Genomic DNA, 55,581 nt, shown 5'->3' on the forward strand with positions numbered 1-55,581 from the left:
GCGCGAGCTTGGAAAACATTTTCGAGCGCACCGCATCCTGACGGCCCTTGCGGTGCATGATGTTCTTGAACTGTGAATGGCCAGCCATGGCACCCTCTGCATGCATTAATTTGAATGGAATGGGGCGCCTTATAGTTTTATTGCCGCTTTCCGTCCAGCCGGGGGGCGGTTTTTCAGTTGGCCGAGACCTGCGCGCGGCTCAAGAGGAAGCTGTGTCCGTCGTCACGGCGGCAGGAAAGGCCAGTGCGTTCCGACACGCAGGAGAACGGCCCTCGCGACCAGCTTTGCCCATAGTCGAGCACAGTCCCAGTCGAACAGCAGCTGGGATCGCCGACGGCGTGATTGAGCGTGGCTGCTCCCGCCCGGCCAAGGGTCGCCCTGACATAACGCGGCGCGACGATATCGCAGGCCAGCTCCGGACCGCCATCGGCGGGCTGATAGACGGACGTGCCGCCAGCCGGCGTGTAGATACAGCCGATATTGCCCGAGGGCATCGCGAAGATCTCCGGCTCACCCGCCGGTCGGACCGTGGTCTCCGGCTGGCTTTGCGGCTGTTGCCCCTCGGGAGACGGCATGCGCGGCGGCGGCGCGCCACCGGCCTCGGCAAGAGTCGAGAAGGAGAGAAAGAACGATACGCCAACCACGAGCAACTTCATCGGGCGATCCCAGGATGTTCAAACGCCCTTGAGGATATAAATCAGTGGTTTGCTTGGCAAGGAACGCAGGGATACTTTGATACTGGCGCTGTCGGCGTAACGCTTGTCGTAGTCGTCGCCGAACATGTCCAGAAAGGCGTCGATCGGCGGGCCACGGCGGTGCATCGGCAGGATCAGCGAGGCGCGCAGCCGGCTGACCACCCGGCTCATGCTCTCGGCACCCATGGTCAGGCCGCCATCGACAGGCACCATGAGCACGTCCAGCCGGCCAATCTGGCTGTAGTGGCTGTCGTCGAGTTCATGGTGCAGATGGCCCAGATGGCCGATGCAGAGATCCGCCACCTCGAAGATGAAGATCGAGTTCCCGTCGTGCTCCATGGCGCCGCCGCCGGCGCGGATGTCGGTCGTCACGTTGCGGATGTGGGCGTCGCCGACCACGAGATCGTGGCGCGCCGGTTGGCCGCTATCGCTCCAGCCATGCAGCACGGTCTTGATCGCCGGATCCGGCGTCAGCGTGTAGTGGCTCGAATGCGCCTTGTTCATGGTCGCGACCATCGGCGGCATCGACGGTGCATACCAGCCGCTATAGTCGGTTGCGATCGAGACGCCGCCGGGCGTCTCGATCAGGAAGGTGGAATGGCCGAGATAGCTGATCGTCACCTCGCCGGCCGTCGTCTGCCCCTTGGTGGCAGCCGCGGGCGTGAAACTGGCAAAGGTTGCCTGGGGGAGCGTTTCGGCGATCGCCTGGCATTGGCTGACAGGGCGCGGCTGTTGCTGCGCATGGGCGACCGATGGCCAGAACGCGTGGATGAACCATATGGCGGCGAATGTGTAGACAAAGTACCGGAGCATCAGCCTTCACCTCTCTCACTTGCCGCCTGACCTCGGGCCTTTGGGGGCACGCGGCGGGCAGGTATTGAACAGCGAATGGAAGCCTTTGCCTTCGCTCGACCGAACGGTGGCGTCACGGGGCGCGGAAAGAATTGTTCAAGGGCCCGGCCACGTCCAGTTACAAACGGCAGGCGGTGCTCACGTTTACGTCACCGGCCCTGAGGCCGATAAGGCAACGATAGCCTCGTCAAAGCCAAATGCCCCGGCATTGCTGCCGGGGCATTCGTCAGATTATCGTCGGGCCTGCCCTATTCGGCCGGGTGCGGCGGCGGTTCGCTCACCGCCGCCTTGCGTCGCCGGAACGACCGGAGCGCGACGTAGAACACCGGCGTCAGGAACAGGCCGAGGAACGTTACCCCGAGCATGCCCGAAAACACCGCCGTGCCGAGCGACTGGCGCATTTCGGCACCCGGGCCGGTCGCGATCATCAGCGGCACCACGCCGAGGATGAAGGCAAAGGCGGTCATCAGGATCGGGCGCAGGCGCAGCTGGCTCGCTTCCACAGCCGCCTCGATCGGCGTCTTGCCCTCGTCTTCGCCCTGCCGCGCGAACTCGACGATCAGGATCGCGTTCTTGGCCGCAAGACCGATCAGAACGATGAGCCCGATCTGGGTCAGCACGTTGTTGTCGAGCCCGCGGATGAACACCCCGACCAATGCGGCCAGCACGCCGAGCGGCACGATCAGGATGATCGCCAGCGGCAGAACCCAGCTTTCGTACTGGGCCGACAGCGCCAGGAACACGAAGACGACCGACAGTGCGAAGATGAACACCGCGGTGTTGCCTGTCTGGCGCTCCTGGTAGGCGAGTTCCGTCCACTCGAAGGTCGTGCCCTGCGGCAGGATCTGGGCGGCGAGCGCCTCCATCTTGTCGAGAGCCGTACCCGTCGAGACCCCGACCGCAGGGTTACCCTGGATCGGCACCGAGACGTACATGTTGTAGCGCTGCACCAGCGTCGGACCGGCCGTATCCTGGATCTCGACAAGCGTACCCATCGGCACCAGCGCACCGGTTGCCGAGCGCACCTTCAGCGCCAGGATGTTGTCGCGCTCGACGCGGTACTGCTGGTCGGCCTGCGCCCGCACCTGGTAGACGCGGCCGAAGGCGTTGAAGTCGTTGACGTAGGACGTACCGAGGTTGATCGACAGCGCCTCGAAGATGTTGGGGATCGGCACGTTGAGTGTGCGCGCCTTGTCGCGGTCGATCGCCAGGAAGTATTGCGGACTGGAGGCCGAGAAGGTGGTGAAGACCCCGGTCAACCCTTCCGTCTGGTTGGCAGCGCCCATCATCTGGTAGGCAAGCCCGAGCGCGCGGCGCATGTCGGAGCTCTGCCGGTCCATGATCTGCATCTTGAAGCCGCCGGAGTTGCCGATGCCACGCACCGAGGGCGGCGGCACGGCGATGATGAAGGCTTCCTGGATGCTCTGCAGGCTGCCATAGAGCTGGCCGATGATCTGGTTGGCCCCCTGCCCGTTCTTCAGCCGCTCTTCGAAGCTTTCGAAGGAGGCGAAGACCACGCCCGAATTGGACGCGTTGGTAAAGGTCGCACCGTTGAAGCCGGCAAAGGCGACAGCACTTTTCACGCCCGGCACGTCCTGGATGATCTTCGAGGCCCGCTTGACGACGGCGTCCGTCCGGTCGAGCGATGCGCCGTCCGGCAGCTGGATGACGACGATCGCATAGCCCTGGTCCATGGTCGGCACGAAGCCGCGCGGCACGATCTGCGCCATGTACCAGGTGGCCCCCAGCAGCCCGACGAAGACGAGAAGGGCCGCGGCCAGCGCCACCTTCGTCGAGACGAGCTTGCGCACGACCCATGCATAGCCCGACGCCATCCGGTCGAAACCGTTGTTAAAGCCGTTCGCCAAGGCCTTGCCGAAGCGCGTCAGCGGATTGCGGCTTTCATGATGGCCGTTCTCGTGCGGCTTCAACAGGATAGCCGCCAGCGCCGGTGACAGTGTCAGCGAGTTGAAGGCGGAAATCACCGTTGCGACCGAGATCGTCACGGCGAACTGCAGGTAGAACTGGCCGGCGATGCCGGGGATGAAGGCCGTCGGCACGAACACCGCGGTCAACACCAGCGAGATCGCGATGACGGCCGCCCCCACCTCGTCCATGGTCACATGCGACGCCTCGCGCGGGGTCATCCCTCGCGCGAGATTTCGCTCGACGTTCTCGACCACCACGATCGCATCGTCGACGACGATACCGATCGCCAGCACCAGGCCGAACAGCGTCAGCATGTTCAGCGAGAAACCGAAGGCATAGAGGAAGGCGAAGGTGCCGACGAGTGACACGGGGATGGCGACGATCGGGATGATCGCCGTGCGCCACGATTGCAGGAAGACGAGAACGACGATGGCAACGAGAATGGCCGCCTCGGCGATCGTCTTGTAGACCTCGTTGATCGATTCCGAGATGAACTCTGTCGGGTTGTAGACGATGCGGTATTCGAGCCCGTCGGGGAAGTCCTTGGAAACGTCGGTCATCACCTTCTGGATCTGCTCGGCGGCGTCGAGCGCATTGGTGCCCGGCCGCGAGAAGATGCCGAGCGCCACCGCCGGGCTGCCGTCGAGATAGCTGTTGTTGACGTATTCGCGAGCACCGAGCTCGACACGCGCGACGTCCTGCAGCTGCACGAGGCGACCGCTTTCCGTCGCCTTGACGATGACGTAGCGGAACTGCCGCGCGTCGCTGAAGCGGCCGTCCGTCGTGACCGTGTACTGGAACGCGCTGTCGCCCGGCGCCGGCGGACCACCGATCGAACCGCCGGAGACCTGCACGTTCTGCTCGCGCAGAGCCTGCACCACGTCACCGGCCGTCATGCCATAGGCCGACAGCTTCTCCGGATCGAGCCAGACACGCAGCGCATATTCGCGCTCGCCGAACAGGATGACGTCGCCGACGCCATCGAGCCGGACGAGCAGGTCGCGAATACGAGTGCGCGCATAGTTCGAGACGTAGAGTTGGTCATAGCGTTCGGTCGGCGACAAAAGATGCACGACCATCATCAGGTCGGGCGAACTCTTGGCCGTGGTGATGCCGATCCGCCGGACTTCTTCCGGCAGCCGGGGCTCCGCGATCGACACGCGGTTCTGTACCAAGACTTGTGCCTGGTCGAGGTCGGTGCCGAGCTTGAAGGTGATCGTCAGCGCCATCGAGCCGTCGGCGGTCGAATAGGAGGACATGTAGAGCATGTTCTCAACGCCGTTGATTTCCTGTTCGAGCGGCGTCGCGACGGTGTTGGCAACGGTATCGGCGTCAGCACCCGGATAGGCGGCGCGAACGACGATGGTCGGCGGGGCGATTTCCGGGTACTGCGCCACGGGAAGCTGAAAATAGGCGATACTGCCGACGATCAGCAGCACGATCGACAGCACCGACGCGAAGATCGGCCGGTCGACGAAGAAGTGAGCAAACCTCATTGCGCCGCCCCCGCTGCTTGCGCTTCGGGAGGAAGCTGCACCGTCTCGGGCTTTACCTTGGTGCCGGGCCGCGCCCGCATCAGACCGTTGACGACAATGGTCTCGTCGCCGGTCATGCCGGAGCGGATGACGCGGTAGCCATGCAGCTTCGGGCCGAGACGCACGGGCTTGGTCACCACCGTTCCATCCCCGGTCACCTCATAGACGATGCGCTCGTTCTGGTCGGCGCCGATCGCTTCGTCCGGAATGAGGACGGCCTTGTAGGTGTTCGAGCCTTCGATCTGCACACGGCCGAAGAGACCGGGCTGCAGCACGAGGCTCGGGTTATCGAGACGGGCGCGCACGCGCATCGTGCCGCTCTGCGGATCCACGCGGTTTTCGGCGAAGTCGAGCTTGCCCTTGAACGGCTCCTCTTGCGAGTCGGCGATGGTGACCAGCACTTCGAGCGAGCCGCCGCCTTCTTGCAACGCGCTGCCGCGCTCGCGCGCGACCCGTGCATAAGAAAGCAGCCGCCGTTCGTCGACGTCGAAGTAGAAATCGATCGGGTCGAGCGACACGATCGTCGTCAGCACCGTCTGGTCAGCCTGGACGAGATTGCCCGTCGACAGCAGGCGCCGGTCGACGCGGCCGCTGAGCGGCGCGGTGATGGTGGTGTAGTCAAGGTCGAGCTTGGCACGCTCGACCGCCGCTTCCGCGCCGCGCACCAGCGCCTGCGCCGACAGGAGTTCGCGGCGGTGATCGTCGAGCGTCGAGACCGAAAGCGTGCCGGTGCCCGTCAGCGATTGCGTCCGCTTGAACTGGGCCTCGGCGAATTCCAGCGACGAGCGCGCCGATTCCAGCGTCGATTCGGCCTGGGAGAGAGCCGTACGATAGGGCCGCTGGTCGATGACGAAGAGCTTGTCGCCCTTCTTCACCAGGGCACCATCGGTGAAATTGACCTCGTCGAGATAGCCGCCGATGCGGGCGCGAACCTGCACCTCGTCGACGGGCTCGAAACGGCCGATGAACTCGTCGCTGTCGATGACGTCCCGCACGACTGGCTTGGCGACGGTCACCACGGGCAGTTGCGCGTCCTGCGCCTGGGCACCGATTGCGGATAGAAGGGAAAGAGAAGCGCCGACGATCATCGGCAAATGCCACTGAGACAACATGCATGCCCTCCGAATGCACTTGGATCACGAGGGGCAGCCAATCGACCAGACCACCGCGATCGCTTTGAATATTTCAGAGCGGGGCCTGTGCGCAAAACAGCCGCATTACCCGTCCCGCTCCGCACAAATCCTCGGATCGGCAGCGATCCGAGAGGCAAAGTCACACAAGCAATCAAATGATACAGCGGCCTTGCGCCCTTCGGCCCGCGAACGCTGTCAGGTCAAATTCGCTGGGCAGCGAGCAATTGCCCGTGGCGCAGCGACAACAGCACATGCCCGCAATCCAGGACTGCGCACACCATTCATTCTGCAAAAACCCACGAATACATCACGCCCCGGCCCGGCGTGATTTCGCGATAACCTGCCATCATTTGATGGGGTTGTCACCTTGAAAAAAATCAACTCCAATAAGGCGATACGGGACAACCAAAGGTGCCCGCGCGCCGCTTCGCGCTGCGTTCAGAATGCCGCCTGACTTGGCCTTAAGACCAGAAATCCGGGATCGTTTCCGCCAGTCTCGGCCCCAGTCGCAGCGGCGCGATCTTCTCGGCGAGCCCGGTGCGATCGGAGATCTCGACCCCGAGACCGCAGATGGTGGCCGGACCCGAGGCCGCCTCGAAGCGCCCCTTCGGCATCTTCGAGATGAAGCGGTTGAGCGGCTCCTCCTTGTCCATGCCGAGCGAGGAATCGTAGTCGCCGCACATGCCGGCATCGCTCATATAGGCGGTGCCGCCGTTGAGGATCTGGTGGTCGGCGGTCGGCACGTGCGTATGCGTTCCGACGACGAGGCTGGCGCGACCGTCGACGAAATGGCCGAAGCACTGCTTCTCGCTGGTCGCCTCCGCATGGAAGTCGAACACGATCGCATCCGCCTGCTCGCCGAGCGGGCAGGCATCGAGGATGGCCTCGGCCGACTTGAAGGGGTCGTCGAGTTCGGGATGCATGAAGACGCGGCCCATGACGTTGGCGACCAGCACGCGCGCGCCATTGCGGGCAAAGAACAGGTTGGATCCGCGGCCGGGCGTGCCGGCCGGATAGTTGGCCGGGCGCAGGAACTGGTCGTGCCGCTCGCAGAAGACCACCGCTTCCTTCTGGTCCCAGACGTGGTTGCCGGTGGTCACCACGTCGGCGCCGGCGTTGATCGTCTCGAGGAAGATGTCTTCGGTGATCCCGAAGCCGCCCGCGGCGTTCTCGCCGTTGACGATGACGAAATCGAGCTTAAGGTCGCCGATCAGTCCCGGAAGCCGCTCCCAGACCGCCGTGCGGCCCGTCTTGCCCACCATATCTCCCAGAAACAGAAGCCTCATGCTCGCTCAAATCCCACCAGGGCAGTTCCGGCGGAAGCGCGTCAGCGGTTGTGGCGGCCGGACCTGCGTAAAACAAAGAGGTAGAGCGTCTACACGATCCTGGGCCGACAGGAAACGCCCAAGATCGATTCCGCGTGGGATCGCGAACCAATCTTCCGCCTCGGCCCGCGCGATTTCAAAGCGCCGGGCCGTCGCTCAGCTTCGTCAATGACCTAGAAATGCCGGAATCCGCTCTCGGTGAGAACGGCATCCAGCGCCACATCGTGCGGTTCGGCCGGCACGGCAGCCACCTCCTGGCAGTCGAACGCGATGCCGATCAGTTTCGGCAGATGCCCCTTGTTGCGCAACCGGTCGATGGCCCGATCGTAATAACCGGCACCGTAGCCGATCCGGTGACCGGTCGCGTCAAAGGCAGAAAGCGGCACGAGCATGATATCCGGGTCGAGCACCGGAGCATCCGGGCCAGGCCCCGTCGTGCCGAAGCCGGTTGAGATGATGTCGACGCCATCGAGCAGTTCGCGAAAGACGATCGTCTTCTTGTCCATGATCACAGGCAGGCAGAGCCGGGCGCCGCGACTCTTCAGCCGCGCCATCAGCGGCCGGATATCGACCTCGGAGCGGATGGGCCAGAAGCCGGAAACGATGTGGCCCGGATCGAGCGCAATGACGTCGCCGGCATGGTCGGCCATGGTCAGGCTCGCCTCGATGCGTATCTCCGCGGGCATCGCATCGCGCAATGCCAGCCGCTCGTTGCGCAGCGCCGCCTTCAGGTCTTTCGGTGACATCGTGCCCTCTCCTGCCTCATGCCATCGTCGCGGACGAATTCTCCTCCCGAAATGGCACAACCCGTCACTTTCTCGCCGATTCCCGGCTCAATCACCAGCCTATATACCCGATGTCGCCCGTGCACATTCACCCGCATCGCCGCTTTTGCCGCGGTTTGCGACAGCACTGCCAGCGCCTTCCCGGTTCGGCACAGCATTAGCGTTCCGTTCATCATGGACGACGGTTCCGCTTTCGCGCATTGGCGACCGCATGCAAATAAAGACGCGATTTCAAATAATTAGCAGGAACTAATGCCCGCGTTCGATGTATGGACGCGCTCCTGCAGGCAGCAGTGGAAAAGCCGACGTCCATGAAGGACCAGATGAAAGAACTCGAACCGTTGGAACTGCGTTGCCTGACGCTTGCAGCCCGCGGCCGCACGCGCCAGGACATGATGCGCGAAACCGACATTCCGCTCGACCGGATCGACCGCGCGCTGGAAGACGCCATGCGCAAGCTGCAGGCCGGCAATCTGGCCGAAGCCGTCTTTCGTGCCGCAAGGCTCGATCTCATCTCGTAAGGATTGGCGCGGGCACGGCCTAGAGCATCCAGTGCGACCGATAGACCGCCTGCCCCAAGATCCGCTCCCGCTGCCGAAGGTCGGGGTCGCCTGCCGAGATCCCGACGTCGCGCAGCAGCAACGGCTTGTCTGCCGGCACCTCGACGGACGCCTCGACAAACAGCAAATCGACAGTCCATTGCCTTGCCCTGCGTCGGGCGATAACGAACGTTTCGGAAAAGGCGAGAACGGCAAGCACGCTCATGGAAAGGACTCGGGCGCAAGATGATCTGACGGGACGATCTTCGTCCTCGCATTGACATCTGACAAACGAATTGCAAGCATGACTGTCATCAGAAAATCTGATGGTTGAAGCCATGCCCCTTCCCCTCGATAGCGATCTGCTCAGAACCTTTCTCGCGGTTGTCGATACCAGCAGCGTCACGCGCGCCGCAGACATCGTCGGGCGCACCCAGTCGGCGGTCAGCATGCAGATCAGGAAGCTCGAGGATGTGCTCGGCGACGCCCTGTTCGAGCGCCATTCGCGCGGTGTGGTGCTGACGCCGCAGGGACTGCGGCTCGTCGACAATGCCAGGCGCATCGTTACCCTGCTCGACGACACGGCCGCCGCGCTCCGCCAACCCGCGCTCGACGGCGCGGTCCGGATCGGATTGCCGGAGGAATACATCAACTCGACCTTGCCGAAGGCGCTCGGCAGTTTCGCCGCCATCCACCCGGGCGTCGAAGTGACCGTGCAGCAGGGCGCGTCGATGACCAATGTCGCAGCGCTGGAAGCGGGCGAGATCGACCTTGCCGTCGTCTTCGAGCCCGGCGGAAAGACGAGGAACGAGGTGCTAATGATGGATCCGACCGTCTGGGTGACGTCGGAGCAGCACCGGACCGACGAGCGCCGCCCGGTACCGATCGCGACCTATACCTATCTCGAAGGCGGTTGGTGCGACGACCTCGCCCAGCGCAACTTGAGGAAATGCCGCATCGACAACCGCGTCGCCTATGTCAGCCGCACCAGCGGCGGCCTGATGGCGGCGGTGGTATCCGGCCTCGCCATCGCGCCGCTTGCCCGCAGCAGCATTCCGGCCGGCTGCCGCGAACTGACCGCTGATGACGGCTACACGGTGATCGATCACTCGAATGTCGTGCTGCGGATTTCAAAGGCCGGAAACGGCAAGGACCGGATCGTCGAGGCCATGGCCGACGCCATCCGCCGGGCCTTTGCCGGGGAGTGAACGAGCAACGGAAAGAGGGAGAAGTGCGATCCACACAACCGATGGATATTTTACGATCCCGGGTGCCTACAAAGTAGGTGGGCGCCATGTGTCCGAACCCACGGGTCCGGACAGGGACAGCTCCCTTAGGATCGAGTATGGCCCCGGGGATTGTGGTTCCTGTCGGGGAGCGCAGACCGCATACGATATATAAAGTGTCTCGGTGCTTCGCGCCAGTGGCTCGCCGACGAAACCTTGTCAGCTCGACGGCGTCGTGGGGCGGCCGTTCAGCTTGGCGGCGATACCGTGGATCTGCTGGGTCACTTCGCTGAGCGCCGAGGCCAGTGCCTCCTCGTTCTTCAGCTGATCCGAAAGCGCGGCGTCGCGCCCATTCGTCAGGTTTCCGACCTCGGCTTCGAGGTTCTTCAGCCGGCGATTGACCTCGCTGAGCTCGTCCATGACCATGATGCCGGCCATGACGGTCAGGCGCAGATCGCCGATCTCGCCAAACTGGGTCTTGAGGTGTCCGACATACTGATCGAAATTGGTGGCAAGCTCGATCAGATGATCTTCCTGCCCTTCCTCGCAGGCCATGCGATAGGCCTTGCCATCGATCGAAACTGTCACCTGCGCCATGTCGCTTGTTCCTAGCGGTCGAGCACCGCCCGAATGGTTTCCATCGCCGTCACGAGGCGACGGGAAACCTCACGGTTGACCTCCTCGAGCCGGTTTGCCCGGAACTGCGACTGATCGAGTTCCTGCGCCAGCCGCGACCGGTCGGTGTTGACGCGTCGCACCTCGCCCTCGAACTCGCTGAAGTCCCGCTCCCTGTCAAACCGACCGTCGATCGCATTCTCCAGGGATTGCACTGCGTTTCGCAGTTCGTCGATCGCCGCTTTGACAGTCTTTGCCGGCATGTGTTCCGAATACCTCGCCCATGAGGCCGAATCGCCCGAATCCCGTCCGCCGCTTCGGCTCGATCTTTTTTAAACCTATTACGTAAGTCTCAACAATGCCAAGTACAGCAAACAACAGCGGAAGCTGTGGATGGATTGCGTAGCCGGCTTTCTTCAACGGCAGTGCAGCAGGCTTATTGCATTGCGGAACAAGCACTCGGGCAGGGACCGAAGCAAGCTGCCGTCAAATGGCCGCGGAAGCCCCGTATTTATTGACTCGCACGGCGCACCTGCTATGTGTCAGCCGCTTCTTGCGCGGTCTTTGGAGGATAGAGACCGTTCCCTGACCACCGAACGCAAACGGAACAGTCATGATCTCTCGCGAAAAACACGACCGGATGGCAAATGCGATCCGTTTCCTCTCCATGGATGCCGTCGAGAAGGCAAATTCCGGCCACCCTGGCCTGCCCATGGGTGCAGCCGACATAGCGACAGTCCTCTTCACGCGCTATCTGAGCTTTGACCCCAAGAACCCCTCCTGGCCGAACCGCGACCGCTTCGTGCTGTCGGCCGGCCACGGCTCGATGCTGCTCTACTCGCTGCTCTATTTGACGGGCTACGAAGACATCTCCATCGACGAGATCAAGAACTTCCGCCAGCTCGGCGCCCGCACCGCCGGCCACCCGGAATACGGCCACGCCGCCGGCATCGAGACGACCACCGGTCCGCTCGGCCAGGGCATTGCCAATGCCGTCGGCATGGCGATCGCCGAGCGCAAGCTGCGCGACGAATTCGGCTCCGACCTGATGGAGCACTACACCTACGTGCTCGCCGGTGACGGCTGCCTCATGGAAGGCATCAGCCAGGAAGCGATTTCGCTCGCCGGCCACCTGAAGCTCAACAAGCTGGTCGTCTTCTGGGACGACAACAACATCTCGATCGACGGCCCGATCTCGATCGCCGACTCGACCGACCAGCACGCCCGCTTCCGCGCCAGCAACTGGAACACCATTGCCGTCGACGGCCATGATCCGGACGCGATCGCCGCTGCGATCGACCAGGCTCAGAAGTCCGACAAGCCGACGATGATCGCCTGCAAGACGACGATCGGTTTCGGCGCACCGAACAAGGCCGGCACCCACAAGGTTCACGGCTCGCCGCTCGGCGCCGAGGAAATCGCCGCCACCCGCAAGGCACTCGGCTGGGAAGCCGAAGCTTTCGTCGTTCCCTCGGACGTTCTCGACGCCTGGCGTCTGGCCGGCCTGCGCTCGACCAAGGCGCGCAAGGAGTGGGAAGACCGTCTTGAAAAGAGCGAGGGCGAGAAGAAGGCCCAGTTCGTTCGCCGCTTCTCCGGCGAGCTCGAAGGCCGTCTGTCCTCCGCCATCGACGACTACAAGAAGAAGCTCGCCGAAACCAAGCCGTCGCCGGCAACCCGCAAGGCTTCCGAAGACGCGCTCGAAGTCATCAACGGCGTTCTGGCCGAAACCATCGGCGGCTCGGCCGACCTGACCGGCTCGAACAACACCAAGACGAGCCAGACCAAGTCGATCACCCCTGACGACTTCTCCGGCCGCTACATCCATTGGGGCGTTCGCGAGCACGGCATGGCTGCAGCCATGAACGGCATGGCGCTGCATGGCGGCGTCATCCCCTATTCCGGCGGCTTCCTGATCTTCTCGGACTATTGCCGTCCGTCGATCCGCCTTGCCGCTCTGATGGGCATCCGCGTCATCCACGTGCTGACGCACGATTCCATCGGCCTTGGCGAAGACGGCCCGACGCACCAGCCGGTCGAGCATATGGCAGCGCTGCGCGCCATCCCGAACCTCCTGATGTTCCGCCCGGCCGACGCCACGGAAACGGCCGAGTGCTGGCAGCTGGCGCTCGAAAGCCACAACCGCCCGTCCGGCATCGCGCTGACGCGCCAGAACCTGATGGCCGTTCGCACCGAGTATGAGGAAGAAAACCTCTGCGCCCGCGGCGCCTATGACCTGATCTCGGCCGCCGACGCCAAGGTCACGATCTTCGCCACTGGCTCGGAAGTCGAAATCGCCGTCAAGGCCTGCCAGACGCTGACCGCCAAGGGCATCTCGACCCGTGTCGTCTCCGTTCCCTGCTTCGAGCTTTTCGCCGAGCAGAGCGAAGACTACCAGCAGGCGATCATCGGCAACTCGCCGGTCAAGATCGCCGTCGAAGCCGGCATCCGTCAGGGCTGGGATCACTTCATCGGCAGCGATGGCACCTTCATCGGCATGTCGAGCTTCGGCGCTTCCGGCCCCTACAAGGAGCTTTACAAGCACTTCGGCATCACGCCCGAGGCGGTGGTCGCCGCCGCGGAAACGAAGCTCGCCTGATCAATCTGCGGGGCGCGCCGAAAGGTGCGCCCCGCTTTTTTTCGTACCACGTCAGTCAGACAGGGAGAGACCCATGACAGTGAAAGTCGCCATCAACGGTTTTGGCCGCATCGGCCGCAACGTGCTCCGCGCGATCGTCGAATCCGGCCGCACCGACATCGAAGTCGTTGCGATCAACGACCTTGGCCCCGTTGAGACCAACGCTCACCTGCTGCGCTATGACTCGATCCACGGTCGTTTCCCGGCCGAGGTCAAGGTCGAAGGCGACACGATCACCATCAACGGCGGCAAGCCGATCAAGGTGACCGCGATCAAGGATCCGGCAACGCTGCCGCACAAGGAACTCGGTATCGACATCGCGATGGAGTGCACCGGCATCTTCACCGCCCGCGACAAGGCTGCAGCCCACCTGACTGCCGGCGCCAAGCGCGTCATCGTCTCGGCTCCGGCCGACGGCGCCGACCTGACGGTCGTCTACGGCGTCAACCACGACCAGCTGACCAAGGACCACCTGGTCATCTCCAACGCATCCTGCACGACGAACTGCCTGGTTCCGGTCGTCAAGGTCCTGAACGATACCATCGGCATCAGCCACGGCTTCATGACCACGATCCACTCCTACACCAACGACCAGCCGTCGCTCGACCAGATGCACAAGGATCTGTACCGTGCCCGCGCTGCCGCTCTGTCGATGATCCCGACCTCGACCGGTGCCGCCAAGGCCGTTGGCCTGGTTCTGCCGGAACTGAAGGGCAAGCTCGACGGCACGTCGATCCGCGTCCCGACCCCGAACGTCTCCGTCGTCGACTTCAAGTTCGTCGCCAAGCGCAACACCTCGGTCGAGGAAATCACCAACGCCATCAAGGCCGCCTCCAATGGCGCGCTCAAGGGCGTTCTCGGCTACACGGAAGAACCGCTCGTTTCGCGCGACTTCAACCATGACAGCCACTCCTCGATCTTCGCGATCGACCAGACCAAGGTCGTCGAAGGCAACTTCGTGCGTATCCTCACCTGGTACGACAACGAGTGGGGCTTCTCGAACCGCATGGCCGACACGGCGGTCGCGTTCGCCAAGCTCATCTAAGACAGATGTTTCGCGCCCTCTCCTCAACGACGGTCCGCTGGCGTCCGCTGGAAGGGGAAGGGCTCGAACACCTGACGCTGACAAAAATCGACACCACCGACGGCGCGGTCATCCGCGCCGTCGGCGTTCTGATCGGAAGCCGCGGCGGCACGCCCTATGGCGCGCGCTACCGGATCGACTGCGACGACAGCTGGCACGTTCGCAAATTGATGGTCGACACCACCGATGGCCGCAGCCTGCATCTGCGCTCGGACGTTCCGGGCGAATGGGCGACGGCACGCGGCACGCCCCTCCCCGAATTCGACGGCTGTATCGATATCGACCTCGCGGGAACGCCCTTCACCAACACGCTGCCGATCCGCCGCCTCGGCCTTGTGAGCCAGTCCGGCACCGCCAGACTGAAGATGCTCTACGTGCCGTTCGACACGTTTCAGCCTGTTGTGGACGGCCAGCACTACACCTGCCTCGATGATTTCAGGCTCTATCGCTACGAGGCCGAGGACCGCAGTTTTGCCGCGGAACTGCCCGTAGACGAGGACGGCCTCGTCATCGACTACCCCACCCTTTTCCAAAGACTATCACCGGAGACTATCTGATGACTTTCAAGACCCTCGACGATCTGACCGACATCGCCGGCAAGCGCGTTCTGGTGCGCGTCGATCTCAACGTGCCGGTCAAGGACGGCGTGGTCACCGACGCGACCCGCATCGAGCGCGTCGCGCCGACCATCCGCGAATTGTCCGAGAAGGGCGCCAAGGTCATCCTGCTCGCCCATTTCGGCCGTCCGAAGGGTGAGCCGGTCGCCGACATGTCGCTGAAGACGATCGCTCCGGCCGTCGAAGACGTGCTCGACCAGCGCGTTCATTTCGGCGCCGACTGCATCGGCGACAAGGCCAAGAACGCGATCGCCGAAATGAGCGACGGCGACGTGCTGCTCTTGGAAAACACCCGCTTCCACAAGGGCGAGGAAAAGAACGAGGCCGAATTCGTCAAGGCGCTCGCCGCCAATGGCGACATCTACGTCAACGACGCCTTCTCGGCCGCCCACCGCGCCCATGCTTCGACGGAAGGTCTTGCCCATCACCTGCCGGCCTATGCCGGCCGCACCATGCAGGCCGAACTCGAAGCGCTCGAAAAGGGTCTCGGCCAGCCGAAGCGCCCGGTCGTCGCCATCGTCGGCGGCGCGAAGGTCTCGACCAAGATCGACCTGTTGCAGAACCTCGTGACCAAGGTCGATGCGCTCGTCATCGGCGGCGGCATGGCCAACACCTTCATCGCTGCCAAGGGCATCAATGTCGGCAAGTCGCTGTGCGAGCATGACCTCGCCGACACCGCCAAGGCGATCATCGCCGCTGCCGACAAGGCCGGCTGCGCCATCGTGCTGCCGGAAGACGGCGTGATCGCCCGCGAGTTCAAGGCCGGCGCCGACAACGAAGTCGTCGACATCAACGCCATTCCCGCCGATGCCATGGTTCTCGACGTCGGCCCGAAGTCGATCGCGGCCGTCAATGACTGGATCTCCAAGGCCGAAACGCTGGTCTGGAACGGTCCGCTCGGCGCCTTCGAAATCGCGCCTTTCGACAAGGCCACCGTTGCCGTTGCCAAGCATGCGGCTGCCCGCACCCGTCAGGGCTCGCTGGTCTCGGTTGCCGGCGGTGGTGATACCGTCGCGGCGCTGAACCATGCCGAAGTCGCCGACGATTTCAGCTACGTCTCGACCGCCGGCGGCGCATTCCTGGAGTGGATGGAAGGCAAACCGCTTCCGGGTGTCGACATCCTGAAGCAGAAGTAAGTCATACAACCGGCGCGTGGGAAGCACTCTCACGCGCCGGTCATCAAGAAAAAACCTCATTTATTCAAACGATTAAAAAATTTTAAATCGTTTCAGTCGATTTTCCCGCCATTTTCCTGGACAATTTCACCTGTTACTCGCGCTCCTGCTGGGAGCGTGGCGGTTGCTCCGTGCACCGTCGGCCCTGCAACTGTTTCAGTGTTCGCCTGATCCTGATGATCGGCGCTGTCTAGGGAGAGAAAAAGCATGACGGAAAAACTGGAAGACATCGCCGTCGCCATGGTCGCCAATGGCCGCGGACTGCTTGCCGCCGACGAGTCCACGGCAACGATCAAGAAGCGCTTCGATACGATCGGTCTCGAATCCACAGAAACCTCCAGGCGCGATTACCGCGAGATGCTGCTGCGCGCCGAAAAGGCGATGCGCAAATACATCTCCGGCGTCATCCTCTACGAAGAAACCCTGTTCCAGCATGCGGTCGACGGCACCCAGCTCGTCGACATCATCCGGGCGGCCGGCTCGATCCCCGGCATCAAGGTCGATGCGGGCGCCAAGCCGATGACGAACTTCCCGGCCGAGACAATCACCGAAGGCCTCGACGGCCTTGCCCAGCGGCTGGCGAGATATCACGAGGCCGGCGCACGCTTTGCCAAGTGGCGCGGCGTGATCTCCATCTCCGATACGCTGCCCACCGCCGGTGCGGTTCGCGCCAATGCCCATGCGCTCGCCCGCTACGCCGCCCTTTGCCAGGACGCCGGCATCGTGCCGATCGTCGAGCCGGAAGTGCTGATGGACGGCGCGCCGGGCGATCACTCGATCGATCGCTCCGAACAGGTGACCGAGTGGACGCTGCGGACAACCTTCGAAGAATTGGCGGCCATGCGCGTCAAGCTCGAAGGCATGATCCTGAAACCGAGCATGGTGATCGACGGCAAGAAGGCCCGCAATGCCTCCGTCGCCGAAGTGGCCGAGCGCACCATCCGGGTGCTGAAGCGCACGGTGCCTTCGGCGGTACCGGGCATCGCCTTCCTCTCGGGCGGCCAGTCGACCGAGGAAGCGACCGCCCACCTCTCGGCAATGAATGCCAGCCACGACCTGCCCTGGAAGCTCACCTTCTCCTATGGCCGCGCACTGCAGCAGGAGGCGCTCAATGCTTGGCACGGCAAGGCCGACAACATCGGCGCCGGCCAGCGCGCCTTCTCGCATCGCGCCGAGATGTGCAGCCTTGCCGCCAAGGGTACGTGGAAGAAGGAACTCGAGAAGGCTGCCTAAGCCAGGTCTACCGGATGAGAAGGGGCCGTCCGCCGGCCCCCTTTTTTTCCAAAGGTTGGCGCGCCTGCGAGGTGACGGCTTCGTCGGCGTCGGGGAACTTGTCACCCGGACAAGTTCGCGTCTTTGTGCGGTGTGTCGGCTGCCTTAAGCCTTGGCTTCAGAGCCGACACGATGAGCGCCAACGGCGCCCAACCAGCGAAAGCCAGGACCATGACCTCTGACACCGCGCCGAAATCCGTTGCCTATGTCACCGTCGACGTCTTCACCGACGAGCGCTTCGCCGGCAACCAGTTGGCTGTCATGTCCGACGCCCGCGGCTTGAGCGATCGTCAGATGCAGGCGATCGCGACCGAATTCGGCTATTCCGAAGTCACTTTCGTTTTGCCGCCGCGCGACCCCGCCAACACGGCGGAAGTCCGGATCTTCACGCCGACGACGGAGATCCCCTTTGCCGGTCATCCCAATGTCGGCACGGCCTTCGTGCTCGGCGGGCAAAAGGAAATCTTCGGCCGCGCGCCCGGTAAAATCCTGCGGTTCGAGGAAAAGGCCGGTCTTGTCGAGGCCACATTGCTGCGGGAAGGCGGTGTAGTGGTGGGCGCCACCATCGTCGTACCGCGCAGCCTGACCGTCGGCCCCGAAATCGACGCCGACACCATCGCCGCCTGCGCGTCGCTCGCGCCTGAAGCCGTCAGCAGACGCGTGCATGCGCCGACCCGGCTTTCCGTCGGGCTGCCCTTCGCCGTCGCCGAAATCAAGGATGTCGCGACGCTGTCGTCCGCCCAACCCAATGTCACCGCCTTCCAGGCGGCCAATGCGCGCTACAAACCCGAGGAAGACAGTTTCAGCCTGTTCCTCTACGCTCGCTCGGCAGAGGCGCCATGGCAGATCCGGGCGCGCATGTTCGCGCCGCTCGACAATGTCAACGAGGACCCGGCAACCGGCAGCGCCTCGGCAGCACTTTCCGCCTATCTCGTCTCGCTCATCCAGGAGCAGGATATCGATGTCGAGATCATCATCGAGCAGGGTGTGGAGATGGGGCGCCGCAGCCTCATCGGCGCGCATGTCCGAAAGCAGGGTGGTGTCGTTCGGAAGGTCAGTCTTTCCGGCCATTGCGTCAGCGCCATGCGCGGGCTGATCGACCTCTAGAGCGTCCTTCCTCGCCCTCAGGCGCGGTCGCGCTCCGGCAGAAGCTTCAAGATATCGGCAAACATATCCTGCCATTCGGCGTCGTCCATCTCGAGGAAGCCGAAGCCGCGCAGCAGGAAGACGCCTTCGGTCGCGAGAAACACCATTCGCGCCCTGCGCCCCTCCTCCGTCGAGAGGTCGAGACCATCGAGGCGGGTGCGGTACCAGGCGCGATTCTTCGCCATGTGCTCTTCCCGCTGCAGCAGCGCCGCCATCATGCCGGATGTGCGGGCATTGTCGGCCGTGTTCATCCGGGCGGTCACCGATGCATGGGCACGCATCGCCTTGATCGGATCAGGATCGTCGCCACCCTCCGCCGCTACCGCGGTATCGAACTCGTCGAACCAACGCTGCATCATCGCGTCGATCAGGCCGTCCTTGTTGCCGAAGCAATATTGCACGCCGCCCTTGGTGATGCCGGAAGCCTTGGCGACGGCATCGATCGTCAGGCCGGCCGCGCCGACGGAATTCACCACCGCCTCCGCCGCGTCCAGAACCTTGTCCCGATCGATTGTTCGTCGCCGTCCCATCTTGACTTCCTATTTCAAATCCATACGTACGTATTCAAATAACCAACGACCCTGATTTAAACAAGGCCCAGCCCCCATTTCCCAGTGGCGGCCACCGAGGTGTACCATGCTTCCGCAAAATCGCTGGCTCATTCTGGCCATAGTATCGAGCGCGCTCTTTCTGATCGTCGTCGACATGACGGTGCTCTATACCGCCCTGCCCCGCCTGACCCATGATCTCGGCGCCACCGCGTCGGAGAAGCTCTGGATCGTCAACGCCTATGCTCTCGTCGTCGCTGGTCTTCTACCCGGCCTCGGCACGCTCGGCGACCGGCTCGGCCACAAGAAGCCCTTCATCGTCGGCCTTGCCGTCTTCGGCATCGCCTCGCTGATCGCCGCCTATGCGCCGACACCGGCGATCCTGATCGGTGGTCGCGTCCTGCTCGCCGTCGGCGCTGCCCTCATGATGCCGGCGACGCTGTCGATCATCCGGCTCACGTTCACCGACGAACGCGAACGCGCGCTGGCGATCGGCGTTTGGGCAGCGATCGCTTCGGGCGGTGCCGCGATCGGCCCGGTGCTCGGCGGTTTCCTGCTCGAATACTTCTGGTGGGGCTCGGTCTTCCTCATCAACGTGCCGGTCGTCGCGATGGCCCTCGTGCTCGGCCTCGTCGTGCTGCCGAACAACGCCGGCAATCCGAAACACCCCTGGGACGCGATCGGTTCGCTGCAGATCATGGTCGGCCTCATCGGCCTTGCCTATGCCGTCAAGGAAACGAGCAAGCGCGAGCCGTCGTTGGAAGCGGGTCTCGCTGCCGCCGTGATCGGCGCTATCGCGCTCTTTCTCTTCGTGCGCCGCCAGCGCCGCAGCCCGCATCCGCTGATCGACTTCAGCCTCTTCCGCAATGCGGTGTTTTCCTCCGGCGTTGCCGCAGCGCTCGTGGCATCCGCCTCGATCGTCGGCATCGAACTGGTGCTGAGCCAGCAGCTGCAGCTGGTCGAGGGCTTTTCGCCGCTCGAGGCCGGTGTCTTCATTCTGCCGATCCCCCTTGCGGCTTTCGTCGCCGGCCCGCTGACCGGCACCCTGCTGCCGCGCCTGGGCGCCGAAGTGGTGCTGCGCTCGGGCCTCATCCTGGCGGCTCTCGGTCTTGGCGGCTATCTGCTCGTCCATGAAACCGGCGCGCTCGCCCAGATCGTCACCCTCGTCGTCCTCGGCCTCGGCATCGGTGCGTCCATGACCGCCGCCTCCAGCGCCATCATGTTCAACGCCCCGCCGGAACGGGCCGGCATGGCAGCATCGATCGAGGAGGTCTCGTTCGAGCTTGGCGGCGCGATCGGCATTGCCGTGCTCGGCACCGTCATGTCGGTCGTCTACACCGCCTTCCTCGTCCTGCCGGAGGGGGCTGCAATCCCGCCGATGGCGCGCGACAGCCTCGACGAAGCCCTGCTTCTCGCCGAGAAGCTGCCGGCGGATGTGGCGAGCGAACTGGTGAGCCGTGCCCGCCTCGCCTTCGAAGGAGCGTTTACCGCGGTCGTGATGGTGGCAACAGCAATGCTGTTCGTGACCGGGGCGGCCATTTGGTGGCTGACGGCCGGGCGCGTCAGCGCCCCTCAGGGATCCCGCCAGGCGGGCCACCACTAACAGCAAGCTTCGAGCCGCCGGATGGAAACGACGGTCCGGCGGTCAGCGCAATCCGGCTTCGCATTTCGCGATCGCCTCGACCATCGCCTGGAAGCGAACATGGTGGCGCACCGCGTCGAGGTCGGAATCCTGCTTGAACCAGAGCAACTGGTAGCAGGAGCTCTGCGGCAGCAAGGTTTCGAGAAGATCGAGGGCCGCGTCGATATCGCCAAGGATGCAAAAGACGCAGGCCGTGTTGTAGCGGGCGACCACGTCATCGGGATCGATTGCCAGCGCCCGCGCTGCCCATTCGCGCGCACGGTCGGCCTCGCCCATATGGGCAAGCGCCAGCGCGCCGCGGTGGGCCGGGCCCGAGTTTTCCGGGTTGAGCTCCAGCGCCCGCTCTGCCCGGGCGATGCCGATGCGCGCCCACTGCTTGCGTTCAGTATCCCGGCCGAGCGTGCGATAGGCGCTCATCAGGTGGATCGGTGACAGGTAGTCGTCCGGCCGGATATCGGCGGCACGCTTGAAGAACTGAATCGCCATTTCGAACGCGCCCTGCATGAACAGGAAGCGGCCATAGTGGAAATTCGCCTCGTAGAGCCCGGCATCCAGCGCAAGCGCCTGCTCGAAGGCGGCGACGGCTTCGTCGCATTGGCCGTCCTGGTGCAGCACGAGACCGCGAGACGCATGGGCCTCCGCGAGGTCTGGGTCGAGCGCCAGCGCCTTGTCAGTCATGGACAGGATGCCTTGCAGCGGAAATTCACCCTCGTGCCAGTCGCGAAGTGCCGACTCGCAGTCGGCAATGCCGGCATAGGCGCGGGCAAAATCCGGATCGAGCTCCACCGCCTTCATGAACATGCGCCGCGCGAGCAGGAGATAGGAGCGCGTCCAGGCGTGGGAAAACTGCCGGCCACGCAGATAGTAGGTATAGGCCTCGACGCTTGTCGTCGGGTCGCTTTCGATCGCCCGCCTCTCCGCCGGCAGCAGCTTGATCTTCAACTGGTCGACGATCGCATGGGTGATTTCGTCCTGGATCGCGAAGATATCAGTCAGGTCCCGGTCGTAGCGGTCGGCCCAGAGATGCGTGCCGGTCAGCGCATCGATCAACTGGCCGGTAATGCGCACCCGCGCGCCCGCCTTGCGCACGCTCCCCTCGAGGATGTAGCGGACGCCCAATTCCTGGGCCACCTGCTTCACCTTCACCGACCGCCCCTTGTAGGTGAACACGGTGTTGCGGGCGACGACGTGCAGCTTCGAGATCTTCGAGAGATCGGTGATGATGTCTTCGGTGATGCCGTCGGAGAAGTATTCCTGCTCCGGATCGTGGCTCATATTGGTGAAAGGAAGCACGCCGACCGAGAGCCCGTAGCCATCGTCGAGCACCACCGGGCACGATCCGTTCGGTGCCGACGCGACCTTCGTCGGGGCGCCGAGCGCCACCGAATAGACGTGAACGCCGGCGGCGATGTTCTTCAGCGTGTGTTCGCCCTTGTCGACGAAGCCGACATCCAGGCGCGACCCTACATGATCGCGCACGGAAGCCGAGACGGCGATGCCCGACGGCTCTGCGAGGCCTTCGAGACGCGCCGCGACATTGACGCCGTCCCCGAAGATGTCGCCATCCTCGACGATGATGTCGCCGAGGTGCACGCCGATCCTGAGCTCGATGCGCTTCAGCGGCGACACGCTTTCGTTGCGCAGCAGCATGCCGCGCTGGATATCGACGGCGCAGGCGACCGCGTGCACGACGCTTGCGAACTCGACCAGGATGCCGTCGCCGGTGAGCTTGACGATGCGTCCCTTGTGACGGGTGATCTTCGGATCGACGAGTTCGCTCTTGTGCCGTTTCATGGCGGCCAGCGTGCCGGTTTCGTCAGCGCCGATCAGGCGACTGTACCCCACGACATCGGCAGCGAGAATGGCAGCAAGCCGGCGTTCCAAGAAACCCTCGAAGTCATCTCCCGAATGAGGTTCGCACTTTAGCGCTTTCTTTCCCATCTGTCCTGCGCCCTTTTCTGGTTGAAACGACAGGTTTCGCAACCAAGGTAGCGGCGAGCCGGAGGCGATGGAGTTCCAAAGGTAACGGGGAGTTGCGGCGGGGCGGCCGGGTCAGGGACGGATCAACACCGTCACCATCATCATCACGATGGCGAAGACCGCGATCTTCCAGAAATCGCGACGGCGGCGCAGCCCCGGAATGCCGATCGGCCAGAGGAGCTGAATGGCCATGATCAGAAGCAGAAAAAGGGCGATCGCCTTCTGCATGTTGCCCTCGTCTACCGGGAGGCTGCCTCAACCGGTGAAGCGTTCGCAACACCGGCACTCTTCGTCGCACGCAGCACCGCCTCCCCCGAGGACTAGCGATACGTTGCGCTTGGCAAAAAGGGCTAGTGTTTCCGCGGGCGATTTGCAATGACCGGCCGCCGCATGTTGCGTCATTCGTCTCCCATCGAAGGACAAAACCTGCGGCACTGCCAGACGCTGCAATCAGAAACCGGCTGGCAATTCACCAGGCACCGCCCTAACTTGCTGACGGCAGAACGAATTTCGGATGAATGATGAGAAAGAACCTGCTCCCGGTCGCCGCCCTCCTGCTCGGCACGCTGTTTCTCTTTCTGGGCAATGGTCTGCAGGGGCTTCTTCTTCCCGTGCGCGGCACCGCTGAAGGCTATCCCACCACCGTCCTCGGGCTGATCGGCACATCCTGGGCTGCTGGCTTCGTTCTCGGCTGCTTCTTTGCGCCCACGGTCGTCAAGCGCATCGGCCACGTGCGCGCCTTCAGCGTCTTTGCCTCGCTCATCGCCATCGTCGCGCTAATGACCGGCATCCTGATCGATCCGACCTGGTGGCTGATCCTCAGGGCGCTGACAGGCTTCTCCACTGCCGGCACCTCGATGATCATCGAAAGCTGGCTGAACGAGCGCGCCACCAACGAGAGCCGCGGCGTCATCTTCTCGCTCTATATTGCCATCACGCTCTTCGGCGTCGTCGGCGGCCAGATGATGATCCCCTTCGGCGATACTTCCACCACCATCTTATTCATGATCTGCGGCATCCTCTACTGCGTCGCCATGCTGCCGACGCTTCTGTCCAAGGCTGCCTCGCCGCAACCGCTGAAGAAGGTGAGTCTCGACCTGCGCGGCCTTTACCGCAACTCGCCGGTTTCCTTCCTCGGCATCCTGCTCGTCGGTATTGCCAACGGCGCGTTCGGCACGCTCGGCGCCGTCTTTGGCCGCCAGGCGGGACTTTCCGACAGCACCGTCGCCGCCATGATGAGCGTGGCGATCTTTGCCGGCGCCGTCATGCAGTTACCGGCCGGGCGGCTGTCCGACCGGATCGACCGGCGCTACGTCCTGGCAGCACTTGCCGGAGTCGGCGCTCTCGCAGGCTTGCTGATCTTCCTGGTCGAGCCGACCCAGGTCTGGATCGTGCTGACGCTGATTGCGATCTACGGTGCGGCGGCCAACGCGCTCTATCCGATCGCCGTGTCGCACGCCAACGACTTCGCGACGGCCGAGGACTTCGTTAAGGTCTCCGGCGGCCTGCTGCTGCTCTACGGCATCGGCACCATCATCGGCCCGACGATCGGCGGCCCGGTCATGATGGCGGCGGGCCCCTACGGCCTGTTCATGATCACCGCCTGCGCCCATATCCTGATCACCGCCTACGCCATCATCCGCAGCCGGATGCGCGCACCGGTCCCGGTCTCCGACCGCGACGCCTTCTCGCCGGTCAACGCCGGCACGCCGACGACGCCGGAAAGCCTGCAGCTTTCGCCGCGCGCGGCGCCGTTTGACGAAACACGCAACGAGCCAGACAAAGGTCCGGAATGGGAGGATCAGTCCGATGAGCCTGTTTGACGACGATCGGCCGCAAAAGAAGGTGGCCCATGAAATTGGCAGCGATCTCGCGCTGCTGTCGGTTGACGAGTTGACGCAACGCATCACCCTTCTGACCGAGGAGATTGCACGGCTGGAGGCGGAGCGGACACGCAAGTCCGCTAGCCGCTCGGCCGCCGAGAACCTGTTTCGCTGATCCGGCGGCGTAAGGTCGCACCGCAGCAAAACGAAGCGCGTTTAACGCGGCATTAAGCATTATCTGCGATTGTCAGGGCATCCGGAGCTTTCCGGTTTCAGACAATTTCACCGACTGGCGAATGGGTCTGATTTTTCTCCCTGTTTTACCTTGAGAGCCGCTTTCCGCGGCTCTTTTTTTGTTTTGGCATAGGTTTATCCAAAGAACTGTGGAGATTAACCCTTTCTTAAGAATGCCCTTGCGCGAAATGCGCTATCGGATCATTCTTCAAGCATAGAGACGGGCAAGGATTTATTTCCCATAACCGTCCACTACCTGACTGTCGTGATGCGTTTGAACCAGGGAAAACAGGTCATGTCCGAGAGAGGATTGAATACGGTCAGTTTCGCAGGACACGCGGCGTCCTCGGCACAATTCAAGACCCTCTATTCGGAAGGCATGGGACTGGTCGAGGAAACGGCCACCTATCTCGACGGACCGGGCCGCGCCGCTTCCAAGGTCCTGCCGCGCATGGCATCGGTTCTCTATGCAGCCGAATCCATGCGGCTCACCACCCGCCTGATGCAGATGGCTTCCTGGCTGCTCCTGCAGCGCGCCGTCAACAACGGCGAGATGAGCCGCGATCAGGTGATGTCGGAAAAGAGCAAGGTTCGCCTCGACAGCTTCAACGTCGACAAGGCGGCTCCCGGCTGGGCCGAACTGCCGGAATCCTTCCGCGACCTGATCGAGCGCTCGCTGCGCCTGCAGAACCGCGTCGCCCTGCTCGACCGCGAGATCTATCGCCCGAACGAAGCGGCCGCGATCGTCCCGGACAACCAGAACGGCGTCAAGGCGCAGATCAAGCTGCTGCAGACGGCCTTCGGAACCAACTGACGCCGCGCAGAAAATAGACCTGAGAAATCAAACCCGCCGCAACAGCATTTGCCGGCGGGTTTTTCGTTGCGACCGGCAGCACATGGCGGCGCTGGCGCGCCCTGGCCTCGACTGCGAAAACTCCTGGAGAAACCTCACCGAGGGCGCCTATCCGATCGACGCCACACAAGGGCATCTCGATCTCCTGACGGAAGAGGCGTTACCGCTTGCGAAAAGCGCCGGCTGGTCGGGTCAGGAACCGCGACATAACGCCGTCATCCTGCTCCCTGCCTGGCACAGCGACGGAGCGCCAGTGGCCACAGCGCGTCCATGTCACCGCCTCGCCCGGCCTATCCCCCAGAACCAAGACAGAAAAAAGCCCGGGCCAAATGACCCAGGCTTCTTGAATCTGCCGAAGAGGCGCTCGATTAGAGGCCGAGGCCTTCGAAGCGCTTCTTGAACTTGGAGACGCGGCCGCCGCGGTCCATGAGCTGCTGGTTGCCGCCGGTCCAGGCCGGGTGCGACTTGGGGTCGATTTCCAGGTTCATGGTGGCGCCTTCAGAACCCCAGGTCGAGCGGGTTTCGTATTCGGTGCCGTCGGTCATGACTACCTTGATGACGTGGTAATCGGGATGGATGTCTGCCTTCATAACGATCTTCCTAGAGTTCCAGGGTCCAATTGTCGCAAGGCATTGCGACTTCGAGACCGAACACGTAAATGAAGCCGCGCACCGGCTGAACGGCCACGGCTTCCCAATTCGATGCCGTGCCTATACATCAAGGTCTGCGCGATAACAAGTGCCGCACGGAAGACTCATGGGCAATCCCTTCCTCCGTGTCTGGCGAAAGGGGTCAAGTGTCGTCAAGAGAAAACCAGGCGCCTGCGCGCAAGTCCATCCGCCCGCTCGCCACGCTCCTCCCCTATCTCGCCCGCTACCGCCATCTGGTCGTCGGCGCCGGCATTTCGCTGATCCTCGCTGCCGTGACCACGCTGGCGCTGCCGCTCGCCGTTAGGCGGATGGTCGACAACGGTTTTTCCAGTCCCGACAGCGGCTTCATCAACACCTACTTCTCGATGCTGATGATGCTCGCCATCGTGCTGGCGCTGGCAAGTGCAGCGCGCTACTACTTCGTCATCACGCTCGGCGAGCGCATCGTTGCCGACTTGAGGCGCAATGTCTTCGATCGCGTCACCCGCCTTTCCGCCTCCTTCTTCGACGTCAACCAGTCCGGCGAGATCGTCTCGCGGCTGACCGCCGACACGACGCAGGTAAAATCCGCGGTCGGCGCCACCGCCTCGGTCGCGCTGCGCAACCTGATCCTGTGTCTCGGCGCCATCGGCATGATGGTCTATACCAGCCCCAAGCTGTCGAGCCTGGTGCTGATCGCCATTCCGATCATCGTCTTCCCGCTCGTCGGCTTCGGCCGTTCCGTCCGCCGCCGCTCGCGCCAGGCGCAGGACACGCTCGCTGCCGCCTCGGCCTATGCCGGCGAGGCGATTGCCGCATCGCGCACAGTCCAGGCCTTCAATGGCGAAGGGCTTGCCAACAGCCACTTCGGAGCCGCCGTCGAGGATGCCTATGGCGCGGCGCGCGCCGCGATCAAGGCGCGCTCGGTGCTGACCGCTTTCGCCATCACCATGGTGTTCGGCAGCGTCGTCGCCGTGCTCTGGTTTGGCGCGCACGACGTACTGTCAGGTAATCTCTCCGCCGGCACGCTCAGCCAGTTCCTGCTCTATTCGGTCTTTGCCGCGGGCAGCCTCGGTTCGCTCTCGGAAGTCTGGGGCGAACTCTCGCAGGCAGCGGGTGCTGCCGAGCGGCTGAACGAGCTTCTGACCGAAATTCCCGAGATCCAGGCTCCGGAAAATCCCGTCGCCATGCCGGTCCCGGCGACCGGCGCCATCGCCTTCGACGACGTTCATTTCGCCTACCCGTCGCGACCCGACTACAAGAGCCTCAACGGCCTCAGCTTCAACATCGCGCCCGGCGAGACCGTTGCGATCGTCGGACCGTCCGGCGCCGGCAAGAGCACTGTGTTCTCCATGCTGCTTCGCTTCTACGACCCTGCCAAGGGCGCCGTGCGCGTTGATGGCGTCGACATTCGCACCGTCGATCCGAAGGATCTGCGCGACCGCATTGCGATCGTGCCGCAGGATGTGACGATGTTCGCCTCGTCCGTGCATGACAACATCGCCTTCGGCATGCCGAATGCCAGCCGCGAGGCGGTGCGTGCCGCCGCCGTCGCCGCGCAGGCGGACGAGTTCATCAACAGGCTCGACAAGGGTTACGACACCTATGTCGGCGAACGTGGCGTTACACTTTCCGGCGGCCAGCGCCAGCGCATCGCCATCGCCCGCGCCATCCTCAAGAACGCGCCGGTGCTGCTTCTCGACGAAGCAACCTCGGCCCTCGACGCCGAGAGCGAGACGCTGGTCCAGAAGGCGCTCGACGGCCTGCTGCACGAGCGCTCGACCATCATCATCGCCCATCGGCTGGCGACCGTGCTGAAGGCCGATCGTATCCTGGTGCTCGATCATGGCCGCATCGTCGAGGAAGGAACCCACGCCTCCCTGATCCGTCAGGGCGGACTCTACGCCAAGCTTGCGCGGCTGCAGTTCAACCATGGCGCAGAGGCCCTGTTCGTCAACGTGCAGAGCTAAACGCACCGCACGGCGCGAAAAGCGTCCTCCGATTTGCCGTAAAGCGGTTGCCGACGGGAGGCCGAGCCCTATTGTTAGGGGGCCGGCCGAGGAGGCCGGTATCGCTTTCTGCTGAATTGATCGGGAGGACTACCGCATGGCATTTTCGCACCTGACCCGGCGTGCCACTCTGGCGCTGGGCCTGATGGCGCTGACGGCGCTGCCCCTTGGCTCGACGGCACTCGCCCAGGACTTCCCCGACCGGCCGATAACGCTCGTCGTTCCCTTTGCCGCCGGCGGTTCCACCGACGTGGTTGCCCGCATCGTCGCGCAGAAAATGTCGGAGGACCTCGGCCAACAGGTGATCGTCCAGAACGTTGCCGGCGCCGGTGGCAATCTCGGCGCAGACAACGTCGCCCGCGCCGATCAGGACGGCTATACGATCCTGATGGGCACGGTCGCCACCCACGCGCTCAATCCGCTGATCCTGAAGACCAAGCCCTACGATCCCGAAAAGGATTTCGCGCCGATCTCCCTGCTCGTCGTCGTGCCCAACGTGCTCGTCGTCAATCCGGAACTCCCGGCCAAGGACGTTGCGGAACTGCTGGCACTCCTGAAGGCCAAGCCCGACGAGTACAGCTATGCGTCTTCCGGCAACGGCACGCCGCTGCACCTCTCCGGCGAACTCTTCAAGAAGATGGCCGGCGTCAGCATGCAGCACATCCCCTACAAGGGCGCAGGCCCAGCGCTGAACGATGTCATCGGCAACCAGGTGCCGATCATGTTCGACAACCTCCCCTCCTCCTCCAGCCACATCAAGGCGGGAACGCTGAGGGCGCTTGCGGTGACCACGGCGGAACGGGCACCGTCCTTCCCGGATGTGCCGACAGTCGCCGAGGCCGGCATTCCGGGCTACGAGACCTACACCTGGAACGCGCTCTTCGCCCCGGCCAACACGCCTCAGCCGGTCGTCGCCCGCCTCAACGAGGCGGCCAACAAGGCGCTGAAGGATCCCGCTGTCGTCGAGCGCATGAAGGAATTCAGCGCCACTATTGTCGGCTCGACGCCGGAAGAGCTGGAAGCCCATGTGAAAGCCGAATTGGCGAAGTGGACGCCGGTCGTTCGTGACGCCAATGTGCAGATGGATTGACGATCAGAACGAGCGGGGGCCCTCATCCGGCTGCCGCCACCTTCTCCCCGCAGGCGGGGAGAAGGGACTTGTGGCGCGGTCCGTGCGTATGCGCCAGCACATACGATGTTACTCGGTTGCCTGAACCTCGATGTACCGCGCCGCCTCGGCGGCGATTACACGTGAGGGTATCGTTGCACAATCGACCGTCACCTCCCCGCTTGACGAGAAGAGGGCTAGGATGAGGGGCAAATACGCGGCAAGGAGCCATCACACCCCGGCAGCACCCCGCCCCGCGGCCCGGCCGGAAAAGATGCAGCCGCCGAGGAACGTGCCTTCGAGCGCGTTGTAGCCATGCATGCCGCCCCCGCCGAAGCCGGCGACTTCGCCGGCAGCGTAGAGACCGGGCACCGGCTCGCCCGATTGCTCCAACACCTGGCCTGACAAGTTGGTTTGAAGCCCGCCCAGCGTCTTGCGCGTCAGGATATGCAGCCGAACGGCAATCAGTGGGCCGGCCTTGGGATCGAGCAGCCGATGCGGTTTGGCCGTGCGCAGCAGCCGGTCGCCGCGATAGGCGCGCGCACCGCGGATCGCGGTCACCTGCGCGTCCTTGGAGAATGCGTTGGTAATTTCCCGGTCGCGCGCCTCGATCTGCTGCCGCAAGTGCTCCAGTGACAGCCGGTTCTCACCGGTCAGCGCATTCATCGCCGGCACCAGGTCTTCGAGCCGGTCGCGCACGATGAAATCCTCGCCCTTGTCCATAAACGCCTGGACCGGCCCCGGCGGGTTCTTGCCGAGCCGCTTTAACAGAAGGGCGATGCTCTTGCCGGTGAGATCGGGATTCTGCTCCGAACCGGAAAGCGCGAACTCCTTTTTGATGATCGCCCGCGTCAGCACGAACCAGCTGTAATCATGACCGCTGTCGCGGATCGCCTTCAACGTGCCGAGCGTATCGAAGCCGGGCATGGCCGGCGCCGGAAAACGGTTGCCGTCGGCGTCGCACCAGAAGGATGAAGGCCCCGGAAGGATGCGGATGCCATGGTCCGGCCAGATCGGATCGAAGTTCTTCAACCCCTCCGTATAGTGCCACATGCGATCCGCATTGATGACCGCGCCGCGCGCCTGGCTGGCGATCTCCAGCATGCGCCCGTCGACATGGTGGGGCACGCCCGCGACCATCGTCGCCGGCGGCTGGCCGAGCCGCTTGCGCGGCCAGTTGCGGCGCACCAGATCATGGTTTCCGCCGATACCGCCTGACGTGACGACGATCGCGCCCGCCGAAATCTCGAAATCGCCGACGATGTCGCGGGAGCTGCGCTTACCGCGCCCGACCGGATCGTCCTTGAGCAGCGCACCGCGCGCACCCGTCACGCGGCCGTCGGTGGTCACAAGTTCATCCACCCGATGGCGGAAGCGGAAGCGCACGAGACCACGACTTTCCGCCTCGCGCGTCAACCGGATGAACGGTTCGAGCACCGCCGGGCCGGTACCCCAGGTGACGTGAAAGCGCGGCACCGAATTGCCGTGCCCGTGGGCGAGCCCACCGCCACGCTCCGCCCAGCCGACCACGGGAAACCAGCGCATGCCGAGCGAGTGCAGCCAGGAGCGCTTCTCGCCCGCGGCAAAGTCGAGATAGGCTTCGGCCCAGAGCCGTGGCCAGTGGTCCTCCGGACGGTCGAACTGCGAGGAGCCCACCCAGTCCTGCCCGGCAAGCTCGCGGGTGTCGCGGATGCCCATGCGGCGCTGTTCAGGGCTGTCGACAAAGAACAGGCCGCCAAGCGACCAGAAGGCCTGTCCGCCAAGATTCTGTTCCCCTTCCTGGTCGAGCACGATGACCCTGCGGCCGAGTGCCGCCGCCTCCGCTGCGGCGACAAGGCCGGCAAGCCCCGCGCCGATAACCAAAACGTCGCAATCCATGAAATGCTCTCCCCCTCGCATCCCATCCGGCCCCCCACGCACTGACACGCAAAGGCCGCCGCAGCCATTCAGATGGCTGCAGAAATTGTTACGCGTACGTCAAGGTCAATTCAAGCGTCAGGCTGCGTCGCCCGACGACGGGATACGCGGAGAGCGAAGTCTATTTCTCGGTCAGCTTGAGCTCGATGCGGCGGTTCTGCGCCCGCGCCTCAGGGGTTTCACCCGGTGCAATCGGCTGGTACTCGCCAAAGCCCGCAGCCACTAGCCGATCTGCTGGCACGCCCTTCGAGATCAGGAACTTGACCACGGAGGTCGCGCGCGCCGACGAAAGCTCCCAGTTGTCGGCGAAGCGCCCGGCGCCTGAAAGCTGCACATTGTCCGTGTGGCCGTCGACGCGCAGCACCCAGTTGATTTCGGCGGGGATTTCCTTGGCGAGGTCGAGCAGCGCGGTGGCGAGCTTGGCCATTTCCGCCTGCCCTTCCGGATTGAGGTCGTTGCCACCAGAGGGAAACAGCACCTCCGACTGGAAGACGAAGCGGTCGCCGACGATGCGGATGTTTTCACGGTCGGAGAGAATTTCCCGGAGGCGTCCGAAGAAGTCCGAGCGGTAGCGGTTGAGTTCCTGCACCCGCTGGGCAAGCGCCACGTTCAGCCGGCGTCCGAGATCGGCGATCTTGGTCTGCGACTGCTGGTCCTTGGCTTCCGACGCCTGAAGCGCGACTTCGATGGCGGCGATCTGGCTGCGGAGCGCGGCGATCTGCTGGTTCAGCAGCTCGATCTGGCTCATGGCCCGGGCGCTGACTTCACGCTCGGTCTCAAGCTCAGAGCCGAGACGGCCGATCTTCTGGTTGGCGGCGTCCGTGCTCCCGGCGCCCTGGTCGAGCAGGGCCTGCAGCCGTGAGCGTTCGCCTTCGGACGTGGCGAGCGACGCCTGCAGATTGGCAAGCGAATCCTCGAGATCCTGCTTGCCGCTCTTTTCGAGCGCCAGAAGCTGGGTGAGTTCGTTGATCTGGCTGTTCAGCCGCGTCAGCACCTCGTCCTTGCCGCTGATTTCGCGACTGAGCAGAAACTGTGCAAGGACGAAGACGGTCAGCAGGAACATGATCGACAGCAGCAGCGTCGACAGTGCGTCGACGAAGCCCGGCCAATAGTCGATCGTGCGCTGAGAGCGGCCTTTTCGGGCAAGCGCCATGGATTACTCTCCTCCGGCCTCTTCCACGCGCGCCTTGGCCGACACGGCCGGCTTGTCATGCGCAGGCGACCGGTCGGAGATGCCGACCCGCGATGCCAGCTTGTCGAGCGTCTTGCGCATCGCCTTGGCTTCGTCCTGCTGAGCCTCGATCCAATCCCGCAGCATCTGCTGTTCGCCGCGCATGTTCTTGACCAGCCCTTGAATGCCTTCGGCGAGGCTTGCCATGGCCGCGGTCGTGCGCTGGTTCGCGCCGCCCTCATGGTTGAGGCGGACGAGCTGGTCGGTGAGCCTCTTCAGCTCCTCGACCGGCGCGCCGGCGGGCAGATCGAGCGCCGGCGAAAGTTCCGAGCCGACGTCCGTCACGGAGGAGAGCCAGTTTTCAAGCTCGGTGTAGAAGCGGTTCTGCGCGCGCCCGGCCTGCAGATCGAGAAAGCCGAGGATCAGCGAACCGGAAAGGCCGAAAAGCGACGTCGAAAACGCCGTGCCCATGCCGGTGAGCGGTGCCGACAGGCCATTCTTCAGCGCCGAGAGGATGTCTTCCGTCGTTCCCGATCCGGCATCCAGAGACTGGATGACCGTGTTGATCGAGCCGATCGTTCCAAGAAGGCCCCAGAAGGTGCCGAGCAGGCCGAGAAACACCAGAAGCCCGGTCAGGTAACGCGAAATGTCACGCGATTCGTCGAGGCGGGTGGCGATGGAATCGAGGATCGACCGCAGCGCCGTGGTCGAGATCGCCGTCTGGCGACCGCCGATCAGCGCCCGCATCGGCGCAAGCAGCACCGGATCGCGCCCGACCTTGTCGGCGCTGCCGGCGGCACGAAACGAGTTGAACCAGCGCACCTCGGGGCGCAAGCCCAGCACGTGGTTGAAGACGAGCAGGATGCCGATCAGAAGGACACCGAGGATCAGGCCGTTGAGGCCCGGATTGGCGAGAAAGGCGTTTTGGGCCTGACGGAAGAGGATTGCACCCACGAAGCCGACGATGATCAGAAAGACCACCATCGTCCAGAAATAGTGCATGGGGCTCGAGAGCTTGTGCGGGTTGTAGCCGTCTTCCATACCTTCCCGACCGTTCCACCCGGACAGATGCAGTTTCGTCATGGGTATGAGTATCTCCCGCTTCACTTGACGGAACGGCGCCGCGCCGGCCCGGAGCCTATCGCATAATTCCTGAAACCGAAATCGATTCAAGGGCCAATTTGTGTATGCAGCCGGGATCACGCCACGGCCTGCAGGTCGCCAGTTAGGCACAGGCCTGTGGCGGTGTCGTGTTGCACCGCCCAGCTTCGCGCCAAAAACAAAGCCTCCGATGCGGGGTGCGCATCGGAGGCTTCGGAACGAACGGGATTGCGACTTACTTCGTCGGCACCGGGCGGTGAACGACTTCCGTCAGCGCCTTGACGATGTATTCGTTGCCGCAGATGACCGAACCGTCATCGACCGGGCGGGCGCCGCCGTTGATATCGTGCGTCCAACCACCGGCTTCGCGAATGAGAAGCACACCGGCGGCAATATCCCAAGCGGCAAGGTCGCGCTCCCAGTAGCCGTCGAAACGGCCGGCAGCGACATAGGCAAGATCGAGCGCAGCCGAGCCCATGCGGCGGATACCTGCAACTTCGCCCATCACATGGCGCAGTTCGATCAGGTACTTGCCGTGGTTGCCGCGGCCAAGATGCGGCGTGCCGGTGGCGATGACGGCATCGGAAAGATGCTTGCGTGCAGCGACGCGCAAACGACGGTCGTTGAGGAAGGCGCCACCGCCGCGCTCGGCCGTGTAGAGTTCATCGGTTGCCGGGTTGAAGACGACAGCGCCGACGATCTCGCCCTGGCGCTCCAGTGCGATCGAAACTGCGAAATGCGGAATGCCGTGCAGGAAGTTGGTGGTGCCGTCGAGCGGATCGACGATCCAGCGGTGCGCACCGTCGGTGCCGATGATCTCTTCGCCTTCCTCGCCGAGGAAGCCATAGGTCGGGCGAGCCTTCAGGAGTTCTTCGCGAATGAGCTTTTCGGCCTTACGATCGGCCTGCGAAACATAGTCGCCCGGTCCCTTGAGCGAGACCTGCAGGTTCTGGACTTCGCCGAAATCGCGGGACAACGACTTGCCCGCCTTGAAGGCGGCCTGAACCATGACATTGAGAAGTGCTGAACGGGCCATCTGGCGATCCCTTGAAAAACGAAGGCCGATCGAACGCGTTCGATCGGACGTTGAACCTGCTTGACGAAACATAGGCGCATTGCCGGCCCCAAGGGCAAGCTGCAAACCGTGTTCCGTCGTCAAAAAACCGAGTGAAGTCTCACTCCGCTCGCGCATTGCTGCCACTGTCATGGCGCCACGAGCAAAACCGCGGCCTCAGAACCACAAAAGCCCCGCGAGTTCAAGCGAAATAGCATTTTTGCCGGCCGGCGGCGACGGGATTCCGCCTCGCTCAGCTCCGGCGATACCTGTTGGCCGCACTCAGCGCCTGCTTCTGCTGCTCTTCATTGAGACCGAGGTAGAAGTCCTCGAGCGCATCGTCCTTGAGACCGGCACGGCGTGACAGCACATACCATTTCGCCGCCTCGACCGGGTTGGGCCTCGTGCCGATGGCATTGACATAGAGATGCGAGAGACGGTTCTGCGCCACCACGTTGCCGCCCTCGGCCGCCCGGCGCATCCAGCCGAAGCCGTCCTCCAGGTTCCGATCACCGGCAATGCCTTCGATCATCCAGATCGCGATGTCCAACTGGGCGGTATCGAAGCCCGCCCGCGCCGCACGGATCAGCCATTCGCGGGCACGCGCCCGCTTGCTTTCCTCGATGCCGTCGACATTGACCAGGATCTGCGACAACGCATATTGCGCGTCGGCAATGCCCTGTTCGGCCGACTTCTCGTAATAGGGCATCGCCAGCTTCAATCCCTTCGGCCCGGGATTGTCGGCAACGAGCGTCTGGCCGTAGTTGAACTGTGCCGAGCCATTGCCGAGATCGGCCGCCTTCTTCATCAGCTCTTCGGACTTTTTCCGGTCACGCTTGGCATAGCGCCCCTCCATCAGGATCAGGGCATATTTGAACATCGCCGCCGGGTCGCCTTTTTCCGCCGCCTGGCCGTACCAGAAGGCGGCCTGCTGCGGGTTGCGCACGACGCCAAGCCCCTGCTGCAAGATTTCGGCAATGAGCGTCTGTGCCGCAGGATCGCCGAGCTGCGCCCGTGGCAGCGCCAGATCCATTGCGGTCAGGTAATAGCCGCGCTGAAACGCGCCGTAGGCGTCGTCGACCTTGCCGGCAAAGGGTTTTTCTGCCGGCAGCGCCGGCAATTCGGCGCCCATGCGATCAAAGACACCCACGCCTCCAGATGGCGCCGTGCCGTCCGCCGGCTTCTTGTCCGAAGCCGCGTTCGATTTGTCGCCAGTCTCGGCTCCTTCGGGCATCGCCGCGCCGTTGAAGGGCGTGATCCGGCCACGCTTTTCGACGCCGGCATCGTCGCTTGCGGACGGCTTCTCCTGCGCATGCGCCGGCAGCGCCAGGGCAACGGCCAGGGCGACAAGGGAAAGACCTCGACTCAATCTGGAAGACGGACGGTTCAACATCGAAACGTCTTAATCTTCAAACCGTGGCGCTTTTTCGTCAAGCAACGCGTTGACCGCGGCAACGACGGAGGGCGCCTGCCCCGGCTCACCGAAGACGGCCAGACGAAGCGCCACGAACTCGGCACCGGTCTCCGCCACTGCAAGCGCCGATTGCGGATCGGTGCCGCCCATGACGATGCACGGGATCTCGATCATCGACGCCCACCATTCGGCAAGCGCGAGGTTCTTTGAATGCGCCTCCGGCTTGATGTCGCCGTCGGTCCTGCCGAAGAACACGTAGTCCGGGCGCACTTCGCCGATCTCCAGCGCATGGTGGCGGTCGGCCGCGTTGCCTCCGCCGACGATCAGCTTCGGCGTGTGCTTCTCGACCGCCTCACCGAGCACTTCGGCATTGCCGGCAACATGCAGGCCATCCGCCTTGGCGCGACCGGCAACGCGCGAGTCACCCGCGATCAGTGCTGCGGCGCCCGCCTCCTGGATGACCGGCACCAGGCGCTCGGCATGCTTCTGGAACTCGCTATCGTCGAGCCCGTATTGCGGCACGATCACCGAGGCGACGTCGCCACCCTTGAGCGCGTCGGCTAGCACCTTGGCACGTTCCGCCGCATCGGGCATGTCGGGCGCGATCAGCACCAGGCGGCAGCGTTCTGTTGTCATGCTCAGATATCCATTTCCGGCTGTGCCGCGTAAGCCGCGAAACCAGCGCTCGATTTCATTTCCGAAAACCGATAGACGGAGACTGCAAAAGGATCAACAGCCACCCATGCTTCCGGATCTCGACTTCTACCTTATCGCCATCCCGGCCGTTCTGCTTGTCGGCCTCAGCAAGGGCGGCATGGGGGAAGCACTTTCGCTCATGGGTGTACCGATATTGTCGATGGCGGTGTCGCCCGTCCAGGCCGCCGCCCTTCTCCTGCCGATCCTGATCGCGATGGATCTTGTATCGCTCTGGATGTGGCGCAAGCATGGCGACCGCAAGACCCTTTTCATGCTTTTGCCCGGCGCCATTGCCGGCATCGTCATCGGCTGGGCAACCTCCGCCTATGTCTCGCGTGACCTGCTCCGCCTGATCATCGGCCTGATCACCGTGCTCTTCGTGCTTCGCTACGTCTACAACATCTGGCGCATGCGCCTCGGCATCACCATCGCGCCGAAGACGCAGCGGGCCGGGCCGGCGGCGCTTTGGGGCTCATTCGCCGGCTATGGCAGCTTCGTTGCGCATGCCGGCGGCCCGCCCTTCCAGATCTACGCGCTGCCACTGCAGCTCGACCCGCGCGAATATACCGGCACGATCGTGCGCTTCTTCGCGATCCTGAACGCGGTGAAGCTCATTCCCTATTTCGCGCTCGGGCAACTCGACCTCAGCAACCTGAAAATCTCGGCGACGCTCTTTCCGCTGGCGATCGTCGCGACCGTGTGCGGCGCCTTTATCGTTCGCCGCATGAAGCCGCAGATCTTCTACCCCTTCATGTATAGCATGGCCTTCATCGCGGGCTCGAAGCTGCTCTGGGACGGTATCGTCGGCCTCGCTGCGGGCGGCTGAGCCGCCACCCAAGTATTACGGAAATATTGCAAAGCAAAATTAGCGTTTCGCACCGCACAAAATTCTTGCTGCCTTGCAAAAATTCGCCTAACGTCCGCCCATGACGATCGCGGACCCTTTCGATGCCATTGCGGACCCGAACCGGCGCCACCTGCTGGAGGAATTGCGGCGCGCGCCGAAAACCGTGAACGAGCTGGCCGAAGGCTTGCCGATCAGCCGTCCGGCCGTATCGCAGCACCTGAAAGCCTTGCTGGACTGCAATTTGGTCTCGGTCTCGGCGAGCGGCACGCGGCGGATCTATGCGATCAACCGGCCGGGGTTTGACCGCCTCAACCTCTGGCTCGACCAGTTCTGGTCTTGAGCTTGGAAGCGACGACCCGGAAAACAAGAGGACCGGGCGTCAAGCCCGGCCCGAAATTCCATATATTCCACTGTGGGGGATTGGTTCTAAACCTTGTTGCGCCTACTCAGAGGGGAGATGGCGCTTCCCGATGGTTCTGGGAAATACCGTTGATAATCAGTGAGTCGAGGAGCGAAGCCTTTCGATTTCGTCCTTGATGCGCAGCTTCCTTCGCTTGATATCGGTAATCAGTTCGTCTTCCACGGACGGCTGATTCATCGCTACGTGGAGCTCCTGCTCCAGGGCGCCATGTTTTTTCTCAAGCGTTGCAAGATGAGCCTCAACAGTCATTTGGCAGTCCCTTCCTTTTGCTTGCATCCGGCACGCAAATGCCGGATGTTTCATGGTTGTAACCTTACTACTGTGCCATGCCATTTTTCATTTGTCGAAGGCGAAATGATGACGAGGGATAACTTCCCGTTACCGCCCAAGATGTGATAGAGCGGCGCATGAAATTCCGGTTCGAGGAGGACTTCGCAACCGGGCTGATGGGGATCGCTTTGCATGCCGGACCAGGACCAGGCCGAACTCAGACTGACCGCCGCGCGGCTGAGGCAGGAACATGAAGACTATGATGCTGCCATCAACGCCATGATCGAGACCGGCTGCGACGCGCTCAGAGTGCAGCGCATGAAGAAGAAGAAGCTGGCGATCAAGGACAAGATCAGCAAGATCGAAGACCAGATCATTCCCGATATCATCGCCTGAACGCGGAACAGGACAGACGTGATCGACACCACGACCCCACCCGTCGCCATCATCATGGGAAGCCAGTCGGACTGGGAGACGATGAAGAACGCCGCCGATACGCTCGACGCGCTCGACATTCCCTATGAGGCACGCATCGTTTCGGCCCATCGCACGCCCGATCGGCTTGTCAGCTTCGCCAAGGGCGCCCGCGACGAGGGCTTCAAGGTCATCATCGCCGGTGCCGGAGGTGCTGCGCACCTGCCCGGCATGTGTGCCTCGATGACGCCGCTGCCGGTCTTCGGCGTCCCCGTCCAGTCGAAGGCGCTTTCCGGCCAGGACAGCCTGCTGTCGATTGTCCAGATGCCGGCCGGCATCCCGGTCGGAACGCTGGCGATCGGCCGCGCCGGTGCCGTCAACGCTGCACTCCTTGCCGCAGCCGTCCTTGCGCTTGGCGACGAGGACCTCGCCGACCGGCTCGACGACTGGCGCGAACAGCAGACCATTGCCGTTGCCGAGTATCCGGTGGACGAGGCATGACCACCATCGGCATTATCGGCGGCGGCCAGCTCGGCCGCATGCTGGCGATGGCAGCCGCCCGACTGAACTTCCGCACGGTCATCCTCGAGCCGCAGGTCGACTGTCCGGCTGCCCAGGTCGCAAACGACCAGATCGTCGCTGCCTATGACGACGAAGCCGCGCTCGGAAAGCTTGCTGAAGTCAGCGACATCATCACCTACGAATTCGAGAACGTTCCGGTCGCGGCTGCCGAGCGACTGGCGGCAAAACGCCCCGTCTTCCCGCCACCGAAAGCGCTGGAAGTCGCGCAGGACCGCCTCACCGAGAAGCGCTTCATCAACGGCTGCGGCATTGCCACGGCGTGCTTCCATGCCGTCGACAGCCAGGCCGACCTTGAAGCGGCACTTGCGGATTTCGGCGGGACCGGCGTGCTGAAAACCCGTCGCCTCGGCTATGACGGCAAGGGACAGCGCGTCTTCCGCTCGACGGCAGACAGCCCGGCGGGCGCTTTCGCAGCACTCGGCGGCGTACCGCTGATCCTCGAAAGCTTCGTGCCCTTCGAGCGCGAAATCTCGATCATCGCCGCCCGCGCACCCGATGGCGCCGTTTCCTGTTTCGATCCGGCGGAAAACGTGCATCGCAACGGCATCCTCCATACCTCGACGGTCCCGGCAGAGATCGGTGCAGCGACCGGCGCAGCGGCACGGGTTGCCGCCAAGGCGATCCTCGACGCGCTCGGCTATGTCGGCGTCATCGGCGTCGAGTTCTTTGTGCTCGCCGACGGCAGCCTGATCGTCAACGAGATGGCGCCCCGCGTGCACAATTCCGGCCACTGGACGGAAGCTGCCTGCGTCGTCTCGCAGTTCGAGCAGCATATCCGTGCCGTCGCCGGACTGCCGCTCGGCAATCCGCGTCGCCATTCGGACTGCGTCATGCAGAACCTGATCGGCGACGACCTCGACACGGTCCCCACATGGCTTGCCGAGGATGACGTGCTGGTGCACCTCTACGGCAAGACCGAGGCCCGCGCCGGCCGCAAAATGGGCCACGTCACGCGGCTCGTCCGCGGCTGAGGACCATAGAAATGCGGGGCAAGACACCAAAATGGGGCGTCTTGTGGTTGACACACCAGGGGTGACACGGTATTTGCCATCCCACCTTAAAGGAGCGCGCTCACGGGCGCGCTTTTGATTGTTAGAGATACCGGGCGAATTTTCATTCCCCGAAACCTGCGGATCAGGAAAATGAAGATCAAGAATTCGCTCAAGTCGCTCAAGACCCGCCACCGCGAAAACCGTCTGGTTCGTCGCAAGGGCCGCATCTACATCATCAACAAGTCCAACCCGCGCTTCAAGGCTCGTCAGGGCTGATACCCGACAGGGGACTTGGGGACAGCGCTCAAGCGATGTCCCAGAATTGATTTTGAAGTTATTCCGTGGCGAGCTAACATGCTCGCCATGCGAGTTTTTATACCCTTGATTCTGGCGTGTTCCGCCCTGCTCGCCACCTCCACGGGAGCTGGCAATGTTTCCTTCGCGGCGGAAGCCTCGACCCAACCGGAAGCAACCAGCCTCACCACCCCGAAGCAGCGCCTCGACACCCTGTTCGCCGACCTGAAAAAGGAACGCGACCCCGACAAGGCACGCGAGCTCTCCAACCAGATCCGCATCGAGTGGCAGGATTCCGGCAGCGCCACCGTCAACCTGCTGATGCAATGGGCCGACAAGGCGATCACCGACAACAAGCAGCCGGCCGCTCTCGATATCCTCGACCAGGTTATCGCCCTTGCACCCAATTATGTCGAAGGCTGGAACCGCCGCGCGACACTGCATTACGCGATGGGCAACTACCGGAAATCCATGTCGGACATCAATCGCGTACTGTCGATCGAGCCCCGCCACTTTGGCGCACTTGCCGGCATGGCGGCAATCCTCGGCGCCTCCGGCAAGGATGAGCTTGCCATGCGGGCCTGGGAACAGTTCCTGGACATTTATCCCGCCGATCGCAAGGCGCAGGAACAACTGGGCGAACTTGCCGAGAAACTTGCCGGCAGCAAGACCTGACAACGCGCGTTCCAGTCGATTGCCAAGCCCGCCAACGCCCATCCCCTCCGACAGGACGTCGCTTCTGAAAATCGCGACAGCCGCGCGCCGTTTCATCGCACCGATCTGGATGGAATGGCATCGTCACGCCGGCGTGGACCGCCCCACGATCGTCTCGCAAGGCACCTGCGGCCGCACGAGCCTGTTCCTGCAGCGTGTCTTGAAGACCCAAGGCTTCAACGCCGACTGGGTCTGCGGAAGGCCGCGCAGCGGGCCGTTGGAGCCTGAAATCGGACCGTTCGGCTTCCTCTGCGCGAAGAGCTGGCAAAGCCACGCCTGGGTCGAATGCGGCGATTTCATCGTCGACATCACAGCCGATCAATTCGGCGCGCCTCCGGTCCTCGTTGTCGATCGCACGGACGACCGCTACAACAAAGGCAACCGGGATGGGGCACTGCCAGAGTTCGTGCTGGCCCGCCGGCGCGCCGTGGACGACATCTGGCCGCAATGGCAAAGAATAAGTGCCGGTGGCCCCAAGGGTTCGCTTACGCCTTGAAAGCCGGGCGCCGGAAGACAAATAGAGACTATGTTCCCAGTTGCGCTCCTGTCCCTTGCACTGATACTCGCCGGCGTCGCCTACAGTCTCTGGCACGCGCGTAGCTTCGCCCGGCGCTTTCCCAATGTCGGCGAACTGATCGACATCGGCGGCTACCGCATGAACAGCGTGCACCTGCCCGCCGGCGGACAAGCCGACCTCTTGCCCGTCGTCTTCATCCATGGCGCCAGCGGCAACCTGCTCGACCAGCTGCATGCCTTCGCACCGGCCCTTGACGGCCGCGCCGAGATGCTGTTCGTCGATCGCCCGGGCCACGGCTACTCGGAGCGCGGCGGGCCGGAAAACGACCTGCCGGACGGTCAGGCGGATGCGATCGCAAAGCTGATGGACAAGCGCGGCATCCGTCGCGCCGCGATCGTCGGCCACTCCTTCGGCGGCGCGATTGCAGCGAGCTTCGCCCTCAACCACCCGGACAAGACCGCCGGCCTCGTCCTGCTGGCGCCGGCGACCCATCCCTGGCCCGGCGGCATCGACTGGTATTACCGCCTGACGGCCCTGCCCTTCGTCGGCTGGCTCTTCGCCCACACGCTGGTGACGCCGCTCGGGCAGCGGCGCATCGAGGGCGGCACGCACTCGATCTTTTCGCCCAATCCACGGCCGGCCGACTACATCGACAAGACCGGCCCGCATCTCGTGCTGCGTCCCTCGACCTTCCTCAGCAATGCCCGCGACATCGCCAACCTGCACGCCTATCTGACCGCGACCGCGCCGCGCTACCGGGAGATCGCCGCACCGACGGTGATCATCACCGGCGACAGCGATGGCATCGTGCTGGCCGATATCCACTCACGCGGGCTGGCGCGCGATATCCCCGGCGCCGAGTTGCTCTGGATCGGCAATCTCGGCCATAAGCCCGACTATGTGGTCACCGATGTCATCGTCGCCGCGGTGGAGAAGCTGGCCGGCAAGCCCGGGGATCTGGATGCGGCAGTAAAGCGCGCCGAAGAAAGACTTGCCGCCGCCAAGACACCCTGATCGTGCCAGGCCATCCGTTGGGGCCGCACCTCATCTGGCAGCCTTTCTCGGCGCGCCCGTTATCCCGCTAGCTGCCATCATCAACAAAACACGAAACCCCAGGAGCGGATCAGCGCTCCTGGGGTTTCGTTGCAGTCCGAGAAAGAGAGCGGGCGTCAGACGCCGCTCATGCCGTCCGAGCCGATATAGGCGATACGCAGCATGTTGGTCGCGCCCGGGGTACCGAGCGGCACGCCGGCCGAAATGATGATGCGTTCGCCCGGCTTGCCGAAGCCTTCCGAGGCAACGATGCGGCATGCGCGGTTGACCATGTCGTCGAGGTCAGTCGCATCCTCGGTGACGACGCAATGCAGGCCCCAGACGACCGAAAGGCGGCGCGCCGTCTGCACGATCGGCGACAGCGCGATGATCGGCACCTGCGGCCGCTCGCGGGCGGCGCGCAGACCCGTCGTACCCGACGAGGTGTAGCAGACGATGGCAGAGAGCCGCAGCGTCTCGGCGATCTGGTGGGCAGCGAGCGAAATCGCGTCGGCACCGGTGGCTTCCGGCGGCGTGCGCTGCGCGTAGATGATGCTGGAATAATGCGGGTCGCGCTCGACGTTGCTGGCGATCGACGCCATGGTCGAAACGGCTTCCACCGGATATTCGCCCGAGGCCGATTCTGCCGAAAGCATGACGGCGTCCGCACCTTCGAAGACGGCCGTCGCGACGTCGGAGACTTCGGCACGCGTCGGGACCGGAGCCGAAATCATCGATTCCAGCATCTGCGTGGCGACCACTACCGGCTTGCCGGCGCGGCGACATGCGCGCGTCAGCTGCTTCTGCAGGCCCGGCACCGATTCCAGCGGCATCTCGACGCCGAGGTCACCGCGGGCAACCATCAGCGCGTCCGAGAGCTCGATGATCTCGTCGATCCGGTCCAATGCCTGTGGCTTCTCGATCTTCGACATGAGGCCGACGCGGCCGCGGGCGATCTTGCGAACTTCGGCCAGGTCTTCCGGGCGCTGCACGAAGGAGAGCGCCACCCAGTCGAATTCACCGGTCGCCAGAACGGCGTCGAGGTCGGCACGGTCCTTGTCGGTCAGCACGCCGACGGCAAGCAGCGTATCGGGCAGGCTGACGCCCTTGCGGTCGGAGATCTTCGTGCCGGCGACGACCGTCGTGACGATGCTCTTGCCATCGGTCTTTTCAGCCTTCAGGTGCAGCTTGCCGTCGTCGATCAGCAGGCGATGGCCGGGCTTGACCGCTTCGAGGATCTCCGGATGGGGCAGATAGACGCGGGTGTTGTCGCCAGGCTCGTCCTTGTTGTCGAGCGTGAAGGTCTGGCCGACCTTCAGGTCCACCTTGCCTTCCGCGAACTTGCCGACGCGCAGCTTCGGTCCCTGCAGGTCGCCGAGGATGCCGATCGGCCGGCCACAGCGCGCCTCGACCGCGCGGATGCGCTGCACCAGCGTGCGCATCACGTCGTGGCTCGCATGGCTCATATTGATGCGGAACAGATCGGCCCCGGCCTCGTGCAGCTTCTGGATCATCTGCTCGTCCGAAGACGCCGGTCCGAGCGTTGCGAGGATTTTGACTTTTCTGTTCCGCTTCATCAATTCTGGCTTTCCTGCGTGCCGGACGGATCCGAAAGCTGAACCATCCAGCTTCCCTGCCGTCCCGTGTCGTACTCTTTGAATCCCATGCGCTGGAAGCCGCGGGCGAAGCAGTCCTGCACGCCCGTGATTTTGAATTCGTTCTCGGCAACGCACATGTTGACGTCACCGGTCCAGCGGCCGCCACGGGCCGCATCTTCCGCGTAAAGATAATAATATCGTGACTGTAGCTCGCCCTCGATCAGGGTCGCGCAGGTGTTGGCAGGCACCTGCCACCAGCCTTCCGTCATCCAGCCGTCCTTGGCTCGGTAGCCGATGGCTACGCCGACCAGTGTCTGGGTGCCGTTGCACACGCGGAAGTCGGCGCGTGCGTCGCTGGCGAAAAGAAATGAGCTTGATGTTGCCAGGAGAAACAGGAGGATGCCTCCCAGTGTCGTCAGCCCCGGCTTCGCTTTGGAAAAAGGATATCTGGACACGGTTTCCGATGGAACTCCGTTTTGATTTGCGTGGCACTTTCTTGCGACGGGCAGCCCCGAAAGTCAACGTAACTCTAATCGATTACAATCGGTAAATTGCTTTCGGATTTCGATAAACAGTTGCGTTTTTCTTGCGATTGACGCCCTCGCGTGCGATCAGCGAGACGGGGCGCTGAAACGGACTGGAACGGCATGCAACACTATTCTCCCTATGAGATTATCGAAGCCAAGCCCACAACCGGGCTCGTGCTCCTTGCCGATCACGCCATGAACCGGCTGCCTGCCGAATATGGCAGTCTCGGCCTTCCCGCCGCGGCCTTCGAGCGGCACATCGCCTATGATATCGGTGTCGAAGCGCTCGTGCGGCGCCTGTCTGCGATGCTCGATGCGCCGGCCGTTCTCGGCTGCTTCTCGCGCCTGCTGATCGATCCCAATCGCGGCGAGGACGACCCGACGCTGATCATGCGGATTTCCGACGGAGCGATCATTCCGGGAAACCATCCCATCACCGATAAGGAGTGGGAAAACCGGCTGAACCGGTTCCATCGTCCCTATCACCGCGCCGTCTCCGAGACGATCGGCCGAAGCGCCGAGGCGCATGGCGCAGCACCGCTGGTCATCTCCATCCATTCCTACACGCCGGCCTGGAAGGGCGTCGCCCGTCCCTGGCACGCCGCCGTCCTCTGGGACAGCGACGGCCGCGCCGTTCGGCCACTGATCGACAGGCTCGAGGCACCGGGCGATATCGTCGTCGGCAACAATGAACCCTATGACGGCGCGTTGCGCGGCGATACCATGTTCCGGCACTGCATGGTGCCGGGCATTGCGCATGCCCTGATCGAGGTGCGGCAGGATCTGATCGCCGACGCTGAAGGCGTTGCCGCCTGGGCCGAGCGGCTGGCGCCGATCCTCGCAAGCCTGAACGCCATGCCCGAACTGCATCGGTACGAGCGGCACATCTCGCGCACCGGCGCCTATGATGAAGAGGACGAGCGACCATGACCGAACTGACCCCGGAGCAACAGATCGCCTTCGAAGCCGCCGCCTTTCGCCGGCTGGTCAACCATCTGCGCGAGCGCAGCGATGTCCAGAACATCGACCTGATGAACCTCGCCGGCTTCTGCCGCAACTGCCTGTCCAATTGGTATCGCGAAGCCGCCGAACAGGCGGGCGTTCCGCTTGCCAAGGAGGAATCGCGCGAGATCATCTATGGCATGCCCTACGAGGAATGGCGCGAGCGCAACCAGAGGGAAGCATCCGCAGAACAAAAGGCGGCGTTCGAGCTCAACCGGCCCAAAGCTGAGTGAGGAAAGGCGTATGCGGTTTTCCGCGGCATTCCGCTCTAACTCGTAAGCCGCTTCAAAATGATGGCTGGATCGAGCCGACGCAAACCGTCGTGATCAAAGGAATAGGGTCGTTTCGCCCGCCTCTGCCACGGAAATGACCGCGTTGTTGCGCAATCACCCTTGACCTTGGCGGCCGTTCGCGGCACGTCACGGCACCCAAGAAATTCCATTCCCCCTATCAAGGAGAAGACCATGTCGGATGCTCACGGCGTCGCACGCGATCAGCTTCGTGCTTTCATCGAACGGATCGAACGCCTGGAAGAAGAAAAGAAGACCATCGCCGACGACATCAAGGACGTCTATGGCGAAGCCAAGTCCACAGGTTTCGACGCCAAGATCCTGCGCAAGGTCATTTCGATCCGCAAGCAGGACCACGACGAGCGCATGGAACAGGAAGCGATCCTCGACACCTACCTCCAGGCGCTCGGCATGGTGCCGGCAGCCGACGAGGAATAAGCAAGCCTTTTTGAAGGCCGCCTGGCGGCGGCCTTCGCCTTCCGCGCGTGAACGCCGGCAGCAGAGGCTCTCAATACAGCCGGGAGCCGACATAAGGCGAAGACAGAATGCAGATACGAAAAAGCCCGCCAGGTCGGCGGGCTTTTTCGTGTCTAGGGTTTGGTGGAAGCTCAGTTGGTGCTGAACTTCTTCACTTCCATGAAGTTGACGGCATTGCCGCTGAACCGGGCCGTGTCGACGTTTGGTCCGGCGCTGCTGGAGAAGCCGGCGGCATAGACTGTCGTCGGAGCAGTACGCAGAGACTTGCTGACGAAGCGCGGCGCCTTCACCGGCTTGGAAAGCGTTGCGACGCGGCCGGTCGAAAGCGCCCATTCGGAAATGATCTTCTGGGTCAGCTTCGGCTCGGCGCGCACCGATGAGCGGGTCGCGGCATCGGCGTCGTTCTTCTTCGGTCGGCCGCCCTTGGCCGGAGCTTCCGCCTGCGTGTCGAAGGCGCTGTCGAAGATCGCGGCGCGCGCATTTGTACCCGACTGCGGCGCATAGGCTGCCATCTCGATCGGCTGCGGCTGGGCAACCGGCTGACGTTCAGCTGGCGTCGGCTGGGCAAGCGCGACACGGGTCTTGGCTTCGGCCGCCACGTCGCGCGGCGGTTCGGCGGATGCCACGACCGGGCGCTCCGCGAAGGAGGGTATCACGACCTGTGCATCGGCAACGGCGGCAAGCGCCGCGTCACCCGCGGGACGCACGGCCGGAACCGGCACGAAACCGAGCGCCTGCATGTCCGGCTCGGCATCGGCGGATGCGACGAGCGTGTTCATGTCGCGGCGGTCAAGCATTTGCGGCACAGGAACCTTCATCGAGCCGAGGTCGGCAAACTCGCTCGGCATTTCCGAGGTTGGCGGCAGGGCGGCAGCAAGGGCTTCCTGCGCCGGGTTCTTCTCCGGCGCCACCAGGGCCACGGCTACGCCACCATCGGCAGGCGCTTGCTTGAAGGCAGGCCGCACCGCCGGGACCGGCGCATTGATGTTCTGTTCGGCAGCAACCGTCGGCTCGGCGGCGACAGAACCGGCGACGCCGGGCAGCGCTTCCTGAGCGGCGGGCGCGGCAGCCGTCTGCACCTTGGCAGCAGGAGCTGCGCCACCTTCATCGTCGGCACCGGGGCCAGCTGCGATTGCCGAGGGTTCTTCATCCTCATCACCGCCGCCGCCAAAGAGCATGGCGAACAGGTTGCCGCGGCGCTTGCCGCTCGCCGTATCGCCCGGGCCCGTATCGCCGCCACCAGCGACCTGGATCGCCGACGCGCCGACGCGACGCTTGTAGTCGGCAACCGCCTGGTCATAACCCGGAAGCGGCTTGCCGTCGGACGGCAGATGCATGGTCTTGCCGTCGGGGAACAGGCGCGCCAATTCGGCACGGCTCATGCGCGGCCAGGCGCGAACGCCACCGACATCCATATGGACGAAAGGCGAGCCGGAAGTCGGGTAGTAACCGACGCCGCCCACCTGGAATTTCACGCCGATTTCACGCAGCGTCTTCAGCTTCACATCCGGCAGATAGAAGTCCATCGCCTTGCCGAGCATGTGCTGGCTCTTCTTGGCGACGCCCTTCGAACGCGAACGCAGCATGCCGTTGGTCGCCGGCGAACGATAGGCCGAAACGACGTGGATGTAATCACGCGATCCGCTCTTCTGGTAGACTTCCCAGACGAGATCGAGCAGGCGCGGGTCCATCTTCGTCGGCTCGTTGCGACGCCAGTCGCGCAGGAAACGGTTGATTTCCTGCAGACCCTTGGCGTCGTAGCGGCCATTGCGCTTGAAGGTGATCTGCGCCTTTTCCTGAGTATGAATGAAATAGAGCTTCAGTGTCCGGGTCTGGCCTGCGGCCTCCACGGGAGGAGCAAAACCAGGCGTAACGAGGGCAGCCGCAAGAGCAACGGATGTCAGAACCTGCGGCACCCGGCGGGTGACCGCCGCGCAGACTCTCGCTAAGGAGCCGAGCGGCTTCTTAAAACCGAACAAATTTGGCATTCAATCCCCGTCCGACGGACAACCGTGCTTCGCTGTCTCAGATGACTGTCAAATAAGGTGACAGCATGGCAATTTTGCCACAGTCGTCACCGCCCCTTATAATATAGTGAATACTTCACTAACAAGGTCTAAACGGCGGTGACTGAATAGCACGGCTAATGAATCGTGAATGCGTCGATTTTATGCCGCCTCTCTCAAAGGGTTATCGGGATCGATGCCATAATCCTTCAGCTTGCGGTAGAGGGTAGACCGGCCGATACCGAGCTTTCGGGCCACCTGACTCATCTGGCCGCGGTAGAATTTCAGCGCAAAACGAATCAATTCCTCCTCGACTTCGGCAAGCTTGCGCACGTCTCCGCCCTCGTCGACGCTGGCGATCGCATTCTCCATGCGCGGGTCGCTGGAGGCTTCCGCCTCCATGGATTTCGCCGCACTCACGAAGTCTGGATAGACGCTTGATGCCGTCTCGCCGCCAGCCGGCGCCCGCTCCGGTCCGCCCTCGCCCCAGGAGAAGCCCGAACGATCGGAAATCACGTAGCCGGGTATCTGAGTGGCGATCTGCGGGAAATCCTTCACCGTCAGTTCGTTGCCCTCGGCAAGCACGACGGCGCGGAAGATCGCGTTCTCGAGCTGGCGAATGTTGCCCGGCCAATCATAGGCGGTCAGAAGCGCGAGCGCACCGCTCGATACCGTCAGCGGCTGGTTCAGCCGCTGCTCGGCGGCGAAACGCTCGACGAAGGAGCGCACTAGCACAGGGATATCTTCCTTGCGTCGGCGAAGCGCCGGAATGGTGATCGGGAAAACATTGAGGCGGTAGTAGAGATCCTCGCGGAACCGCCCTTCGCGCACTTCGTTGATCAGGTCCTTGTTGGTGGCCGAGATCAGCCGCACGTTCACCTTCTGCGGATGGCGCGCGCCGATCGTCTCGACCTCGCCCTGCTGAACCGCGCGCAGCAGCTTCACCTGAACCTCGAGCGGCAAGTCGCCAATCTCGTCGAGGAACAGGGTTCCTCCGTCCGCATCGACGAACTTGCCGGTGTGCTTTTCGGTCGCGCCGGTAAAGGCACCCTTTTCGTGACCGAAGAGAATGCTCTCGACCAGATTGTGCGGGATGGCGCCACAGTTGACGGTGATGAAGGGCTTGCCGACCCTGTCGCTTGCCGACTGGATGGCGCGTGCCACCATTTCCTTGCCGACGCCGGATTCGCCCTCGAGCACGATCGGGATGTTGGACTGCGCGGCGCGGCGCGCAAGGTCGATCACCCGGATCATCGCCGGGCTTGCCGAGACGATATCGTCGAAGCCGACGGCGCCACCGCGCGGACGGCGCGAGGTTTTGACCTTGCCGTCACGACTTGCCATTTTCAGCGCATTGCTGATGGCCACGGACAGCCGTTCCGGAGAGACCGGCTTGACCAGGAAGTCGAAGGCGCCGGCCTGCATCGCGTGCACCACGGTCTCGATGCCGCCCTGTCCGGTCTGGACGATGACCGGCGTGTCGACGCCGCGCTCAGCCAGCGCTTCGAGGAAGCCGTGGCCGTTCATTTCCGGCATCAGGAGATCGAGAAGGATGACATTGATCATGCCGCCCTTGCGCTCCAGCAGCTCCAGACCGCTGCGGCCGTTATCGGCGAGATGCGCCACATGACCGAGACGCTCGATCATGTTCGTCAGCAACCGGCGCTGCACCGGATCGTCATCAATGACCAGAATGTGTGATGTCACGGAAGCCTCCTGCTCTGGACACGCGGTACTCTTTGGCCAACCTCATGTGCCAAATCACGTCAGGCATCTGTGCCATAAAGGGCTGAACATCATGTTTTGAGAAATGCTTGCATTTTATCCATTGCCGGCGATAGCAATGGGGCCCATATCGCTGCCTCTTCCTGTCACGAACGAGAGAAATCCGACGATGACCTTCCGCCCCTTCGCCCCCGAGCAATTTGTTGTCCACGCCGCCGCCGGCCAGAGCCATGGCGCCGCCGCCGACCTCGGTGACCTGCCCTCCTGGCGGCTGGAGGATCTTTATGCCTCCGCTTCCTCGGATGCGTTTCGCAACGATATGAAGAAGGCCGATGCCGACGCGATCGCCTTCGAGACCAAGTGGAAGGGCAAGCTGGCCGAAGCGGCGACGAAGAGCGGCGAAGCCGGCATCGGCGCTGCCGTGCGGGAATTCGAAGCGCTCGAAGACATCATGGGCCGCATCGCGTCGTTTGCCGGCCTCACCTATTTTTCGGACACGTCCAAGCCGGAGAATGGCAAGCTTTACGGCGATGTGCAGTCGAAGCTCACCGACATGTCGGCGCATCTCCTGTTCTTCTCCCTGGAGCTGAACCGGATCGACGACGCGATCCTCGACAAGGCACTCGAAACAGACGCGATCGCCGCCCATTACAAGCCCTGGCTGACCGACCTGCGCATGGACAAGCCCTATCAGCTCGACGACAAGCTGGAGCAGCTTTTCCTGGAAAAATCGATGACCGGTGCCGCCGCCTTCAACCGGCTGTTCGACGAGACTATGGCAAGCCTCACCTTCACTGTCGACGGTGAAGCGCTGCCGCTCGAGGTCACCCTGAACCTGCTGCAGGACCCGTCGAGCGACGTTCGCAAGAAGGCGGCGATGGCGCTGGCGGAAACCTTCAAGGCCAATATCCGCACCTTCACGCTGATCACCAACACGCTCGCCAAGGACAAGGAAATCTCCGACCGCTGGCGCGGCTTCAAGGATATTGCCGACAGCCGGCATCTGGCCAACCGCGTCGAGCGCGAGGTCGTCGATGCACTCGCCGAAGCGGTCAAGTCCGCCTATCCGCGCCTGTCGCACCGCTACTATTCGCTGAAGGCAAAGTGGCTCGGCATGGAGCAGATGGATTTCTGGGACCGCAACGCGCCGCTGCCGGAAACGCCGAACGCGCTGATCTCCTGGGACGAGGCCAAGGACACGGTGCTCTCCGCCTATAATGCCTTCGCGCCGGAAATGGCTGATATCGCCCGCCGTTTCTTCGACGAGCGCTGGATCGACGCGCCGGTGCGGCCCGGCAAGGCGCCGGGCGCCTTCGCCCACCCGACGGTGCCGTCGGCTCACCCCTATGTGCTCGTCAACTACATGGGCAAGCCGCGCGACGTGATGACGCTCGCCCACGAGCTCGGCCACGGCGTGCACCAGGTGCTTGCCGGCGGACAGGGCGCGTTGATGGCCTCGACGCCGCTGACGCTCGCCGAAACCGCGTCTGTCTTCGGCGAGATGCTGACCTTCCGCGCGCTTCTCGACCAGACGAAGGACAAGCGCGAGCGCAAGGCCATGCTCTCCCAGAAGGTCGAGGACATGATCAACACGGTCGTGCGCCAGATCGCCTTCTACGAGTTCGAGCGCAAGGTGCACACCGCGCGGAAGGAAGGCGAGCTGACGGCCGACGATATCGGTAAGCTGTGGCTGTCGGTGCAGAACGAGAGCCTTGGCCCGGCCATCCGGATTTCCGAAGGCTACGAGACCTACTGGGCCTATATCCCGCACTTCATCCATTCGCCCTTCTACGTCTATGCCTATGCCTTCGGCGACTGCCTGGTGAACTCGCTCTACGCGGTCTACCAGAACGCCGAACAGGGCTTCCAGGACAAGTACTTCGAGCTTCTGAAGGCCGGCGGCACCAAGCACCATTCCGAACTGCTCGCCCCCTTCGGCCTCGATGCCACCGATCCGTCGTTCTGGGCACAGGGACTGTCGATGATCGAAGGGCTCATCGACGAACTCGAAGCGCTTGATAAGGCCTGATCCGGACAAGGGTCCGGATCGCGGCGCGATCGACAAGACGACTTTATGAACGACACTGCACCCTATGTGCTGTTCCGGGACGACAGCGAAAGCCGCACCACGGTTTTCGCATCGCCTTCGCGCGTCATAACGGCCCGCACGAAGGCCGAATTTGTCCGCGGCCTTGCCGAGCTTGAACGCGCGCAAAAATCAGGCAAATGGATTGCCGGCTTCATGTCCTATGAGGCCGGCCATCTCTTCGAGGAGAAGCTCGAAGGCTTTGCCGAGGAAAATCGCAAGACGCCGCTGATGTCATTCGGCATCTTCGATGCGCCGAGCGAGGATCATCCCCTCGCCGAGCCGCAGCGGCGAACCGAGAACGAACCCTTCTTGAGCGAACCGCGCGCCGGCTGGGATTTCGATACCTACCGCGAACGTTTCGACCGCCTGCACCTGCATCTGCGAAAGGGCGATTGTTACCAGGCAAACCTGACGATGCCGATCCATGCCCGCTGGTCCGGCGACCCGCGCGCCGCCTTCTGGTCGCTGATCGACCGACAGCCGGTCAAGTACGGCGCGCTCGTCGCGCTCGACGGGCCAGTGCTCCTGTCGCGCTCGCCGGAGCTTTTCTTCCGTGTCGATGCGGACGGCTGGATCGAGACCCACCCGATGAAGGGCACGGCCAAGCGCGGCGCGTCGGCGCTGGAAGACGCCGAGATCATCGCCGCCATGCGCGCCGACGAAAAGACCCAGGCCGAAAACCGGATGATCGTCGATCTCCTGCGCAATGACATCTCGCGCATCACCGAGGTCGGCACGCTTGATGTCCCCAAGCTCTTCGACATCGAGACCTACCCGACCGTGCACCAGATGGTGAGCCACGTCCGAGCAAAGCTCCTGCCCGAGATCAGCCTCAAGGATATTTTCACGGCGCTCTTCCCCTGCGGCTCGATCACCGGGGCGCCGAAGATGCGCGCCATGGAAATCCTGCACGACCTGGAAGACGGTCCCCGCGACGCCTATTGCGGCGCCATCGGTTTCATCGCCCCGAACGGCGTGATGCGGTTCAGCGTCGCGATCCGGACGATATCGCTCTTCGAAAATGGCAATGCCGTCTTTAATGTCGGCGGCGGCATCGTCTTCGACAGCACCGCCCAGTCCGAATACGAAGAGTGCCTCCTGAAGGCCCGCTTTGCCGTTGGCGACGACAGGATCGCGCTCGGCGAAGGCGATGTCGCGCCCGCCGACGACGCGGTCGTCCGATGACGGATTTCTCGTTGATCGAAACCCTGCGCTACGAGCCCGAAGCCGGTTTCATCCGCCTGCGTCTGCACCTCGCCCGGCTGGTCCGATCCGCCCGTCGTCTCGGCATTTCGGGCGCCGATGGCGCGCAGGCCGCGCTGCTTGCAGCGGTCAAGGCCGGCCATGGCGGCGCCGCGCTTCGCGTTCGCCTCGAGCTCTTCCCGGACGGCCATATCGAGGTGAAGACCGCCCCCTTCGCTCCGCTCCCCCAAGATACGGTCTGGCGGGTACGGGTTGCCAGCACCCGGCTCAAGTCGGGCGATCCGCTGCTGCGCTACAAGACCAGTCGCCGCGCCGCCTATGAGGCAGCCCGCGGCGAGTTCGGCCCGAGCGAGGCCGACGAAGTTCTGCTTCTGAACGAGAAGGATGAGGTCTGCGAAGGCACGATCACCTCCGTCTTCCTCGACGACGGCAGCCGCATCCTCAAGACGCCGCCGATCGCCTGCGGCCTGCTTGCCGGCGTGCTGCGTACCGAGCTCATCTGCCAGCGCCGCGCGCGAGTTGCGCGGCTTTCGCTTAACGACCTCGCCCGCGGCGACCTTTATCTCGGCAACTCGCTACGGGGCCTGATCCGGGTGAACCTCCTGGTCTGAGCCGGGAAGCGTGTGGCGCCTGACCTGGTCCCGTCCATCGCGCTTGGCGAGATAGAGCGCCTGATCGGCGCGTGCATAGAGGTCGCTGACCGTGTCCCCGTCGCGATACTCCGCAACCCCGACCGAACAGGTGTAGAAGAACTCCGGGATGTTCTCGAGCGGGCGGGAATTGCGCACCCGTTCGAGCAGACGATCGAGAATGCGGTGGCCCTCGCTGATGGTGGTATCAGGCAGGATGAGCATGAATTCCTCGCCGCCAATCCGGCCGAAGCAGTCCGAACGGCGCACGAACTCCTGCATCTGGCGCGCAAAGTCGAGTAAAACCTCGTCGCCGCGCTGGTGGCCGTGGCGGTCATTGATCGCCTTGAAGTAATCGATATCGATGATCGCGACACAGCCCCACATATGCGGGTTCTCGGCGCAGTTGGCGATGAACTCGGTGAGACGCCCCATCGTGTAGCGGCGGTTGGGCACGCTCGTCAGCTCGTCGACCTGGGCGGCCCGAAGCGCAAAGTCGCGGTCCTGGCGCAGTTCCCGTTCTTCGGCATGGATCGTCGTGACGTCGACGGCGATGCACAGCATGCAGCCATCCGCATCCACCGTCTCCGTCATCCACAGCCAGCGACCGTCGTGCAGGTCTGTTTCCATGGCGCGGAACGGCACCTTGCCGCGCCGGTGCAATGTCGAGGCGATCCAGGCATCGATGTCTTCCGACTTCAGGATGGTGCCCTGTCCGGCGGCATGGTTCCGACGCATGATCTCTTCCCAGGTCGGGCTCTCGTCCGGACCGACATGGTAGGCCGCGCGAAACGCCGGATTGGCGAAGCGCAGTCGATCGTGCTGATCATAAAGTGCGATCAGCACGGGTGTTTTACTCTGTAGGGCCGCAAGAGCCTTGAGATGACTACCGGTCACGGTCTGTCACGCCTCCGGGAACTAATCAATTATGGCGCGAAGCGGATGCTTCTACCGTAGCTATAGCACGAACCGCTTGTGACAAGCGTTTCACCGTGCGAAACGATAGGGAATATGGTTAAATCGCAACCTAGACCGGTCGCTCCGCATGAAGCATACGCCTTACGACGGTTCTTCAAAACCTTTCACCATCGGCCTTGCCCAGCTCGACCCCGATCGCTGGATTGAGCCGGACGACCAGCTGCAGCACTATCTCTCCGAAAAGAAGCTGCTGCTTGCGCAAGCGCGCGGTACCGTGTTTGCCGCAGCCGAC

56 protein-coding genes and 1 other RNA gene (2 of these 57 cut by a window edge) are annotated in these 55,581 nt (G+C 63.4%); 30 read left to right on the forward strand and 27 right to left on the reverse strand.

Annotated elements, in window-relative coordinates; all coding sequences use genetic code 11:
• The 7 genes from IB279_RS30845 to IB279_RS30875 form a co-directional block, all read right to left on the reverse strand.
• Nucleotides 1–88, reverse strand: the start of a protein-coding gene (locus IB279_RS30845; RefSeq protein WP_043625539.1) for a YebC/PmpR family DNA-binding transcriptional regulator. It extends 659 nt beyond the left edge of the window; the window shows 88 of its 747 coding nt (coding positions 1–88); the start codon lies at nt 86–88; its stop codon lies beyond the left edge, outside the window.
• 85 nt (nt 89–173) lie between these two features.
• The gene (locus IB279_RS30850) at nt 174–656 is read right to left on the reverse strand and encodes a hypothetical protein (RefSeq protein ID WP_090299744.1); all 483 of its coding nucleotides are present in this window, start codon (nt 654–656) and stop codon (nt 174–176) included.
• Between the two features lie 18 nt (nt 657–674).
• Nucleotides 675–1,511, reverse strand: coding sequence for an MBL fold metallo-hydrolase (locus IB279_RS30855; RefSeq protein ID WP_090299742.1), 837 nt, complete (start codon nt 1,509–1,511; stop codon nt 675–677).
• Between the two features lie 284 nt (nt 1,512–1,795).
• Complete coding sequence (locus tag IB279_RS30860) at nt 1,796–4,972, reverse strand: efflux RND transporter permease subunit (protein ID WP_112771798.1); 3,177 nt, start codon at nt 4,970–4,972, stop codon at nt 1,796–1,798.
• Nucleotides 4,969–6,123, reverse strand: coding sequence for an efflux RND transporter periplasmic adaptor subunit (locus IB279_RS30865; protein ID WP_034806198.1), 1,155 nt, complete (start codon nt 6,121–6,123; stop codon nt 4,969–4,971). The genes IB279_RS30860 and IB279_RS30865 overlap by 4 nt, the downstream gene beginning before the upstream one ends.
• Nucleotides 6,124–6,605: 482 nt before the next feature.
• Entirely contained in the window at nt 6,606–7,430 is an 825-nt protein-coding gene (locus tag IB279_RS30870; protein ID WP_034806196.1) for a YmdB family metallophosphoesterase, read from the reverse strand.
• Between the two features lie 212 nt (nt 7,431–7,642).
• Complete coding sequence (locus tag IB279_RS30875; RefSeq protein WP_034806194.1) at nt 7,643–8,215, reverse strand: 5-formyltetrahydrofolate cyclo-ligase; 573 nt, start codon at nt 8,213–8,215, stop codon at nt 7,643–7,645.
• A 350-nt stretch (nt 8,216–8,565) separates the two neighbouring features.
• Between IB279_RS30875 and IB279_RS30880 the strand changes: the two genes are divergently transcribed.
• Nucleotides 8,566–8,775: a hypothetical protein gene (locus tag IB279_RS30880; RefSeq protein WP_034806648.1), complete on the forward strand. Its 210-nt coding sequence runs from the start codon at nt 8,566–8,568 to the stop codon at nt 8,773–8,775.
• 19 nt (nt 8,776–8,794) lie between these two features.
• Here IB279_RS30880 and IB279_RS30885 read toward each other — a convergent pair whose 3' ends face one another.
• Nucleotides 8,795–9,019, reverse strand: a complete 225-nt coding sequence (locus IB279_RS30885; RefSeq protein ID WP_112771797.1) for a hypothetical protein — start codon at nt 9,017–9,019, stop codon at nt 8,795–8,797.
• A gap of 100 nt (nt 9,020–9,119) precedes the next feature.
• Between IB279_RS30885 and IB279_RS30890 the strand changes: the two genes are divergently transcribed.
• The gene (locus IB279_RS30890) at nt 9,120–10,001 is read left to right on the forward strand and encodes a LysR family transcriptional regulator (protein ID WP_234798711.1); all 882 of its coding nucleotides are present in this window, start codon (nt 9,120–9,122) and stop codon (nt 9,999–10,001) included.
• A 23-nt stretch (nt 10,002–10,024) separates the two neighbouring features.
• On the opposite strand, the gene ssrS is transcribed toward IB279_RS30890, so the two are convergent.
• From ssrS to IB279_RS30905, 3 genes are all read right to left on the reverse strand, one after another.
• A non-coding RNA gene (gene ssrS, locus IB279_RS30895) (6S RNA) lies at nt 10,025–10,182 on the reverse strand.
• Between the two features lie 56 nt (nt 10,183–10,238).
• Complete coding sequence (locus tag IB279_RS30900; RefSeq protein ID WP_034806187.1) at nt 10,239–10,616, reverse strand: cell division protein ZapA; 378 nt, start codon at nt 10,614–10,616, stop codon at nt 10,239–10,241.
• Nucleotides 10,617–10,627: 11 nt separating this feature from the next.
• Nucleotides 10,628–10,897, reverse strand: a complete 270-nt coding sequence (locus IB279_RS30905) for a DUF4164 domain-containing protein (RefSeq protein ID WP_034806184.1) — start codon at nt 10,895–10,897, stop codon at nt 10,628–10,630.
• Between the two features lie 350 nt (nt 10,898–11,247).
• Between IB279_RS30905 and tkt the strand changes: the two genes are divergently transcribed.
• The 6 genes from tkt to IB279_RS30935 all read left to right on the forward strand — a co-directional run bounded on the left by tkt (nt 11,248) and on the right by IB279_RS30935 (nt 18,524).
• Nucleotides 11,248–13,230: a transketolase gene (tkt, locus tag IB279_RS30910; protein ID WP_112771796.1), complete on the forward strand. Its 1,983-nt coding sequence runs from the start codon at nt 11,248–11,250 to the stop codon at nt 13,228–13,230.
• Nucleotides 13,231–13,303: 73 nt separating this feature from the next.
• Nucleotides 13,304–14,314 carry a type I glyceraldehyde-3-phosphate dehydrogenase gene (gene gap / locus IB279_RS30915; RefSeq protein WP_034806178.1) on the forward strand — a complete coding sequence of 337 codons (1,011 nt, stop codon included), beginning with the start codon at nt 13,304–13,306 and terminating at the stop codon, nt 14,312–14,314.
• 5 nt (nt 14,315–14,319) lie between these two features.
• Nucleotides 14,320–14,910 (forward strand): putative glycolipid-binding domain-containing protein, encoded by a 591-nt coding sequence (locus IB279_RS30920; protein ID WP_060605923.1) that lies wholly within the window; start codon nt 14,320–14,322, stop codon nt 14,908–14,910.
• The gene (locus IB279_RS30925) at nt 14,910–16,106 is read left to right on the forward strand and encodes a phosphoglycerate kinase (RefSeq protein WP_034806155.1); all 1,197 of its coding nucleotides are present in this window, start codon (nt 14,910–14,912) and stop codon (nt 16,104–16,106) included. Before IB279_RS30920 ends, IB279_RS30925 begins: the two co-directional genes overlap by 1 nt.
• A gap of 246 nt (nt 16,107–16,352) precedes the next feature.
• On the forward strand, nt 16,353–17,378 hold the full coding sequence (locus IB279_RS30930) for a class I fructose-bisphosphate aldolase (protein ID WP_034806152.1): 1,026 nt from the start codon (nt 16,353–16,355) through the stop codon (nt 17,376–17,378).
• A 210-nt stretch (nt 17,379–17,588) separates the two neighbouring features.
• On the forward strand, nt 17,589–18,524 hold the full coding sequence (locus IB279_RS30935) for a PhzF family phenazine biosynthesis protein (protein ID WP_089044530.1): 936 nt from the start codon (nt 17,589–17,591) through the stop codon (nt 18,522–18,524).
• Between the two features lie 17 nt (nt 18,525–18,541).
• Here the strand turns inward: IB279_RS30935 and IB279_RS30940 are convergent, their stop codons facing one another.
• Nucleotides 18,542–19,093: a TetR/AcrR family transcriptional regulator gene (locus IB279_RS30940; protein WP_034806147.1), complete on the reverse strand. Its 552-nt coding sequence runs from the start codon at nt 19,091–19,093 to the stop codon at nt 18,542–18,544.
• 106 nt (nt 19,094–19,199) lie between these two features.
• On the opposite strand from IB279_RS30940, the gene IB279_RS30945 reads away from it, so the two are divergent.
• Nucleotides 19,200–20,714 (forward strand): MFS transporter, encoded by a 1,515-nt coding sequence (locus tag IB279_RS30945; RefSeq protein ID WP_112771794.1) that lies wholly within the window; start codon nt 19,200–19,202, stop codon nt 20,712–20,714.
• 42 nt (nt 20,715–20,756) lie between these two features.
• Here the strand turns inward: IB279_RS30945 and IB279_RS30950 are convergent, their stop codons facing one another.
• On the reverse strand, nt 20,757–22,637 hold the full coding sequence (locus IB279_RS30950) for a tetratricopeptide repeat protein (protein WP_060581212.1): 1,881 nt from the start codon (nt 22,635–22,637) through the stop codon (nt 20,757–20,759).
• 168 nt (nt 22,638–22,805) lie between these two features.
• On the reverse strand, nt 22,806–22,961 hold the full coding sequence (locus IB279_RS30955) for a hypothetical protein (protein WP_090299729.1): 156 nt from the start codon (nt 22,959–22,961) through the stop codon (nt 22,806–22,808).
• A 293-nt stretch (nt 22,962–23,254) separates the two neighbouring features.
• Between IB279_RS30955 and IB279_RS30960 the strand changes: the two genes are divergently transcribed.
• The 3 genes from IB279_RS30960 (at nt 23,255) to IB279_RS30970 (ending at nt 25,604) form a co-directional block, all read left to right on the forward strand.
• The gene (locus IB279_RS30960; protein ID WP_192340481.1) at nt 23,255–24,556 is read left to right on the forward strand and encodes an MFS transporter; all 1,302 of its coding nucleotides are present in this window, start codon (nt 23,255–23,257) and stop codon (nt 24,554–24,556) included.
• Nucleotides 24,543–24,731 (forward strand): DUF1192 domain-containing protein, encoded by a 189-nt coding sequence (locus IB279_RS30965; protein ID WP_034806142.1) that lies wholly within the window; start codon nt 24,543–24,545, stop codon nt 24,729–24,731. The genes IB279_RS30960 and IB279_RS30965 overlap by 14 nt, the downstream gene beginning before the upstream one ends.
• 354 nt (nt 24,732–25,085) lie before the next feature.
• On the forward strand, nt 25,086–25,604 hold the full coding sequence (locus IB279_RS30970) for a DUF1465 family protein (RefSeq protein WP_034806141.1): 519 nt from the start codon (nt 25,086–25,088) through the stop codon (nt 25,602–25,604).
• 407 nt (nt 25,605–26,011) lie between these two features.
• Here the strand turns inward: IB279_RS30970 and rpmE are convergent, their stop codons facing one another.
• A complete protein-coding gene (rpmE, locus tag IB279_RS30975; RefSeq protein ID WP_034806140.1) occupies nt 26,012–26,233 on the reverse strand; it encodes a 50S ribosomal protein L31 in 222 nt (73 codons plus the stop codon).
• Nucleotides 26,234–26,439: 206 nt separating this feature from the next.
• On the opposite strand from rpmE, the gene IB279_RS30980 reads away from it, so the two are divergent.
• Nucleotides 26,440–28,242, forward strand: coding sequence for an ABC transporter transmembrane domain-containing protein (locus tag IB279_RS30980; RefSeq protein WP_034806139.1), 1,803 nt, complete (start codon nt 26,440–26,442; stop codon nt 28,240–28,242).
• A 136-nt stretch (nt 28,243–28,378) separates the two neighbouring features.
• Entirely contained in the window at nt 28,379–29,371 is a 993-nt protein-coding gene (locus tag IB279_RS30985) for a tripartite tricarboxylate transporter substrate binding protein (protein WP_112771792.1), read from the forward strand.
• 249 nt (nt 29,372–29,620) lie between these two features.
• Here IB279_RS30985 and IB279_RS30990 read toward each other — a convergent pair whose 3' ends face one another.
• The 6 genes from IB279_RS30990 to IB279_RS31015 all read right to left on the reverse strand — a co-directional run bounded on the left by IB279_RS30990 (nt 29,621) and on the right by IB279_RS31015 (nt 36,682).
• The gene (locus IB279_RS30990) at nt 29,621–31,267 is read right to left on the reverse strand and encodes an FAD-binding dehydrogenase (protein ID WP_112771791.1); all 1,647 of its coding nucleotides are present in this window, start codon (nt 31,265–31,267) and stop codon (nt 29,621–29,623) included.
• A 160-nt stretch (nt 31,268–31,427) separates the two neighbouring features.
• Nucleotides 31,428–32,459, reverse strand: a complete 1,032-nt coding sequence (locus IB279_RS30995; protein WP_034806136.1) for a peptidoglycan -binding protein — start codon at nt 32,457–32,459, stop codon at nt 31,428–31,430.
• A 3-nt stretch (nt 32,460–32,462) separates the two neighbouring features.
• Nucleotides 32,463–33,560, reverse strand: coding sequence for a MotA/TolQ/ExbB proton channel family protein (locus IB279_RS31000; protein WP_034806134.1), 1,098 nt, complete (start codon nt 33,558–33,560; stop codon nt 32,463–32,465).
• Between the two features lie 253 nt (nt 33,561–33,813).
• Nucleotides 33,814–34,614 (reverse strand): inositol monophosphatase family protein, encoded by an 801-nt coding sequence (locus tag IB279_RS31005; RefSeq protein WP_034806132.1) that lies wholly within the window; start codon nt 34,612–34,614, stop codon nt 33,814–33,816.
• A gap of 271 nt (nt 34,615–34,885) precedes the next feature.
• Entirely contained in the window at nt 34,886–36,025 is a 1,140-nt protein-coding gene (locus tag IB279_RS31010; protein ID WP_034806130.1) for a tetratricopeptide repeat protein, read from the reverse strand.
• Between the two features lie 9 nt (nt 36,026–36,034).
• On the reverse strand, nt 36,035–36,682 hold the full coding sequence (locus IB279_RS31015; protein WP_034806128.1) for a thiamine phosphate synthase: 648 nt from the start codon (nt 36,680–36,682) through the stop codon (nt 36,035–36,037).
• A gap of 106 nt (nt 36,683–36,788) precedes the next feature.
• Between IB279_RS31015 and IB279_RS31020 the strand changes: the two genes are divergently transcribed.
• Nucleotides 36,789–37,568 carry a sulfite exporter TauE/SafE family protein gene (locus tag IB279_RS31020; RefSeq protein ID WP_034806126.1) on the forward strand — a complete coding sequence of 260 codons (780 nt, stop codon included), beginning with the start codon at nt 36,789–36,791 and terminating at the stop codon, nt 37,566–37,568.
• Between the two features lie 100 nt (nt 37,569–37,668).
• The gene (locus IB279_RS31025) at nt 37,669–37,929 is read left to right on the forward strand and encodes a helix-turn-helix transcriptional regulator (RefSeq protein ID WP_034806124.1); all 261 of its coding nucleotides are present in this window, start codon (nt 37,669–37,671) and stop codon (nt 37,927–37,929) included.
• 156 nt (nt 37,930–38,085) lie between these two features.
• On the opposite strand, the gene IB279_RS31030 is transcribed toward IB279_RS31025, so the two are convergent.
• Nucleotides 38,086–38,259 carry a YdcH family protein gene (locus IB279_RS31030; RefSeq protein WP_034806123.1) on the reverse strand — a complete coding sequence of 58 codons (174 nt, stop codon included), beginning with the start codon at nt 38,257–38,259 and terminating at the stop codon, nt 38,086–38,088.
• Nucleotides 38,260–38,472: 213 nt separating this feature from the next.
• On the opposite strand from IB279_RS31030, the gene IB279_RS31035 reads away from it, so the two are divergent.
• The 7 genes from IB279_RS31035 to IB279_RS31065 all read left to right on the forward strand — a co-directional run bounded on the left by IB279_RS31035 (nt 38,473) and on the right by IB279_RS31065 (nt 42,807).
• Nucleotides 38,473–38,676 carry a YdcH family protein gene (locus IB279_RS31035; protein WP_034806122.1) on the forward strand — a complete coding sequence of 68 codons (204 nt, stop codon included), beginning with the start codon at nt 38,473–38,475 and terminating at the stop codon, nt 38,674–38,676.
• 54 nt (nt 38,677–38,730) lie between these two features.
• Nucleotides 38,731–39,195 (forward strand): 5-(carboxyamino)imidazole ribonucleotide mutase, encoded by a 465-nt coding sequence (gene purE / locus IB279_RS31040; protein ID WP_034806641.1) that lies wholly within the window; start codon nt 38,731–38,733, stop codon nt 39,193–39,195.
• Nucleotides 39,192–40,247, forward strand: coding sequence for a 5-(carboxyamino)imidazole ribonucleotide synthase (locus tag IB279_RS31045; RefSeq protein ID WP_112771790.1), 1,056 nt, complete (start codon nt 39,192–39,194; stop codon nt 40,245–40,247). Before purE ends, IB279_RS31045 begins: the two co-directional genes overlap by 4 nt.
• Nucleotides 40,248–40,418: 171 nt before the next feature.
• Complete coding sequence (ykgO, locus tag IB279_RS31050; protein ID WP_034806120.1) at nt 40,419–40,544, forward strand: type B 50S ribosomal protein L36; 126 nt, start codon at nt 40,419–40,421, stop codon at nt 40,542–40,544.
• A 78-nt stretch (nt 40,545–40,622) separates the two neighbouring features.
• The gene (locus IB279_RS31055) at nt 40,623–41,237 is read left to right on the forward strand and encodes a tetratricopeptide repeat protein (RefSeq protein WP_034806119.1); all 615 of its coding nucleotides are present in this window, start codon (nt 40,623–40,625) and stop codon (nt 41,235–41,237) included.
• Nucleotides 41,238–41,436: 199 nt separating this feature from the next.
• Nucleotides 41,437–41,772: a hypothetical protein gene (locus tag IB279_RS31060; protein ID WP_192340483.1), complete on the forward strand. Its 336-nt coding sequence runs from the start codon at nt 41,437–41,439 to the stop codon at nt 41,770–41,772.
• A 30-nt stretch (nt 41,773–41,802) separates the two neighbouring features.
• Complete coding sequence (locus tag IB279_RS31065; protein ID WP_112771787.1) at nt 41,803–42,807, forward strand: alpha/beta fold hydrolase; 1,005 nt, start codon at nt 41,803–41,805, stop codon at nt 42,805–42,807.
• 155 nt (nt 42,808–42,962) lie between these two features.
• Here the strand turns inward: IB279_RS31065 and pyk are convergent, their stop codons facing one another.
• Both pyk and IB279_RS31075 read right to left on the reverse strand, forming a co-directional pair.
• Complete coding sequence (gene pyk / locus IB279_RS31070; protein ID WP_060518631.1) at nt 42,963–44,402, reverse strand: pyruvate kinase; 1,440 nt, start codon at nt 44,400–44,402, stop codon at nt 42,963–42,965.
• A complete protein-coding gene (locus IB279_RS31075) occupies nt 44,402–44,878 on the reverse strand; it encodes a DUF1036 domain-containing protein (RefSeq protein ID WP_051659725.1) in 477 nt (158 codons plus the stop codon). The genes pyk and IB279_RS31075 overlap by 1 nt, the downstream gene beginning before the upstream one ends.
• 192 nt (nt 44,879–45,070) lie before the next feature.
• Here IB279_RS31075 and IB279_RS31080 point away from each other — a divergent pair, with 192 nt between their 5' ends.
• The 3 genes from IB279_RS31080 to IB279_RS31090 all read left to right on the forward strand — a co-directional run bounded on the left by IB279_RS31080 (nt 45,071) and on the right by IB279_RS31090 (nt 46,680).
• Complete coding sequence (locus tag IB279_RS31080; RefSeq protein ID WP_060605963.1) at nt 45,071–45,880, forward strand: N-formylglutamate amidohydrolase; 810 nt, start codon at nt 45,071–45,073, stop codon at nt 45,878–45,880.
• Nucleotides 45,877–46,185 carry a DUF1244 domain-containing protein gene (locus IB279_RS31085; protein ID WP_034806113.1) on the forward strand — a complete coding sequence of 103 codons (309 nt, stop codon included), beginning with the start codon at nt 45,877–45,879 and terminating at the stop codon, nt 46,183–46,185. The genes IB279_RS31080 and IB279_RS31085 overlap by 4 nt, the downstream gene beginning before the upstream one ends.
• 231 nt (nt 46,186–46,416) lie before the next feature.
• Nucleotides 46,417–46,680 carry a DUF2312 domain-containing protein gene (locus tag IB279_RS31090; RefSeq protein WP_034806111.1) on the forward strand — a complete coding sequence of 88 codons (264 nt, stop codon included), beginning with the start codon at nt 46,417–46,419 and terminating at the stop codon, nt 46,678–46,680.
• 170 nt (nt 46,681–46,850) lie between these two features.
• Here the strand turns inward: IB279_RS31090 and IB279_RS31095 are convergent, their stop codons facing one another.
• Both IB279_RS31095 and IB279_RS31100 read right to left on the reverse strand, forming a co-directional pair.
• Nucleotides 46,851–48,707, reverse strand: a complete 1,857-nt coding sequence (locus IB279_RS31095; protein WP_034806108.1) for a DUF882 domain-containing protein — start codon at nt 48,705–48,707, stop codon at nt 46,851–46,853.
• Nucleotides 48,708–48,887: 180 nt separating this feature from the next.
• Nucleotides 48,888–50,432 (reverse strand): sigma-54 dependent transcriptional regulator, encoded by a 1,545-nt coding sequence (locus IB279_RS31100; RefSeq protein ID WP_112771785.1) that lies wholly within the window; start codon nt 50,430–50,432, stop codon nt 48,888–48,890.
• A gap of 187 nt (nt 50,433–50,619) precedes the next feature.
• On the opposite strand from IB279_RS31100, the gene IB279_RS31105 reads away from it, so the two are divergent.
• The 3 genes from IB279_RS31105 to IB279_RS31115 are packed head-to-tail and all read left to right on the forward strand — an operon-like array spanning nt 50,620 to nt 54,353.
• Entirely contained in the window at nt 50,620–52,479 is a 1,860-nt protein-coding gene (locus IB279_RS31105) for a M3 family oligoendopeptidase (RefSeq protein WP_192340485.1), read from the forward strand.
• Between the two features lie 45 nt (nt 52,480–52,524).
• Nucleotides 52,525–53,724 carry an aminodeoxychorismate synthase component I gene (locus IB279_RS31110; protein ID WP_112771784.1) on the forward strand — a complete coding sequence of 400 codons (1,200 nt, stop codon included), beginning with the start codon at nt 52,525–52,527 and terminating at the stop codon, nt 53,722–53,724.
• Nucleotides 53,721–54,353: an aminotransferase class IV family protein gene (locus IB279_RS31115; protein WP_112771783.1), complete on the forward strand. Its 633-nt coding sequence runs from the start codon at nt 53,721–53,723 to the stop codon at nt 54,351–54,353. Before IB279_RS31110 ends, IB279_RS31115 begins: the two co-directional genes overlap by 4 nt.
• Here the strand turns inward: IB279_RS31115 and IB279_RS31120 are convergent.
• Nucleotides 54,318–55,268 carry a sensor domain-containing diguanylate cyclase gene (locus IB279_RS31120; protein ID WP_034806098.1) on the reverse strand — a complete coding sequence of 317 codons (951 nt, stop codon included), beginning with the start codon at nt 55,266–55,268 and terminating at the stop codon, nt 54,318–54,320. The two genes, IB279_RS31115 and IB279_RS31120, sit on opposite strands and share 36 nt — an antisense overlap.
• Before the next feature lie 148 nt (nt 55,269–55,416).
• Here IB279_RS31120 and IB279_RS31125 point away from each other — a divergent pair, with 148 nt between their 5' ends.
• Nucleotides 55,417–55,581, forward strand: the 5' portion of a protein-coding gene (locus IB279_RS31125) for a DUF3445 domain-containing protein (protein WP_112771782.1). It continues 714 nt past the right edge of the window; the window shows 165 of its 879 coding nt (coding positions 1–165); the start codon lies at nt 55,417–55,419; its stop codon lies off the right edge, out of view.

Source organism: Ensifer sp. ENS06, from assembly GCF_014852205.1.
Lineage (GTDB): Bacteria > Pseudomonadota > Alphaproteobacteria > Rhizobiales > Rhizobiaceae > Ensifer > Ensifer adhaerens.

What these genes read in the sequence shown, in the direction of transcription:
- IB279_RS30850 (WP_090299744.1), bottom strand. Translation starts at nt 656, where the DNA reads ATGAAGTTGCTCGTGGTTGGCGTATCGTTCTTTCTCTCCTTCTCGACT.
- IB279_RS30860 (WP_112771798.1), bottom strand. Translation starts at nt 4,972, where the DNA reads ATGAGGTTTGCTCACTTCTTCGTCGACCGGCCGATCTTCGCGTCGGTG.
- IB279_RS30865 (WP_034806198.1), bottom strand. Translation starts at nt 6,123, where the DNA reads ATGTTGTCTCAGTGGCATTTGCCGATGATCGTCGGCGCTTCTCTTTCC.
- IB279_RS30870 (WP_034806196.1), bottom strand. Translation starts at nt 7,430, where the DNA reads ATGAGGCTTCTGTTTCTGGGAGATATGGTGGGCAAGACGGGCCGCACG.
- IB279_RS30875 (WP_034806194.1), bottom strand. Translation starts at nt 8,215, where the DNA reads ATGTCACCGAAAGACCTGAAGGCGGCGCTGCGCAACGAGCGGCTGGCA.
- IB279_RS30880 (WP_034806648.1), top strand. Translation starts at nt 8,566, where the DNA reads ATGAAGGACCAGATGAAAGAACTCGAACCGTTGGAACTGCGTTGCCTG.
- IB279_RS30885 (WP_112771797.1), bottom strand. Translation starts at nt 9,019, where the DNA reads ATGAGCGTGCTTGCCGTTCTCGCCTTTTCCGAAACGTTCGTTATCGCC.
- IB279_RS30890 (WP_234798711.1), top strand. Translation starts at nt 9,120, where the DNA reads ATGGTTGAAGCCATGCCCCTTCCCCTCGATAGCGATCTGCTCAGAACC.
- IB279_RS30900 (WP_034806187.1), bottom strand. Translation starts at nt 10,616, where the DNA reads ATGGCGCAGGTGACAGTTTCGATCGATGGCAAGGCCTATCGCATGGCC.
- IB279_RS30905 (WP_034806184.1), bottom strand. Translation starts at nt 10,897, where the DNA reads ATGCCGGCAAAGACTGTCAAAGCGGCGATCGACGAACTGCGAAACGCA.
- tkt (WP_112771796.1), top strand. Translation starts at nt 11,248, where the DNA reads ATGATCTCTCGCGAAAAACACGACCGGATGGCAAATGCGATCCGTTTC.
- gap (WP_034806178.1), top strand. Translation starts at nt 13,304, where the DNA reads ATGACAGTGAAAGTCGCCATCAACGGTTTTGGCCGCATCGGCCGCAAC.
- IB279_RS30920 (WP_060605923.1), top strand. Translation starts at nt 14,320, where the DNA reads ATGTTTCGCGCCCTCTCCTCAACGACGGTCCGCTGGCGTCCGCTGGAA.
- IB279_RS30925 (WP_034806155.1), top strand. Translation starts at nt 14,910, where the DNA reads ATGACTTTCAAGACCCTCGACGATCTGACCGACATCGCCGGCAAGCGC.
- IB279_RS30930 (WP_034806152.1), top strand. Translation starts at nt 16,353, where the DNA reads ATGACGGAAAAACTGGAAGACATCGCCGTCGCCATGGTCGCCAATGGC.
- IB279_RS30935 (WP_089044530.1), top strand. Translation starts at nt 17,589, where the DNA reads ATGACCTCTGACACCGCGCCGAAATCCGTTGCCTATGTCACCGTCGAC.
- IB279_RS30940 (WP_034806147.1), bottom strand. Translation starts at nt 19,093, where the DNA reads ATGGGACGGCGACGAACAATCGATCGGGACAAGGTTCTGGACGCGGCG.
- IB279_RS30945 (WP_112771794.1), top strand. Translation starts at nt 19,200, where the DNA reads ATGCTTCCGCAAAATCGCTGGCTCATTCTGGCCATAGTATCGAGCGCG.
- IB279_RS30955 (WP_090299729.1), bottom strand. Translation starts at nt 22,961, where the DNA reads ATGCAGAAGGCGATCGCCCTTTTTCTGCTTCTGATCATGGCCATTCAG.
- IB279_RS30960 (WP_192340481.1), top strand. Translation starts at nt 23,255, where the DNA reads ATGAGAAAGAACCTGCTCCCGGTCGCCGCCCTCCTGCTCGGCACGCTG.
- IB279_RS30965 (WP_034806142.1), top strand. Translation starts at nt 24,543, where the DNA reads ATGAGCCTGTTTGACGACGATCGGCCGCAAAAGAAGGTGGCCCATGAA.
- IB279_RS30970 (WP_034806141.1), top strand. Translation starts at nt 25,086, where the DNA reads ATGTCCGAGAGAGGATTGAATACGGTCAGTTTCGCAGGACACGCGGCG.
- rpmE (WP_034806140.1), bottom strand. Translation starts at nt 26,233, where the DNA reads ATGAAGGCAGACATCCATCCCGATTACCACGTCATCAAGGTAGTCATG.
- IB279_RS30985 (WP_112771792.1), top strand. Translation starts at nt 28,379, where the DNA reads ATGGCATTTTCGCACCTGACCCGGCGTGCCACTCTGGCGCTGGGCCTG.
- IB279_RS30990 (WP_112771791.1), bottom strand. Translation starts at nt 31,267, where the DNA reads ATGGATTGCGACGTTTTGGTTATCGGCGCGGGGCTTGCCGGCCTTGTC.
- IB279_RS30995 (WP_034806136.1), bottom strand. Translation starts at nt 32,459, where the DNA reads ATGGCGCTTGCCCGAAAAGGCCGCTCTCAGCGCACGATCGACTATTGG.
- IB279_RS31000 (WP_034806134.1), bottom strand. Translation starts at nt 33,560, where the DNA reads ATGACGAAACTGCATCTGTCCGGGTGGAACGGTCGGGAAGGTATGGAA.
- IB279_RS31005 (WP_034806132.1), bottom strand. Translation starts at nt 34,614, where the DNA reads ATGGCCCGTTCAGCACTTCTCAATGTCATGGTTCAGGCCGCCTTCAAG.
- IB279_RS31010 (WP_034806130.1), bottom strand. Translation starts at nt 36,025, where the DNA reads ATGTTGAACCGTCCGTCTTCCAGATTGAGTCGAGGTCTTTCCCTTGTC.
- IB279_RS31015 (WP_034806128.1), bottom strand. Translation starts at nt 36,682, where the DNA reads ATGACAACAGAACGCTGCCGCCTGGTGCTGATCGCGCCCGACATGCCC.
- IB279_RS31020 (WP_034806126.1), top strand. Translation starts at nt 36,789, where the DNA reads ATGCTTCCGGATCTCGACTTCTACCTTATCGCCATCCCGGCCGTTCTG.
- IB279_RS31025 (WP_034806124.1), top strand. Translation starts at nt 37,669, where the DNA reads ATGACGATCGCGGACCCTTTCGATGCCATTGCGGACCCGAACCGGCGC.
- IB279_RS31030 (WP_034806123.1), bottom strand. Translation starts at nt 38,259, where the DNA reads ATGACTGTTGAGGCTCATCTTGCAACGCTTGAGAAAAAACATGGCGCC.
- IB279_RS31035 (WP_034806122.1), top strand. Translation starts at nt 38,473, where the DNA reads ATGCCGGACCAGGACCAGGCCGAACTCAGACTGACCGCCGCGCGGCTG.
- purE (WP_034806641.1), top strand. Translation starts at nt 38,731, where the DNA reads ATGGGAAGCCAGTCGGACTGGGAGACGATGAAGAACGCCGCCGATACG.
- IB279_RS31045 (WP_112771790.1), top strand. Translation starts at nt 39,192, where the DNA reads ATGACCACCATCGGCATTATCGGCGGCGGCCAGCTCGGCCGCATGCTG.
- ykgO (WP_034806120.1), top strand. Translation starts at nt 40,419, where the DNA reads ATGAAGATCAAGAATTCGCTCAAGTCGCTCAAGACCCGCCACCGCGAA.
- IB279_RS31055 (WP_034806119.1), top strand. Translation starts at nt 40,623, where the DNA reads ATGCTCGCCATGCGAGTTTTTATACCCTTGATTCTGGCGTGTTCCGCC.
- IB279_RS31065 (WP_112771787.1), top strand. Translation starts at nt 41,803, where the DNA reads ATGTTCCCAGTTGCGCTCCTGTCCCTTGCACTGATACTCGCCGGCGTC.
- pyk (WP_060518631.1), bottom strand. Translation starts at nt 44,402, where the DNA reads ATGAAGCGGAACAGAAAAGTCAAAATCCTCGCAACGCTCGGACCGGCG.
- IB279_RS31080 (WP_060605963.1), top strand. Translation starts at nt 45,071, where the DNA reads ATGCAACACTATTCTCCCTATGAGATTATCGAAGCCAAGCCCACAACC.
- IB279_RS31085 (WP_034806113.1), top strand. Translation starts at nt 45,877, where the DNA reads ATGACCGAACTGACCCCGGAGCAACAGATCGCCTTCGAAGCCGCCGCC.
- IB279_RS31090 (WP_034806111.1), top strand. Translation starts at nt 46,417, where the DNA reads ATGTCGGATGCTCACGGCGTCGCACGCGATCAGCTTCGTGCTTTCATC.
- IB279_RS31095 (WP_034806108.1), bottom strand. Translation starts at nt 48,707, where the DNA reads ATGCCAAATTTGTTCGGTTTTAAGAAGCCGCTCGGCTCCTTAGCGAGA.
- IB279_RS31105 (WP_192340485.1), top strand. Translation starts at nt 50,620, where the DNA reads ATGACCTTCCGCCCCTTCGCCCCCGAGCAATTTGTTGTCCACGCCGCC.
- IB279_RS31110 (WP_112771784.1), top strand. Translation starts at nt 52,525, where the DNA reads ATGAACGACACTGCACCCTATGTGCTGTTCCGGGACGACAGCGAAAGC.
- IB279_RS31115 (WP_112771783.1), top strand. Translation starts at nt 53,721, where the DNA reads ATGACGGATTTCTCGTTGATCGAAACCCTGCGCTACGAGCCCGAAGCC.